The following is a 56750-nucleotide window of genomic DNA, read 5'->3' as shown; positions in this document are numbered from 1 at the left end:
CAGCCCACGGTCAGCCAGCAGGTCGGCCGACTCGAGAAGGCCGCGGGCCGCACGCTGGTGGCCCGCGACACCCGGGACGTGCGCCTGACCGACAACGGCGACGCCATGGCCGGCTTCGCCCGGACGATCCTCGCCGCCCACGCCGCGGCCGAGAGCTACTTCAGCGGCTCGGCGATGCGCGGTCGCCTGCGTTTCGGCGCCGCCGACGACCTCGCGATCACCCAGCTGCCGCGCATCCTGCGCCACTTCCGCCAGCTCTACCCGCAGATCAACCTCGAGCTCACCGTCAACCAGTCCGCGCCCCTGCGCCGCCGCCTCGCCGCCGGCCACCTCGACCTCATCTTCGTCAAGCAGACGGCGGGCGAGTCCGACGAGGGCACCCGGGTCGCCGGTGACGCGATGGTCTGGATCGGCCAGGACAAGCTCGTGGTCGAAGCCGGCCAGCCCGTCCCGTTGATCGCGTACCAGGCGCCGAGCCTCAGTCGGCAGATGGCCATCGACGCGCTCGAGCGTGCCGGCCGCACCTGGCGCATCACCTGCAACACGCGTGACGTCAACGGGGTGCTCGCCGCGGTGCGGGCGGGCATCGGCGTGGCCGTGTTCCCGTTCTCGCTCATCCCCACCGACCTCGTCAAGGTCAGCGACCGGTTCTCGCTGCCCACCCTCGGCGACGTCGACTACGTGCTCGTCGCCAACCCGGGCGCCGCCCGCGAGCCCGTCGACGCCCTCATGTCGGCCATCACGAGCCGGGGCGTCAGCCGCGCCGTCTGAGCGCCGCGCCGCGTCGCCCACGGCCCACCCCGGGAGGCGCGCGCAAGATGGTCCCATGAGCCACCGCCCCCGACGCCCCCCGAGGTCCGCCGCCCGTCGGGACGCCCGCGTCCTCGCCGCGATCCTGGGCGGCTCCGGCGTCCTCCACCTGGCCAGGCCCGCGGTCTACGACGCGGTCGTCCCGCGGAGCGTGCCGGGGCCGGCCCGGTTCTGGACGATCGGATCGGGCCTCGCCGAGGTCGGCATCGCCGTCGCCCTCCTGTCGCCGAGGACGCGTCGGGCGGGCGGTCTGGCCGCCGCCGCCCTCTTCGTCGCCGTGTTCCCGGCGAACGTCTCGATGGCCCTGCGCGCCGTGCGGAGCGAGCGGGCCACGACGGTGCGCCGCGCCGTCACGATCGCCCGGCTGCCGTTGCAGGTGCCCCTGGTGACGCGCGCGCTCGGCGTGCACCGCGCCTCCTAGGCTCCTCCGACGTCGACGCGCACGGCGTCACCGGTCGGGCGGGGTCTGGCACGATCGGGGCATGAGCCCCCGAGTCGACCCCCAGGCCACCGCCGTGCGCGTCCGCCGCTCGCGCCTCCGGTTCGTCGTGATGGCCGTGGTCGGCGTCGCGGCCGTGGTCGGCACGTGGCCCTGGGTGCTGCCCTCCGTCGCCGTCGCGATCGGCTGGGCCGCGGCCTGCGTCGTCTACCTCGCCTGGGTCTGGCTCGCGGTCGGCCGGTTCGACGCCGACGACACCCGCCGCTGGGCGACCCGAGAGGACCCGTCCCGACCGGCCGGCGACCTCCTGCTCGTGGGCGCGAGCGTCGCGAGCCTGTTCGCGGTCGGGGTCGTCCTCGTCCGCGCGACGAGCATGGGCGGGGCGGCCGAGGACCTCCTCGCCGGGCTCGCCGTCGTCAGCATCGCCCTGTCGTGGTTCCTCGTGCACACGCTCTTCACCCTGCGGTACGCCGTGCTCTACTACAGCGGCGACGAGGTCGGTGGCATCTCGTTCAACCAGGACGCCCCGCCGCGCTACGCCGACTTCGCCTACGTGGCCTTCGGGCTCGGCATGACGTTCCAGATCGCCGACACCGACATCGGGTCGAGCGTCATCCGCGCCGTCGTGCTGCGCCACATGCTGCTGTCGTACCTGTTCGGGTCGGTGATCCTCGCCTCGACGGTCAACCTGATCGCCGGGCTCGGGGGCTGACCCGTCGACGGGCCGGACGCGGCGGTGCGGGGCGTTGCATCGTGCACCGCGCACACGGCCTATCCTGTTCTCTTCCCCCCACGTCCGATCCCACCGGAGACGCATCGCCATGGCCACGAACGCCCCCGCCACCACGCCACCGCGACCCGGAGTCGGGGGCACGCTCGACCGCTTCTTCGAGGTCACGCACCGCGGCTCGACCTGGGCGCGCGAGATCCGGGGCGGCGTCGTGACCTTCGTCACGATGGCCTACATCGTCATCTTGAACCCGCTCATCCTCGGCGGCTTCAGCGCCGACCAGGCGGCCACGGACGTGGCCGGCAACTGGCTGCAGAACGGTCAGGTGGGTGCGGTCACCGCCCTGACCGCCGGGGTCATGACGATCCTGTTCGGAACGGTCGCGCGCCTCCCGTTCGCCTTCGCGGCGGGTCTCGGCATCAACTCGTTCCTCGCCGTCAACGTCGTGCAGGACGTCACCTGGCCCGAGGCCATGGGCCTGGTCGTGATCAACGGGCTCGTCATCACCATCCTCGCCGTGACCGGCCTGCGCAGCATGATCTTCACCGCGGTGCCCGCGGCCCTCAAGACGGCCATCACGGTCGGCATCGGCCTCTTCATCGCCTTCATCGGCCTGGTCGACTCGGGCTTCGTCCGCACCAGCGGCACCTCGTCGCCGCCCGTGCAGCTGGGCGATGCGGGCTCGGTCGCGACGCTGCCGACGATCACCTTCGTCATCGGCCTGCTCGTCATCGGCGTGCTCATGGCCCGCAGGGTGCGCGGGGCGATCTTCATCGGCATCGTCGCGACGACCGTCATCGCCATCGCCCTCCAGGCGATCTTCCAGGTGCCGCCGTCGAACGGCCAGAACCTCGACGACTGGAACCTCAACGCCCCCGTCCTGCCGACCCAGATCGTGGCGCTGCCCGACCTCTCGCTGGTCGGCCAGTTCAGCTTCGGCGCCTTCGCCCGCATCGGCGTGCTGTCGGCCGTGATGCTGGTCTTCACCCTGGTGTTCACGAACTTCTTCGACGCGATGGGCACGATGACCGGCCTCGCCAAGGCGGGCGACGTCGCCGACGCCGACGGCACCTTCCCGCGCCTGCGCTCGGCCCTCATCGTCGAGGGCGTCGGGGCGGTCGCCGGCGGGGCGACCAGCTCGTCGTCGAACACGGTGTTCGTCGAGTCCGCCTCGGGCATCGGCGAAGGTGCCCGGACGGGCTTCGCCTCGGTCGTCACGGGGGCGCTCTTCCTGCTCGCGATGTTCTTCACGCCGCTGACCCAGGTCGTGCCCCTCGAGGTCGCCGCGTCGGCACTGGTGATCGTCGGCGCCCTGATGGTGTCGCAGATCAGCCAGATCGACTGGACCGACTTCTCGGTCGCCCTCCCGGTGTTCCTCACCGTCATCACGATGCCGCTGACCTACTCGATCGCGAACGGCATCGGCGTCGGCTTCGTCAGCTGGGTCGTCGTGGGGGCCTTCGCCGGGCGGGCGCGGAAGATCAGCCCGTTGCTGTGGATCGTCGCCGCCGGGTTCCTGGTGTACTTCGTGCGGGGTCCGATCGAGGCGCTCATCGGCTAGTCCTCGCCCCGCGGGCCGGGCGGCGCTAGCCTGTGCGGCACGGCGGCGACGGCGCCACCGGCCCACCACGAGGAGGCGCGCCATGCCCCGCATCACCCCCACGCTCTGGTTCGGTCGTGACGTCGAGACCGCGGCCGACTTCTACGTCGGCCTGTTCCCGGCGTCCCGCGTCACCGACGTCTCGCGCTACCCAGAGGACTTCCCCGACCAGGCCATGGCCGGTCGGGCGCTGGTCGTCGACCTCGAGCTCGACGGTCAGCCGTACCGCCTGCTGAACGGCGGCGACGGCGGCCCGCGGCCCACCGAGGCGACCTCGTTCTCGATCTCGGTCGAGACCCAGGACGAGCTCGACCACTACTGGGACGCGTTCGCCGCCGACGGCGGGCAGGAGGGGCGGTGCGGCTGGGTGACGGACCGCTGGGGCTTCTCCTGGCAGGTCGTCCCCACCGTCATGGACCGCTACCTGGGCGGGCCCGACCCCGAGGGCGCCGCCCGGGCCATGGCCGCGATGATGGGCATGAACAGGCTCGTCATCGCCGAACTGGCGGCCGCGTACGAGGGCGACTGACGCCCTCTCGCGCGCCGCGCCTCCTCGTCACCAGTCGTGGACCGTGCCGTCCGCCAGGCGGTTGTAGGGCAGGTACGCCTGGGCGTAGGGGTACGCCGCCGCGGCCCGTTCGTCCAGCTCGACGCCGATGCCGGGCTGCTCGCCCGGGTGCAGCATGCCGTCGACGAAGGTGAAGCTCTGCCGGAAGACCTCGTCGGTCCTCGCGCCGTGCTTCATGTACTCCTGGATGCCGAAGTTGTGGATGGCGAGGCCCAGGTGCATCGCGGCCGCCATGCCGACCGGCGAGATGTCGGTCGGCCCGTGCATGCCCGACTTGATCTGGTACTGCGAGGCGTAGTCGAGCACCTTCTTGAGGTGGGTGATGCCGCCCGTGTGCGTCACGGCGCTCCGCACGTAGTCGATCAGCTGCTCACGGATGATCTGCTGGTAGTCCCACACCGTGTTGAAGATCTCGCCGATCGCCAGGGGAGTGGTCGTGTGCTGCCGCACGAGGCGCAGGGCCTCGGGGTTCTCGGCCGGCGTGACGTCCTCGAGCCAGAACAGGTCGTAGGGCTCGAGGCTCTTGCCGAGCCGCGCCGCCTGGATCGGCGTCATGCGGTGGTGGCCGTCGTGCAGCAGGGGGATCTCGGGGCCGAACTCGTTCCGCACCGCCTCGAACACGGTGGGCACGTGCCGCAGGTACGACCGGGTGTCCCAGTCCTCCTCGGCCGGCAGGGCGCCGCGCTGCGCGGGCTCGTGGTCGTAGCGCACGCCGCTGTTGGCGTCGAAGGTGGCGTTCGAGGCGATCCCGTAGATCGATCGGAGACCGGGCACGCCGGTCTGGACGCGGATCGCCTTGTAGCCCTGCTCCTGGTGGTCGCGGACGCTGTCGAAGAGCTCGGGCAGGTCCTTGCCCGAGGCGTGGCCGTAGGTCAGCAGGCCGGTGCGCGAGGCGCCGCCGAGCAGTTGGTAGAGGGGCAGTCCGGCGACCTTGGCCTTGACGTCCCACAGCGCGACGTCGACGGCGGCGATCGCGGCCATGGTGACCGGCCCCCGACGCCAGTAGGCGCTGCGGTAGAGGAACTGCCAGGTGTCCTCGATGCGGGCGGGGTCGCGCCCGATCAACAGGGGGACGACGTGCTCGGTCAGGTAGGCGACCACGGCGAGCTCACGACCGTTCAGGGTGGCGTCGCCGAGGCCGGTGACGCCGTCGGAGGTCGTGATCTTCAGCGTCACGAAGTTGCGGTCGGGGCTGGTGACGATCACGTCGGCCTTGTCGATGATCATGCGGTGTCCTCTGGAGCTCGCGTCCGGCTGACGTCGATGTCACCCGGGCTGGTCCCTCCACTCTGCTGCATGCGTCGGCGTGAGGCGAGCCCAGGAGGCGCGGGTCAGCGCATCTCGAGCGGCACCCCGGTCGTCGGTGCGGGGAACGCCCGCTCGAGCTGCACGAAGGCCTGGTCGTCGAGGTCGATCGCCAGGGCGGCCGCGTTCTCGAGGGTGTGCTCGGCCGTGCCCGCCTTGACCGCGACCATGAGGTCGGGCACGAGGCGCAGCACCCAGGCGAGGGCCAGCTGGGCCTGCGAGACGCCGAGGTCGCCCGCGACCTGCGCGAGGACGGGGTGCCCGAGCAGCTCGCCGCCGTCGACGGGGGAGTACGAGGTCAACGGCACGCCGTGCTCGCGCGCCCAGGGCAGCAGGTCGAACTCGGGACCGCGACGGGCCAGGTTGTAGAGCACCTGGTTCGTCTGGACCTTGTCGCCCCCGGGCACCGAGAGCAGCTCGTGCAGGTCGTCGACGTCGAAGTTGCTGACGCCCCAGCCGCCGATCGCGCCCTCGGCGACCAGCGTCTCCAGGGCGTCGACCGTCTCGGCGAGCGGGTGACGTCCGCGCCAGTGCAGCAGGTAGAGGTCGAGGTGGTCCGTGCCCAGTCGATCGAGGCTGGCGTGACAGGCGTCCACCGTGCCCTGCCGCGAGGCGTTGCTCGGCAGCACCTTGCTGACCAGGAACACCTCGTCGCGGCGCCCGGCGATCGCCTCGCCGACGAGCGACTCCGACCGCCCTCCGCCGTACATCTCGGCCGTGTCGACCATCGTGAGCCCGGCGTCGAGCCCGGCGCGGAGGGCCGCGATCTCGGCCTCGCGCCGCCGGGGGTCGTCGCCGAGGTTCCAGGTGCCCTGGCCGAGCGCCGGGACGACCCGACCGTCCGGCAGGGCGACGGCGGGATTCGTGGGGGTGGCGGGGGTCGTCATGCCGGGGATGGTAGTCGTCGGGTCGCGTTCCCGGTCCCGAGCCGGTCGTCTCCTCCCCAGCTCGGCCGACGCCGACGTCCTCCACAGGCGGGCCGGCTGCGTGCCACCGTCGACACCGTGGCCGCCAGCCTCGTCCCATGACCTCCATCGACACCTACCCTCCCGTCCTCGCCCCCCATCCCACCGACGAGCAGCTCGAGGACTTCGTCCACGAGTTCTGCCTCGAGCCGTCCGACGACCGGGCCCTGCTGTGGATGTACCTCGGACCGGACGGCGTCCCCGTCGCTCCGCCCGTCGCCGTCGGCGGCCTCCCGGTCGAGCCCGATCGCGACCGGGTGGGCACGATCGCCCTCCGCATCGTCGAGGTGGCGGCCTGGGTCGAGGCCGCGTCCGTCCTCCTCGTGTGGCAGAGCCCCGACGAGTCCCTCTCGGCGACGTGCGACGACCAGCGGTGGGCCGCGGCGATCCTGTCCGTGATCGACCCCGGTGACCTGACGGTCCTCCCACCCATGCGTCGTACCCCGTCCGACGTCCGTCCCCTCCTTCCGGTGGGCTGAGGCGTGCGCGTCCGCGGCGGCTCCGTTCCCGTCGATGCCGATGCCGCTCTCCTGCGCCTCCCCGTCCTCGCAGCCGACGCCGACGACCGGGCCCTGCTCGACCATGCGACCCGCCTGTGCGCCGAGAGCTGCGAGCGCGAGGTCGTCCATTTCGCCTTCCTCGCCGCCGACGGCCGCCAGCTCGCCCCGGCGGGCCGGCTCCACGGCGTTCCGCGCCTGCCTCGCCGGCCCGACGTCGACGAACTCGTCGACCTCTGGCGTCACCAGGGCCTGCGGGTCAGGGCCCGGCAGCTGGTCTGCGTCTGGCAGACCGTCGACGACGACCCCGTCGACCGCGTCGCCGTCGACGTCTGGGCCTCGGGCATCGCCCGGTCGCTCGGTGCCGGACCGCTCCGACTGCGGGCCTTCTGGCACCGCACGCCCTCGGGCTTCACGGTGCCCGACGCGGTCCGCGACCGGGCGGGCGGGGCGGCCCGTGACTAGCGTCGACCGGGTGCCGCATCGACGCGGCACCACCGAGAAAGGTCGTCATGAAGTTCAGGTACCTCGGAAACAGCGGGCTCAAGGTCAGCGAGCTCACCTACGGCAACTGGCTCACCCACGGCTCGCAGGTCGAGAACGACACGGCGACGCGCTGCGTCCGTGCCGCCCTCGACGTCGGCATCAGCTCGTTCGACACCGCCGACGTCTACGCCAACACGCAGGCCGAGACCGTCCTGGGCGAGGCGCTGAAGGGCGAGCGTCGCGAGTCCCTCGAGATCTTCACCAAGGTCTACGGTCCGACCGGCCCGAAGGGGCACAACGACACCGGGCTCAGCCGCAAGCACATCACCGAGTCGATCGACGGGTCGCTCCGGCGTCTGCAGACCGACTACGTCGATCTCTACCAGGCCCACCGGTACGACGTCGAGACGCCTCTCGACGAGACGATGGAGACCTTCGCCGACCTGGTCCGCCAGGGCAAGATCCTCTACGTCGGCGTCTCGGAGTGGAACGCCGAGCAGCTCCGTGAGGCGCACGCCCTCGCCCGCGAGTTGAAGATCCAGCTCGTCTCGAACCAGCCCGAGTACTCGTTGCTCTGGCGCGTCATCGAGGACGAGGTGGTCCCCGCCTCGACCGAGCTCGGCATCTCGCAGATCGTCTGGTCGCCCGTCGCCCAGGGCGTCTTGACGGGCAAGTACAAGGTCGGTGCCGAGCTGCCTGAGGGCAGCCGGGCGACGGACCAGAAGGGCGGTGCGGGCATGATCGAGCGCTGGCTGCGCGACGACGTCCTCGACGCCGTCGCCCAGCTCGAGCCGATCGCGTCGGATCTGGGTCTGACCCAGGCCCAGCTGTCGCTCGCCTGGGTGCTCTCGAACGAGAACGTCGCCTCGGCCATCATCGGGGCGTCGCGCCCCGAGCAGGTCGAGTCGAACGCGAAGGCGTCGGGCGTCACGCTCGAGGCCGACGTGTTGTCACGCATCGAGTCGATCTTCGAGGGTCTCGCCGAGACCGACCCGCGCAAGACGCAGATGCCGAGCGGCCGCGAGGCCTGACGCCGTCGACCCGCGGGCCCGTGTCCGGCGGCCCGCGGGTCGGGCGACGGGACGCGACGACGCCCCGCCACGAGATCGTGGCGGGGCGTCGTCGCGTCGTGGCGGGGCGTGCGATCAGGCCGCGGGCACCTCGAAGGTGGCCGAGATGACGGCGCGAGCCAGGGTGTGGAAGTGCAGGTTGAAACCGAGGTACGCCGGGCTGGCGGTCTCGTCGACCCCGATCTTCTCCACGTCGAGGGCGTGCACGGCCACGAAGTACGTGTGCGGGCCGTGGCCCTCCGGCGGGGCCGCGCCGACGTAACGGGCCAGGCCCCCGTCGTTCTTCAGCTGTATCGCGCCCTCGGGCAGGCCGGACCCCTGGTCGTCGCCGGCACCCGACGGCAGGTCGGTCGTGTCGGCCGGCAGGTCGGCGACCGCCCAGTGCCAGAAGCCCGAACCGGTGGGCGCGTAGGGGTCGTAGATCGTGACGGCGAAGCTCTTGGTGCCCTCGGGGGCTCCGGACCAGCTCAGTTGCGGGCTGGCGTCGTCGCCACCCGGGCCCATGATGCCGCTCACCTGCGGGCGGCGCAGCTCGGCGCCGTCGGTGATGTCTGTGCTCGTGAGCTCGAACTCGGGCACGATGCCGATGATGTCGTAGGGGCGGGTCAGGTTGGCGTCGGCCATGGTGTCTCCTCGTCGGTGGTGGGGGTCGTGGCGGTGCGCCCACCCCCGAGGGGGCGGGCGCACCGCGGGGTGGGTCAGGCGGCGTCGAGTCGCTGGATCTCGTCGGCCGAGAGCTTGATCGACGTGGCGGTCGCGGAGTTCATGATCGTCTGCGGCCGGGTCGACCCCGGGATGGGGATCACGAGTTCGGACTTCGCCAGCTCCCAGGCGAGGGTCAGCACCTGCGGGGTCACCCGCCGGGCGTTGGCGATCTCGGCGAAGACCGCGTGCTTGGCGCCCAGCTCACCGGCGTTCGTGATGCCGCCGAGCGGACTCCACGGCAAGAACGCGATGCCCATCTCGTCGCACAGCACGAGCTCGGCCTCGCTCGTCCGGAAGGCCGGCGAGTACTGGTTCTGCACCGAGACGAGCCGGTCGTCGAGGACGTCGTTCGCCTCGCGGATCTGGTCGGGCGTCGCGTTCGAGATGCCCGCCATGCGGATCACGCCTTCGTCGAGCAGCTCGGCGAGTGCGCCGATCGAGTCGGCGTAGGGGACGGCGGGGTCCGGTCGGTGGAACTGGTACAGCCCGATCGTCTCGACGCCGAGGCGCTTGGCCGAGGCCTTCGCGGCCTCCTTGAGGTACGACGGGTCGCCGTTCTGGGCCCATGCTCCGGCCTCGGGGCGCAGGTGACCGCCCTTGGTCGCCACGAGCACCTGGTCGGTGTCGGCGTGGTAGCTCTTGAGCGCCTTCGCGATGAGCAACTCGTTGTGCCCGATCTCGTCCTTGCCGGCCTGATGGTAGGCGTCGGCCGTGTCGATCAGGGTGATGCCCTGTTCGAGAGCGGCGTGGATCGTCGCGATGCCCTGTTTCTCGTCGGGTCGGCCCTCGATCGACAGGGGCATGCCGCCCAGGCCGATGGCACTGACCGTCACGTCTCCGATTGTCCTGGTCTTCATGTCGTCCTCCGGTTCACCACGCGTAGTCCTCGGGCGACGTGTCGTGCCCGGGGAAGATCTCGTCCAGCCGCGCCAGCGCGGCCTCGTCCAGCTCGACGTCGACGGCGGCAACCGCCGACTCCAGTTGTGCCATGGTCCGCGGGCCGGTGATCGGCCCGGTGACGCCCGGCTGGTGCAGCAGCCACGCGAGGGCGACCTCGCCCGGGGCGTGCCCGAGTTCGCGGGCGAAGCCCTCGTAGGCCTCGAGCTGGTCCCGGTGGGCGGCCACGTAGTCCGCGCTGCGGCCCTCGAGACGACGCGAGCCCTCCTCGGTCTTCTCGATGACTCCACCCAGCAGTCCGCCGTTGAGCGGCGACCACGGGATCATGCCCAGTCCGTAGTGACGGGCGGCGGGAAGGGTCTCCCGCTCGACGTCGCGCACGATGAGGTTGTAGATCGACTGTTCGCTCACCAGGCCCGTGAAGTGTCGGGCCTTCGCGGCCTCCTGGGCCTGGGCGATGTGCCACCCGGCGAAGTTGCTGCTGCCGACGTACAAGACCTTGCCCTGCTGCACGGCGACCTCCATCGCCTGCCAGATCTCGTCCCACGGCGTCTCACGGTCGACGTGGTGGAACTGGTAGAGGTCGACGTGGTCCGTCTGCAGGCGCGAGAGGCTCGCGTCGAGGGCGCGACGGATGTTCAGCGCGCTGAGCTTGCCGTCGTTCGGCCAGTCGCCCATGTCGCCGTAGAGCTTGGTGGCGAGGACGGTCTTCTCGCGTCGCCCACCGCCGCGGGCGAACCACCGGCCGATGATCTGCTCGGTGATGCCTTCGCCCTTCTCCCAGCCGTAGACGTTCGCCGTGTCGAAGAAGTTGACGCCGAGCTCGTGGGCTCGGTCCATGATCGCGTGGGAGTCGTCCTCCGTCGTCTGCGGCCCGAAGTTCATCGTGCCGAGCACGGCCCGTGAGACGGACAACCCTGTGCGTCCGAGGTGTGTGTAGTCCATGTTCCCTGGCTACCCCCTCCACCGCCGTGCTGCTCACAGGAACGCCCCCTAGCGTCGCCGTCATGACCGAGCAGCCCGAGAGCCCGGACGGCGTCCCACCGGTGACCCCGCACGACCACGCCCCGCGTCGGGGACGACGGCGGCAGGCCTGGCGCGACGGCCACGCCCGCATGCGCCTGCGACTCGACTCGCGGCCTCGGCTCCGCCTGCTCTACAAGGTCGGGGTCGGAGTGGTCGGGGGCCTCGTCGTCGTGGCGGGGTTGATCCTCGTGCCGCTGCCCGGGCCGGGCTGGCTCGTCGTCTTCCTCGGGGTCGCCCTGCTGGGCACCGAGTTCCCGGCGGCGCACCGCATCACGCAGTGGGTCCGACGCCTCGTCCGACGGGCGCGCCTGCGGTGGCGCGCCTGGCGGGTCGCCCGGTCCGTCCGCCGGGCCACCTCCGCGCGACCGGCGGCCAGCCCGACGCGGTGAACCACCGGTCCGTCCGGCGCCCGGGCGTCGACCGGTCGTCCAGCGGGCGTTCGGTAAGGTCGCCGTCGTGACGCCCAGCCCCGCCTCCGCCACGCCCTACGAGGTGCTCGGCGTGCCGTCGACGGCGTCGACCGACGACCTGCGCCGGGCCTACCGGCGCCTGGCCCGCCAGACCCACCCCGACCTCGGCGGCACGGCCCAGGCGTTCCGAGACCTGCAGCACGCCTGGCAACAGGTCGGCACGCCCGAGGCCCGAGCCGCCTACGACCGGGGGTCGGGCTCGCGCAGCACCTCGGCGACGGGCAGCGCGCGCTCGGCGGGGTCGAGCGCCCCCGGGTGGTCGCCGCCACCCCGCGAGACGGCCCGCACCGACTCCAAGCCCAGGGCCCGGGTCCACGGGCACCCGGGTGGGGCGAACCGCGAGCGGTACCTCGGCCTCATGCGCGAGTGGGTCGGTCGTGGTGTGCCCCTCGACGACCCGTACGACGAGCGCCTCGTCCGCAGCGCGCCTCCCGAGATCCGTCACGTCCTGGCCGACGCGATGGCCGAGGAGGCTACCGTGGCCGCCGTCACCGAGCTCGGCATCGGGTTCACCATCTGGAGCGACGTCGACGCGGGCGCCGAGGGCAAGCTCGACCACGTCGTGCTCGGCCCGTCGGGGCTGTTCGCGATCCAGTCCTCCGACTGGGGCAGCGAGGTGCAGGTGTCCCGGGGCGAGCTCGTCGGACGGGGCATCCCCGACGACGAGGAGCCCGTCCGCGACCTCACCCGTCAGGCGCGTGCCGTCCGCCGGGAGACCCGCGTCTCGTTCACGGCGCAGTTGATCGTCGTGCCCGACGACGACTTCGGGCCCGCCCTCGAGAAGGTTGGACGCCGGGCCGGGGGCACCTGGGTGCTCCGCCGCTCGTTGCTGCCGCAGGTGCTCCGCCACGGTCCGGAGCTCGGTGACCGGACGAGCATCTCCGACGTCTTCGAGGTCCGGGCCCGGCTGCAGCAGGCCATCCGCTTCGTCTGACGGGTGCTGGTGTGCGAGCCGCGCAGGGTGCACGCTGGGCGTGACGTCGGCGACGGTCGGCCGTCCCCGTCCGAGAGAGGGGCACCCGTGTTCTGTCCGCAGTCCGGCTACTCCGGCTTCAGCGTCGACGACGTGGCCGCGGCCGTCTCGTTCTACCGTGACGTCCTCGGTCTCGAGACCGAGACCGTCGTCGAGGGTCAGATGGTCCGCCTCCGTCTGCCGGGAGGCGCGGCGTGGGTGTTCGTCTACGGCAAGCCGGACCACGTGCCCGCGTCGTACACCGTGCTGAACCTCGTCGTCGACGACCTCGACGCGGCCCTCGACGACCTGGCCGGGCTCGGCCTCGAGCCCGAGCACCACGGTGGCCACTCCGACGAACGGGGCGTGATGCGTGGGCGGAGCGTCGGCATGGGGCCCGACATCGCCTGGTTCACCGACCCGGCCGGCAACGTCTTCTCCGTCCAGCAGCCCTAGGTCCCGTCGGGGCGGACCCGGGAGGCGCGGTGTCGGTCACGGACGGGTCCCCGGCCCCGGAGAGGTGCAGGACCGGCCCGGCATCGGGTTCCGGGCCGGTCCCAGGTGTTCCTTCGGAGCGCGCCGGTGCATCGGTTGGGTCGGGTCACGCCCGTCGGACCGCCCGACGGGACCGGCGCCGCCTCTCGCGAGCACCGCCTCCTGGTCGCTGTGGCAAGCTCGACCGTGTGAACACGCACGAGCCCGCTGACGGCTGGGTCGAGGCCCCCGACGGGCGACGGTTCTGGGGTCGCGCCGGAGCGGCGGGCCTGCTCGTCGTCGACGCCGACGGCCGGGTGCTGCTGCAGCACCGGGCCGACTGGAGCCATTTCGGCGGCACCTGGGGCCTGCCGGGCGGCGCGCGTCACCACGACGAGACCGCCGTCGAGGGGGCCCTCCGCGAGAGCGGTGAAGAGGCCGCCGTCCCGGGCGACGCCCTCCGTCTGCTCTTCTCGTCCGAGCTCGACCTCGGATTCTGGTCGTACACCACCGTGGTCGCCCGGGCACTCCGGTCCTTCGAGCCCGTGGTCTCGGACCCCGAGAGCATCGCCCTCGGCTGGGTGCCCACCGACGACGTCGCCGGCCTTCCGTTGCACCCAGGGTTCGCGGCGTCCTGGCCGAGGTTGCGTGCGGAACTCGCGAGCGAGGTCCACGTGGTCGTGGACGTCGCCAACGTCCTGGGCTCCCGGCCCGACGGGTGGTGGGGCGATCGCGTCGGCGCCACCGAACGCCTGCTCGCCGCCCTGTCCCGCAGCGCCGCGGCCGGGTTCGCCGCGTCCTCGTTGAGCCCGGACGGTGACGGTCTTCCCGTGGCCGGCACGACCGCACCGGCGACGATCGCTCCCGGCGACGTCGGGGCCTTCACGGACGACTCGGCCACCGAGCCCCCGGGGGCGCCGACGTGGCGATGGCCGACGGTGACCGCCGTCGTCGAGGGTGAGGCCCGCGCCGTCGCCGACGCGTTCGAGGCCGTGACCGTCGTCCGTGCCGAGACGGACGGCGACTCGGCCGTCGTGGCCCGGGTGCGAGGACTCCGGTCGGTCGAGGGCTCCGCTGCCCGCGTCGTCGTCGTGACCGCGGACCGCGCACTGGCCGACTCGGTCCGCGCCGAGGGAGCGGTCGTCCTGCGCCCCGGGGCGTTCCGCCGCACCGTCGGCCTGGACTGACACGCCTGACGGCCCGCTCCGCCGGGGGCGGAGCGGGCCGTCGTGGGCTCACGGTCGCGGGGTCAGGCGGCGGGGCCGTCGCCCAGCGTCACGGTCGCGGTGTGCGAGGCTCCGGCGGCGTCGGTCCAGGTCACCGAGACCTGGTCGCCCGACTCGTGTGCCGTGACCGCCGCCGTGAGGGCGGACGCGTTGGCGACGGGCGTCCCGTCGACCGCCGTGATGACGTCGCCCGCGACGAGGCCGGCCGACGCCGCCGCGCTTCCCTCGACGGTGCCCGCGATCGTGACGCCGCCCGAGGTGCCGCCGGCCGTGCTCGAGATCTGCGCGCCGAGGAAGGCGGGCAGGCCGATCTGGACGGTCGAGCTGCCCGTGCCCGACTCGATCTGCTTGGCGATCGCCAGGGCGTGGTCGATCGGGATGGCGTACCCGGTGATGGTCGACGAGCCCTGGGACGCCGCGGTCACGATGCCCACGACGTCGCCGTCGGCGTCGCGCAGCGGACCACCCGAGTCGCCCGAGACCACGTCCGCGTCGACCTCGATCAGGCCCGAGAGCGACTCGGTGCCCGAGCCGGACTCGCTCTGCACGGTGATCGCCTGGTCCGTCGCCAGCACGGTGCCCTCGGCGGTCACGAGCTCACCCGTGCCCTCGGCGTTGCCCGTCGAGTGGACGGCGTCCCCCGTGGCCACGTCGCCCGACGAGTCGAAGCTCACCGGGTCGAGGCCCGACGCGTCCTGCAGCTTCAGCACGGCCACGTCGTTGGTCGCGTCGGTGCCCACGACGTCGGCCGTGTAGGTCTTCCCCGTCGACTCGACGGTCACCTGGATGCTGGTGGCGCCCTGGACCACGTGGTTGTTGGTCAGGACGAGTCCACCGGAGGTCAGGATCATGCCCGTGCCCGCCGACTTGTACGAGGCGTCGTAGTTCAGGGTCGAGACGATGGTGACGACGCCGGCCTTCTCGTCGTCGGTCGCGGTGGTGGCGCTGGTCTGGGCGGACGAGCCCTGGGAGGACGAACCGCCCTGCGACGAACCGCCCTGCTGCGTCGATCCGCCGAACGGCGAGGTCGAGCCGTCCGACCCGCTGCCCGGCTGCGTGAGCTGGGGCAGCAGTTCGAGGGCCTGGCGTTCGCTCGCCGCCTGGGCCGCGGCGACACCGGCCGTCCGGCCCGCGGCGTAGGCACCGCCGCCGGCCGCACCCGCGACGATGACGACCGCGGCGGCGGCCCCGGTCAGTGCGAGCCACTTCTTCGACCGGCGTGGTCGGGTCGGGCCGCCGAACGCCGGGGGCACCGTGCCGTCCTCGCCGGCGCCGGCCGACGGCGGCGTGGGGCGCGCCGCGTCGTAGGCCTGGTGGGAGTCGTCGCCCGCCATCCAGGTCGGCGCGGCCGACACGTACCGTGCGTCGGACGAGCCGGAGACGTGGGGGAGGGTCCGCGCCTCGGCGGGCTGCTCGGGGGTCGACGCCGCGGGGGTCGCGGGCGTTGCCTCGTTCGGGGTGCCGGTCGTGGCGTCGCCGTCTCGGTCGTTCATGGTGTGCCTCCTGTGGCGGTGGTGGTGACGATGGGTCCATGGAACGGGGTCACCCCAAGAGATCCCTATGACGCGGCCTCGAAGCGGTCGGGAGTCGCATGTGGAGGCGCGGTGAGAGAAGCCGAGACTCCCTCGCCTCCTGGCGCACCAGGGTCGGGCGGTCGGATCGCGAAATCCGTTCCCGACGAGCCTCGGAGTTCCGATACGCTGGGACGCCAAAGGAGGTCCACGATGGCACAGCCCGCCAACCCGGCACCCGGCGAGCAGGACCGCGCTCCCGGCGCCCCTCGCGAGGTCGACACGACCCTCAGCTTCAACGAAGAGTTCCAGGCGCAACTGGCCGCTCTCGAGGGCGGCGTGTCCACCGACGAGCGTGACGCCGTCGCCGCACTGCCCTCGGGCTCCGCGCTGCTCGTGGTCCGTCGTGGTCCGAACATCGGGGCGCGTTTCCTCCTCGACTCCGACGTCACCGTCGCCGGTCGTCACCCGGACGCCGGCATCTTCCTCGACGACGTCACGGTCAGCCGCAAGCACGCCGAGTTCCGACGCGAGGGGACCTCCTTCAGTGTGCGCGACCTCGGGTCGCTCAACGGCACCTACTTCGACGGCGTCCGCATCGACGAGGCCCGTCTCGCCGACGGGGCCGAGGTCCAGGTCGGCAAGTTCCGCCTGACGTTCTACGCATCGCGGGTCGACCTCGCGAACCTGGCGATCAAGTAGTCGTGCCCCGCACCGCCGTCGCCCGGTCGTCGCAGACCGGGCCGTCCGACCTGTTGACGATCGGGCAGGTCCTCTCGCGGCTCAAGCCCGAGTTCCCCGACCTGTCGAACAGCAAGCTGCGCTTCCTCGAAGAGCGTGAACTGGTCACCCCGGTGCGCACCCCGTCGGGCTACCGCAAGTTCTCCCCGGCTGACGTCGAACGTCTCCGCTTCATCCTGGGCCTGCAGCGCGACCACTACCTGCCCCTCAAGGTGATCCGTCAGCACCTGGCCGACCTCGACGCCGGCCGCCCGTCGTCGCTGCCGTCCGGTGCCGCACCCGTCTCGATCGTCACGCACGGCCGGCGCCTGGGCCGCGACGACCTCCTGCGCGAGGCCGGCGCCTCGGCCGGCCTGCTCGACGAGGCCGTGTCGGCCTCGCTGCTCCCGGCCACCGACCGGTACGGCGACGACTCGGTCGCGGTCCTCTCGGCCCTGGTCGAGCTCGCCAAGTCGGGCATCGAGCCGCGGCACCTGCGCCCGGTCCGCGCGTCCGTCGATCGCGAGCTCGGGCTCATCGAGACGGCCCTCGCTCCGCTCGCGCGCAGACACGACGCCGCCTCGCGCGCCCGGGTCGCCGAGCTCTCGCGAGAGCTGGCGGCGCAGGTGGACGTGGTCCGATCGGGGCTCGTCCGGTCGGCGCTGGGCCGCCTCGACGCCTAGACGGCCGCGCTCCGGGCGAATATCCTCGACACGCCGACCCGTCGGAGCGGATGTCGCCCAGGCAGCTCCCCGTTGTGGGTACCGTGAGTCCTGTACAACCATCAACCCGATGTTGAACGTTGAGCTCCGGAAGAAGAACGTGGAAGGCAACAGCATGAGTGAGTCAGGTTCCCCCGAGGAATCCCGCTACGAGCTGGGCCTGCTCTTCACCGACGGCCTGCCCGAACACGACGCCGACAGCGGCTACCGCGGCACCGTCGCGGCCAAGGCCGCCGGCATCAGCTACCGCCAGCTCGACTACTGGGCCCGCACCGAACTGGTCGAGCCGACCATCCGCGGCGCTGCCGGTTCGGGCTCGCAGCGTCTGTACGGATTCCGCGACATCCTCGTCCTCAAACTGGTCAAGCGCCTCCTCGACACGGGCATCTCGTTGCAGCAGATCCGCACGGCGGTCAACCAGTTGCGCGAGGCCGGCGTCAACGACCTCGCCCAGACGACGCTGATGAGCGACGGTGCCAGCGTGTACCTCTGCACCTCGGACGACGAGGTCATCGACCTCGTGAGTCGCGGCCAGGGCGTCTTCGGCATCGCCGTCGGCAAGGTCCTCCGTGAGGTCGAGTCGAGCCTCGTCGAGATCGACAGCACGCCGGCGGCCGACCCCTCCGACGAACTCGCCGCCCGCCGCGGCACGCGCGCCAGCTGACCCCTCGGGCACCGCTCCTCGCGGTCCCCACGACGAAGGCCCCGCACGAGATCGTGCGGGGCCTTCGTCGTGGGGCCCTGAGGGCCCGCACTCAGCGTGTGGCGGGTTCGGCGTAGTCGCCGATCTTCGCCGTCCGCATGATGCGCTCGAGCAGTTGGTCGAAGTTGCGAGCCATCTCTTGTGCGCTCTCGCCCGGCCAGGCGTGCAACGGCTTGGCTGCTCCCTGGGCCTGCTGCAGCGACGTGCGCTCGGGCAGCTGGGGCGACAGCACGAGGGGGCCGAACATGTCGCGGAGTTCCTTGATGCGGAACTGGTGCTCGAGCGACTGCACCCGAGCGCGGTTGACGATGATGCCGAGGGGTTGGAGGCGCGGTGACAGTCCCCGACGGATCTCCTCGATCGCCCGCAGGGCCCGGTCGGCCGCGGCCACGCTGAACAGGCCCGGCTCGGTGACGACCGTGACGCGGTCGGACGCGGCCCAGGCCGTGCGGGTGAGGGCGTTGAGCGACGGGGCACAGTCGATCAGCACGAGGTCGTAGTCGGCCTCGACGTTCGCGAGGGCCTCCTCGAGCTTCCAGATGTCGCGGATCGAGGGGTGCGGGCCGTCGAAGTTGATGGCCGACGGGCTGCCGATCATGACGTCGACCGTGCCCTGGCGGCCCTTCGTCCAGCCGCTCGGGGCGATGGCGGCCCGGACCGTCTTCTCTTTCGGCGATGCCAGGACGTCGGCGACGTTGAGGTGACCGGAGACCGTGATGTCGAGTCCGGTCGAGACGTCGGATTGCGGGTCGAGGTCGACGACGAGGGTCCGCAGACCTTTGGCGAAGGCGGCCGACGTGAGTCCGAGCGTCACCGTCGTCTTGCCGACGCCCCCTTTGAGAGAGCTGACGCTGAGTACATGCACGACACAGACGATACCTTCACTACTGTTGAATCACCCAACAGCCACGTCGACGCGGCGTGCGACGAACCCCGACTCGTCGCCCCGCGCTCGATCCTGCGGCCGCGCCACCACGCACCCACCCCCGAGCCGCCACCACCGTCCACCACCAGACACACCCCAGGAGGCGCGCCGTGAGCGTGAGACCCATCCGCCTGTTCGGCGATCCCGTCCTTCGATCGGCATCCGACCCGGTCACCGTCGGCGATCCGCGTCTCGCGTCCCTCGTCGAGGACCTGCTCGACACGGTGCGTGAACCCGGCCGCGCGGGCGTGGCCGCCGCGCAGATCGGGGTGTCCCTGCGCGCCTTCAGCTTCAACGTCGACGGACAGGTGGGGTACGTGTTGAACCCCGTGGTGGTCGAGGTGTCCGGTGCGAGGACGCTCGTCGACGAGGGGTGCCTCTCGGTGCCCGGGTTCTGGTTCCCCACCCCGCGGTACGAGTACGCCCGGGTCGAAGGCGTCGACCTCGAGGGGCGGAAGGTCGTGCTCGAGGGCACGGGGCTCATGGCCCAGGCCCTGCAGCACGAGACCGACCACCTCGACGGCACGCTCTACGTGCTCACCCTCGAGCCCGAGACGAAGCGTGAGGCCATGCGCGAGATCCGTGCCGCCGACTGGTGGAAGGCCTGATCAGCGTCCCCTTGTCGTGACCGTGCGGACGGACTCCGTGTCGGGGTTCGCCGTGTAGATGTCCGCGACCTGCTGGGCGAAGTCCTCGAGCACCACGGCACGCTTGACGCTCATCTTGGGCGTCAGGTGGCCACCGGCCTCGGTGAGCTCGACGGGCAGGATCTCGAACTTGCGGATGGACTCGGCCCGTGAGACCGAGGCGTTGGCCGCGTCGACGGCCCGCTGGATCTCGGCGCGCACCTTCGGGTGCGAGGCGGCCTCGGCCAGCGGCATGTCGGCCGCCTCACCCGCGTTGTTCAACCACACCGGCAACATCTCGGTGTCGAGGGTGACGAGGGCCGCGACGAACGGCCGCTGGTCACCCACCACGACGACCTGTCCCACCAGCGGGTTGGCCCGGATGGGGTCCTCGAGGGCGGCGGGGGCGACGTTCTTGCCGCCGGCCGTGACGATGATCTCCTTCTTGCGACCGGTGATGGTGAGGTAGCCGTCGGCGTCCAGCGCGCCGAGGTCGCCCGTGCGGAACCACCCGTCGTCCATGACCTCGGCGGTGGCCTCGTCGGCCTTCCAGTAGCCGGCGAAGACGTTGACGCCCTTGACGAGGACTTCTCCGTCGTCGGCGATCCTGATGCCCACGCCGGGGAGGGCCGGGCCGACGGTGCCGATCTTGAACTTCGAGACCAGGTTGACCGATGCGGGTGCCGTGGTCTCGGTGAGCCCGTACCCCTCGAGGATGCGGATGTCGAGGCTGCGGAAGAAGTGGCCGAGCCGTGTGCCGAGCGGGGCCGAGCCCGAGACGGCGTACCGGATGTTGCCGCCCATGGCCTTCTTGAGCTTGGAGTACACGAGTCGGTCGAACAGGGCGAAGCGCAGCCTGAGCCCGAGGGGCACGGACCCCTCGTCGAGGGCGCGACTGTGCGCGATGGCCACGGCGACGGCCTGACGGAAGATGCCGCCCTTGCCCCCGGCCTCGGCCTTCTGCTCGGCCGAGTTGTAGACCTTCTCGAACACGCGGGGGACCGCGAGCAGGAAGCTGGGCTTGAACGACGCCAGCGACGGCAGCAACTGCTTCGTGTCGGCCTGGTGGCCGACCTTGACGCCGGCGTGGACCGACATGACCGCGATGAAACGGGCGAAGACGTGCGCGGTCGTGACGAACAGGAGGGTCGACGACCCGGGCGCGACGACGTCACCCATGGCGACGGCGGCGTTGCGGCTGGTCTCGACGAAGTTGGCGTGGGTCAGGAGGCAGCCCTTGGGTCGCCCGGTGGTCCCGGAGGTGTAGATGATGGTGGCCACGTCGTCACCGACCGCGAGGCTGCGACGGCGTTCGAGCTCGTCGTCCGACACCTCGACCCCCGAGGCGGAGAGCTTGTCGAGGTCACCGAGGTCGACCTGCCAGACACGCGTCACGCCGGGCAGTTCGGGGTGCACCTCGTCGAACCGCGAGAAGTGGTCGGCGGTCTCGACGATGACGGCGACGGCCCCGGAGTCGCTGAGGTTCCACTGCACCTGCGCGGGGGAGGAGGTCTCGTAGACGGGGACCAGCAGGGCGCCGGCGAACCAGGCCGCGAAGTCGATCAGGGTCCATTCGTACCGGGTACGACACATGAGGCCGATCTTGTCGCCGGGTTCGACGCCCGCGGCGACGAACCCCTTGGCCAGCGCGCGCACCTGCGTGAGGAACCCGGCAGCCGTGATGTCGCGCCATCCTCCCGTGCCGTCGGGCACCGAGAAGAGCGGCTCGTCGGGCGTGGCCGCGGCCCGCGCGAGCAACAGGTCGGTCGCGTTGGCGGTCGGGTCGGCGGGGACGGCGGGTGGGACGGTGTGTTCGTTCACGGCAGCTCCTTCGGTACCGAACGATGGTCCGTCAACCCTAACGTGACCTCGCCGGAGGCGCTGCCGGAGGTGCAGGGTCGTCGAGGATAGACTCGCTCCTCGTGCAGGCAATCGGAATCGACATCGGCGGGACGAAGATCGCGGGCGGGGTGGTCACCGAGTTCGGCGAGATCGTCGACGAAGAGCGCGTCGCGACCCCGGCCGGCGACGCCGGAGGCATCGTCGACGCCGTCGTCGACATGATCACCTCGCTGCAGGCGCGCCATCCCGACGTCGTCGCCGCGGGCGTCGCCGCCCCCGGCTTCATCGACGCCGCCCAGTCGACCGTCTACTACACCCCGAACATCGCGTGGCGGAACGAGCCGCTCCGGACGCGGCTCTCCGAGCGCCTCGACCTGCACATCACGATCGACAACGACGCGAACGCCGCCGGATGGGCCGAGTTCCGCTTCGGGGCGGGTCGCCTCGCGAGCGACATGACCATGCTCACGATCGGCACCGGCGTCGGGGGTGCGATCGTGGCCCAGGACCGCCTCCTGCGCGGGGGCTTCGGCACGGGCGGAGAGCTCGGCCACATGCGGATCGTCCCTGACGGCCTGCCCTGTGGATGCGGCGCCCGAGGCTGCATCGAGCAGTACGGGTCGGGCCGCGCCCTGTTGCGCATCGCGGGCGAGGTCGCCGACGAGGGCGGTCCCGGCCGAGCCCTCGCCGACCTCAGGGCCGAGGCCGGTCAGCTCTCGGGGCACGACGTGAGCCTCCTGCTCCAGTCCGGCGACCCGGGCGCCGTCGAGGCGCTCCGGCGCCTCGGCACCTGGCTGGGCCAGGCCGCCGCCTCGCTGAGCGCGATCCTCGATCCGCAGGTGTTCGTCTTCGGTGGGGGTGTGGCCCAATCGGGCGAGCTGCTCCTGGCCCCGGTCCGCGCGGCGTACCTGGCGCACCTCCCGGCACGGGGCTACCACCCCGAGCCCGAGTTCGTCATCGCCGAACTCGTGAACGACGCGGGGGTCGTCGGGGCGGCCGACCTCGCCCGTCTGCACGCGTCCGACCGCTAGACTCCCGACGCCCCGACGAGAGGAGCACCGATGCTCTACTGGTTCCTGAAGACGATGGTCGCGAGTCCGCTCGTCCTGTCGATCTTCCGCCCGTGGGTCAGCGGTCGCGAGCACGTGCCCGAGACCGGGGCCGTGATCTTCGCGAGCAACCACCTGTCGTTCGTCGACTCGATCTTCCTGCCGCTCGCGCTCGACCGACGCATCTCCTTCCTGGCCAAGAGCGACTACTTCACCGGCAAGGGACTGAAGGGTTGGGCCATCCGTCTCTTCTTCACGGCCACCGGCCAGCTCTCGATCGACCGCTCGGGCGGCAAGGCGTCCGAGGCGTCGTTGGCGACGGGCCTGTCGGTGCTCCGTCGAGGCGAACAGCTGGGCATCTACCCCGAGGGCACCCGCAGTCCCGACGGCAAGTTGTACCGAGGGCGGACGGGCGTGGCCCGGATGATCCTCGAGGGGCACGTCCCCGTCGTCCCCGTGGCCATGATCGGCACCGAGAAGGTCATGAAGACCGGCACCAAGATCCCCCGTCTGCACCGGGTGGGAATCGTCTTCGGAGAGCCGCTCGACTTCAGTCGGTTCGAGGGCATGGAGGGCGACCGGTTCATCCTGCGGTCCATCACCGACGAGATCATGTACGAGCTCAACGCCCTCAGCGGCCAGCAGTACAGCGACGTCTACGCGACCAGCGTCAAGGAGAAGCGCCCCACCCATTCACGGTAGGCTCGCCTGTCGAGGTCGTTCGGCCTCGAGACCGTCAAGTGGCAAGGAAGACCGTGGCCCAGCTCACCGAACCGTTCGTCGTCACCGATCCCGACGTGATCGACGGTCTCGACCATTGGCGCACGCTCCCCATCAAGCAACAGCCGACCTGGCACGACGGCGCAGCCGTCGAGGCCGCCTCGGCAGAGCTGTCCACCTTGCCGCCGCTCGTCTTCGCGGGCGAGGTCGACACCCTGCGCGAGCGGCTCGCCTCGGCGGCCCGGGGCGAGGCGTTCCTGCTCCAGGGCGGTGACTGCGCCGAGACCTTCGCCGGTGCGACCGCCGACCAGATCCGCGACCGGGTCAAGACCATCCTGCAGATGGCGGTGGTCCTGACCTACGGTGCGTCCGTCCCCGTCATCAAGATGGGTCGCATGGCGGGCCAGTTCGCCAAGCCGCGCTCCAGCGACACCGAGACCCGCGACGGGGTCACGCTGCCCGCGTACCGCGGCGACATCGTGAACGGCTACGACTTCACGCCCGAGTCCCGTCGTGCGGACGCCTCGCGGCTCGTGAAGGGCTACCACACCTCGGCTTCGACCATCAACCTGATCCGCGCCTTCACGCAGGGCGGCTTCGCCGACCTCCGCCAGGTCCACAGCTGGAACAAGGGCTTCGCGAGCAATCCGGCCAACGCGCAGTACGAGCACCTCGCCCGTGAGATCGACAAGGCCATCCGCTTCATGGAGGCGGCCGGCGCCGATTTCGACGAGCTCAAGCGCGTCGAGTTCTACACGAGCCACGAGGGCCTGCTCATGGACTACGAGCGCCCCCTCACCCGCATCGACTCGCGGACGGGCACGCCGTACGTGCTCTCGTCGCACTTCGTCTGGATCGGCGAGCGCACGCGCGACCTCGACGGCGCCCACGTCGACTTCCTGTCCCGGGTGCGCAACCCGATCGGCGTCAAGCTCGGACCGAGCACGACACCCGACGACATGCTGCGCCTCATCGACAAGCTCGACCCCGAGCGCGAGCCCGGACGCCTCACCTTCATCACGCGCATGGGTGCCGGCAAGATCCGCGACGCCCTGCCTCCCCTGCTCGAAGCCATCAAGGGCGCGGACGCCACGCCCCTGTGGGTCAGCGACCCCATGCACGGCAACGGCCTGACGACGCCGACCGGGTACAAGACCCGCCGCTTCGAAGAGATCATGGACGAGGTGAAGGGCTTCTTCGAGGCCCACCGTGCCGCGGGCACGCACCCCGGCGGCATCCACATCGAACTGACCGGGGACGACGTCACCGAGTGCCTGGGCGGCTCCGAACACATCGACGAGGCGACGCTCGCCACGCGGTACGAGTCGCTCTGCGACCCGCGTCTGAACCACATGCAGTCCCTCGAGCTCGCCTTCCTCGTGGCGGAAGAACTCGCCGCCGACTAGTCGTCGTCGTGACGAGGGCCCTGTGACCGACGGTCACGGGGCCCTCGTCACGACCGACACCCGGGGTGGCCGGGCGAGGGGTGGCGTCACTCGACCCGGTAGGTGAGGCCGATCGTCGCGCCCTTGGTGGCCGTCAGGCCGGCCGCGGGGTCGCTGGCGGTGACGGGGAGGCGCGCCTCCCAGTCGTAGAAGGCGCACGTGAACGCGGTGCACCGCGGGTAGCTCACCCGGAACCCGAGTCCCTGGAGCTGCGCCGTCGCGGCATCGATCGTCTTGCCCCGGACGTCGGGGATCTCGATGGGCGGCGGTCCCTTCGACACGACGAGGTCCACGGTGTCGCCCTGGTGCAAAGGCCCCTCGGCCTGCTGCTCGTAGCGGATGACCTCACCGGAGGCCACTCCGTCGCTGAACTCGGTGCCGCTCTCGACGCCCGTCAGCTGGACCTCGGTGAGGGCGCTCTGGGCATCCGCGACCGAGAGGCCCGCGACGTCCGGGACGGGGCCGAGCGAGACCGTGAGGGTCACCGGCTGCTGCTCGCCGTACTGGGCGGCCGAACCGAGGTCGACCGCGGCGCCGGAGCCGTCGACGCCGCTGACGGCGAGGACCGTGCCGGCCGCCGCCTCGTCGAACTGGCTCGAGCTCGGTTCGAGCGTGAAGTCCGAGAGCGCGTCGGAGGCGGCGGACTCGGTCTCGCCGACCACGGTCGGCACCGTCAGCTGACGCGGCCCCTGCGACACGACCAGGGTGATCGTCGATCCCTTCTGCACCCGGGTGGAGGCGTCGGGGTCGGTGCGGGCGACCTGGCCGGAGGGCACCACCGGCGAGAAGTCCGCCTGCGGCTCGGACGCGACCACGAACCCCGCCGACGTCAGGGCGGCCGAGGCCGCCGAGGGGTCCTGGCCCGACACGTCCGGGACGGCGGCCTGGGCCCCGGGACCCGAACCGAACCACCAGCCGACCCCACCGGCGAGGAGCGCGACGACGACGACCAGGGCCATGAGGACGCGACCGCGCCGACGCCGCCGGTCGGAGAGGTCGCCGAGGGTCGTCGCCGCGTCCACGGCCTCGGCCTGGACGGGACCGGTGCGGTGACGAGCCTTCGGCAGGACCTGCGTCTCACCCGTCGGGCCGGTGGGGAGCGTCGTCATCGTCGCCGCCGGCAGCACCATCGTGCGGTTGACCGGCGGCCCCGACGGGTCGGCCAGGACGCGCTGCACGTCGACGAGCTGGTCCAGCAGGGCCCTGGCGTCGCGTGGTCGCTGCTCGGGGTCTCGTGCCGTGGCCCAGAGCACCAGTTCGTCCAGCTCGACCGGCACGCGGGGGTTGGCGGTGCTCGGCGTCGGGACGGTGTCGTTCGCGTGCTGGTACGCGATCTGCATCGGCTGGTCGCCCTTGTACGGCTGCTCGCCCGTGAGCATCTCGTACATCATGATGCCGAGCGCGTAGATGTCGCTGCGGGTGTCGGCGATGCCCCTGGTCACGAGCTCGGGGGAGAGGTACGCGATGGTCCCGAGCAGGGCGGCACCCGTGGCCGTGTTGGCCGTGGCGGCGCGCGCCAGGCCGAAGTCGCCGATCTTGATCCGCCCGTCGTCGGCGAGCAGGACGTTCTCGGGTTTCAGGTCCCGGTGCACGATGCCCGCCCGGTGGGCCGCGGCCAGGCCCGCGAGCACGGCCTCGAGGATGTCCATGGCCTGCTCGGGCGTCAGCACCTTGTGGTCCTGCAGCAACTCGCGCAGCGTGATCCCCGGCAGGTACTCCATGACCAGGTAGGCCGAGTCGTCGTCCTGGCCCTGGTCGAAGACGTTGACGACGTTCGGGTGGGCCAGCCGCGCGGCGGACCGTGCCTCCTGGATGAAGCGTTCCTTGAACGAGGCGTCGTCGGCGAGGTGGCCGTGCATGATCTTGATGGCCACGCGGCGCTCGAGCCGCAGGTCGGTCGCCAGGTACACGGTGGCCATGCCACCCCGGGCGATGCGTGAACGGACCTCGTAGCGGCCCTCGATGAGACGGCCGATCATCGGGTCAGTCTGGTTCACGCTCACCCACGTGATTTTACGGACCCCGCGCCTCCCCGGGGTCTCAACTCACCGCACGGCGGCAAACCGCACCCCCGCGTCTCGTCGCCGGGTCAGCCGAGGGTCGCGAGCCACGTGGTGGCCGGGGCCTCCCACTTGGCGTAGGCGTCCGGGAAGGCCGAGTACTGCACGGCCTGGGCCGCCGCGGTGAGCGACATCGACTGCCAGCCCCGCACGTCGAGCAGGCCCCGGGTCTTGCCGGGGTTGGGGTTGGTCGCCCCGCCGAAGAAGAGCTTGGTGGCGTGGACCGGATCACGCAGCTGGGCGGGAGTGCCCCAGCCGGTGCTGGGCCGCTGCTGGAACAGGCCGAGGGAGTCCCGGTCACCGTGGTCCAGGTTGCGGAGGCTGCTCTCTTGGGCGGCCGCCGCCAGCGCGACGACGATCGCGCGGTCGCCGACGCCGAGTTGCCGGCCCACCGAGATGATGGTGCGGGCGTTCCCGGCCTGTTCGGCGGTCAACGTCGCGCTCACGGCGAGGGGGGCCGCCGACGTCGACGCGACGACGGTCGTGGCCGTGGTGGCCGACGCGCCCGGCAGGGTGAGGGTCTTCCCGGCGTAGATGGTGCTCGTGAACGACAGGCCGTTCGCGGCGAGGAGCGCCTTGACGCTCGTCCCCGACTTGGCCGCGATCGACGCGATGGTGTCGCCGCGTTGGATGACGTAGCTGCCGACGGCCGGACCGGCGGCGGGGGCGGGAGTCGCGGAGGCCGCGGCCGACGCCCCGGAGGGGACGCTGAGCGACTGGCCCGGGTAGATGATGCTCGACAGCCCCAGCCCGTTCGCCTGGAGCAACGCGCTGGTCGTGACGCCGTGGGCTCGGGCGATCGAGCTCAGCGTGTCGCCCCGGACGATCACGTAGCGGCCACCGGTGGCCTTGGTCGGGGCCGGGGCGGACGACGCCTTGCCGGCGCTGCCCGCCGCGGCGCTGAGGCTGAGGGTCTGACCCGGGAAGATCGTGGACTTCCAGCTGAGCCCGTTGAGCGCGAGGACCGAGGCGGTGCTCAGGCCGAACGAGCCGGCGATGCTCGCCACCGTGTCGCCCGACCGCACCGTGTAGGTCGCCGGTGCGGCGGCGAACACGGTCGCCGAGCTGCTCGCGGTCTCGACCGTCGTGGCCGACCTCTGCTCGGGGGCCGACAGGCGGGGCGGCAGCACGGGGCGCGGCGAGACGTCGGGCTTCCCGGCCGGCGCGTGCTGGAGGGCGAAGACAGGGCCCGTGACCCCCATGCTGAGTGCCATCGACCCGGCCACGACGATCGGGACCGTGTTCAGCATCGAGCGGGCGACGCGGGAGAGCGGCGCGCGCTCGTCGGGGCTGCGCAGGGTGCCGAAGGCGCTAGGCGACGAGACGCCGTCGACCGTCGTCTTCTCGGGTTCGGGGCGGACGGAAGTGACGTCGTTCATGGGCTGATCCTCGGTTCGGGGGCGGGGACACGGTCGCTGGGTGATCGTTGAGCCGCGGTGCCACGTCGTCCCAAAGTGGCACAGGACCACATCCAAGTCAATCAACGGGGCCCATGTTGCGGATGTGACTCGGACTGGGGGAGCAGCCGGGGAGGCGCGACGAGGCTCGCGAACCCGTGGCAAGGTTGTCGCGTGACCGATCTCTCCCAACGCCCCTGGTTCGCCGACACCGAATGGCTCACCGTGCCCGACCTCGTCGAGCGACTCGGCCTCGGGGTCAGCCGCGTCCGCCGACTGCTCGAGGAGCACGTCCTCGTCGGCACCCGGGTCGACGGCGTCACGAAGGTGCCCGCCGTCTTCCTCGACGGCTCCGAGCCGCGACACGACCTGCGGGGCACCCTCACCGTCCTCGCCGACAACGGCTTCGACGACGACGAGGCACTCGACTGGCTCCTGTCGCACGACGACGCGCTCGGCACGAGCCCGGTCGCCGCCCTCCAGGCGGGACGGAAGGCCGAGGTCCGCCGGATCGCGCAGAGCCTCCTCTAGCAGAGCCTCCTCCAGCAGCCTCCTCTGAGCAGAGCCTCCTTCGCGCAGAGCCCCCTCCGGGAGGTCGCGCCCCCTCGGTGGTGAGCGCCGTTCCCCGCGAGGGAAGCGCCGCCTAGGAGGTGCGGCGCGTGACGGTCTCGGCCAGTCGCGTCAACTGCGTCCGTGCCGACGGAGCCAGCCCCGACCGCTCGAGGGCGTGGACCGCCCGCTCGACCTGATCGCTGATGGTCTGCTCGACGGCGTCGACCGCCCCGCTGTCGCGGAGCGTCGCCTGCAGCATGCTGATCTGGTCGTCGTCGAGCTCGGGGTCGCCGAGCAGTTCGTCGAGCAGTCGGACGGCCCCGGGGGGCAGGGCGCGCCGGGCCGTCGCCACGAGGACCGTGCGCTTGCCCTCGCGGAGGTCGTCTCCGGCGGGCTTGCCCGTGACGGACGGATCGCCGAAGACGCCCAGGAGGTCGTCGCGCAGCTGGTAGGCGATGCCCAGGGGCAGCCCGAAGTGACGGAGCGAGTCGAGGGCGGACCGGTCGCCGCCGGCCATGGCCGCACCGACCGTCAGCGGGGCCTCGACGCTGTACTTGGCCGACTTGTAGACAATCACCCGTTGTGCCCTCGGCAGCAGTTGACCCTCGTCGACGGTCCGCCAGGCGTTCTCCTCGAGGATGTCGAGGTACTGGCCCACGGTCACCTCGGTGCGCATGCGGTTCAGTTCGGCCCTGGCAGTCCGGGCCGCGTCACGTGAGGGGAGCGAGTCGAGCGCGTCGCTGAGCAGCTCGTCGCTCCACGCCAGGAGCAGGTCGCCCATCAGGAGGGCGCCCGAGCGGCCGAACGCCTCGGGCGAGCCGAGCCAGCCGCCCTCGCGGTGCAGCCCCTCGAAGCGCCGGTGGGCCGCGGGCAGTCCACGACGGGTGTCGGAGTTGTCCATGATGTCGTCGTGCACGAGTGCCGCGGCGTGGAAGAACTCGAGGCCGGCGGAAGCCGTCATGACGGCCTCGATCTCGCGCTCGTCGCGGGCCTCGCCGAGGGGGTCGAACCCGGTGTCGACCCCGGCGACCGACTGCCAGCCCCAGTAGCAGAAGAGCGCTCGGAACCGTTTGCCGCCCCGGAGCAGATCGCTCGGGTAGAGGGCGAACGGATCGAGGTCGGGAGCGATGCCCGCCAGGGCCGGTCGCTGCCGGTCGAGGAAGCGATCGATGCGCTCTTGAACGACGTCCACTAACCGCGTACTCTCAGCCACGCTGCCTAGCCTAGCGACAGCTGTCCGGCATACACTCGCAGCTACTCATCGCGTCGATCCCGAGGCCCCCGCCTCGCGCTTGAGAGCCCGTGCTCGAAGGGAACACCAAGATGCCACTTTCCGAACAGGAGCAGCGGCTCCTCGAAGAGATGGAGCGGAGTCTCTACAACAACGACTCCGACTTCGTGGCGACGGTCGGCAACCACGGTGGCCGACCCAACTACACGCTCGTCGTCGTCGGAGTCCTCGGCGCGCTCGTGGGCATCGCGGTCATCGTCGCCGGTGTGATCTTCCGTCAGCCCCTCCTCGGCGTGGCCGGTTTCATCGTCATGCTGGCCGGGGCCCTCTTCGCCATCGCCCCGCCCAAGCGCAAGGGTTCGGCGTCGTCGATGCCGTCCGCTCCCCGTTCCTCCACCTCGCGTCCCGCGAACCCCGCCAAGGGCGGCCTCATGGACCGACTCAACGACCGGTGGGACCGCCGTCAGGACGGCGACGGCCGCGACTCGTAGCGGGACAGCAGCACCACGACCTCAGGGGTCGGCCTTCGGGCCGGCCCCTTTTCTGCGTCACCGGTGACCGGGGCCGGCGGCCCCGACACGCTGGGCGCGCCTCCCGGCGGTCGTGGTCTCCACGATCCTCCACCCCCGTGACCCCCGAACTGGAGCCGAAGCCAAGGCACCTGTCGTGCTCCGGGCACCGTGTTTCGTTGATCGGTGGTGGGTTGTGGAGTAAAGTGGAGGTACGGGCCACAGAGGGGCGCGGGGGCGAGGGGAGACGGGCGCATGTTCCTCGGCACCTATTCGCCCAAGCTCGACGAGAAAGGGCGCATCATCCTCCCCGCGAAATTCCGTGACGAACTGGCCTCCGGCCTCGTCATGACCCGCGGGCAAGAACGCTGCGTCTACGTCTTCAGCCAGCACGAGTTCGCCGACATGCACGCACGCATCCGCCAGGCCCCGGTCACGAGCAAGCAGGCACGCGACTACATGCGCCTGTTCCTCTCGGGTGCCAGTGACGAGGTCCCCGACAAGCAGCACCGCGTGACCATCCCGGCCACGCTGCGCGAGTACGCGGGCCTCGGTCGCGACCTGACCGTGATCGGCGCGGGAAACCGTGCCGAGATCTGGGCCACCGACGCGTGGAACACCTACTACGAGGCCCAGGAGGCCGAGTTCGCCAACACCACCGAGGAGGTGATCCCCGGGCTCTTCTAGTCCGTGGGCCCCGACCCTCAGCCGTCAGCCCTGGCGCACCTTCCCCGGTGCCAGGTCCCGACGGATGGGGATCAGGGCCGACGGGCGCAGCCCGAGTCGTCATGGCCGAACAGATCCACACCCCCGTCCTCCTCGAGCGCACCCTCGAGCTGCTCTCACCGGCGATCTCGCGTCCCGGCGCCGTGGTCGTCGACTGCACGCTCGGCATGGGCGGGCACAGCGAGGCCATGCTCGAGGCCTTCCCCGACCTGACCGTCGTCGGGCTCGACCGTGACACCGAGGCCCTGGCCCTGGCCGGTGCACGGCTCGCACCGTTCGGCGACCGGGCACGTCTCGTGCACACCACGTACGACGGCATCGCCGAGGCCCTGGACGGGCTGGGCCTCGACAGCGTCGACGGGGTGCTGTTCGACCTCGGCGTGTCGTCTCTCCAGCTCGACCGCGTCGAGCGCGGGTTCTCGTACTCCAAGGACGCGCCGCTCGACATGCGCATGGACCCGACCTCGCCCGTCACCGCCGAACGCGTGCTGGCCGAGTACCCCGAGTCCGAACTGCGACGCATCTTCTACCAGTACGGCGAAGAGAAGTTGGCACCGCGGTACGCCCGTCGCATCGTCGAGCACCGGGTCGACGCTCCGCTCACCCGCAGCGGTGAGCTCGTCGACCTGTTGATCGCGGCGACGCCGATGGCCCTGCAACGTGCCGGCCATCCCGCCAAGCGGGTGTTCCAGGCGCTGCGCATCGAGGTCAACGGCGAACTCGCCTCCCTCGAGGCAGCCGTCCCCGTGGCCCTCGACCGACTCGCCGTCGACGGCCGCATCGTCGTGCTGGCCTACCAGTCCCTCGAGGACCGCTTCGTCAAGCGCGAACTCGCGGCCCGGACGACGTCCACCGCGCCGCAGGGACTGCCGGTCGAACTGCCCGAGCACCGTCCCGACTTCCGCCTCCTGGTGCGGGGGGCCGAGCTGGCCTCCGACGCCGAACGCGACCTCAACCCCCGAGCCAAGCCCGTGCGACTGCGAGCCGCCGAACGAATCCGGAGAACAGCATGAGCAGCAACCTGGCCATCGCGACCCCGTCGACCCGTCCGCAGCCCTCCACCTCGCCCGCGGCGCGGCCGGTCGAGATCGTCACGAGCCGCGAGCAGCGACGCGCACGGCCGAAGATCGCCTACGCGCTGATCGCCACGGCGGCCCTCTTCGTCCTGCTGCTCGCGCAACTCGCCATCAGCATCGCCCTGAGCGACGGCGCCTACAAGATCTCCGACCTGCAGGCCGCCAAGACCGAGCTCGTCCGCGACCAGCAGAAGTACAGCGAGCAGCGCGACGTCCTGTCGTCGCCGCAGAACCTCGCCGCCAACGCCGACGAGCTCGGCATGGTGCGCAACTCGAACCCGGTGTACCTCGACCTCACCACCGGTGCCGTGCACGGGTCCCCGGCTCCGGCAGCGGGTGCCGACGAGGCGACGTCCGGCAACCTGATCCCCAACACCCTGCTCGACGGCGTCCCGTTGACGACCAAGGCACCCAGCACGGCCGACGGCTCCGCAGCCGACGGCTCTGCCGCGACCGACGCGGCGGGTGACGCCACGACCTCGATCGGCGCCCCGACGACCGCGGGGGCGGCGGCCGTTCCGTCCGGCGCAGGCGCGGCGGACGCAGGATCGGCCGACGAGTCGGTAGCGTCGGCCCCGAACGAGCTGGCGGCTCCGCAGACCCGCTAGCGGCGTGCCGTCACCGGTACATCGATCGACGACAGCGGGTCGGGCACGAGCCCGTCCGCGGTGAGGAACCTCTCGTGAAAGCAGCCCCCCGTAGCCGACGGCTCCGCGTGACGCTCGCGATGGCGCTCATCATCGCCCTCGTCGGCGTGTTCGTCGTGCGCCTGGCCGACATCCAGCTCGTGCAGGCCGCCGAGCTGAACTCGCAGTCCCAGAACAAGCGCGAGATCGTCCAGACGACCTACGGCGACCGGGGCGACATCACCGACGTCGACGGCACGGTGCTCGCGGGCAGCGTCACGCGGTACAACATCACGGCGGCGCCGGCGTTCGCGACGACGGCCAAGGTGAAGGACGACGACGGCACGACCGTCGAGATGACCGTCGACCAGGTCGTCGACCGGATCGCCGAGATCACCGGGGGCGACGCAGCGGCCATGACGAAGGCGCTCACCGCCGATCCCGAGGCCAACTTCGCCTACCTGGTCAAGGGCGTCGACGTCGACGCCTTCCGCGCGGTCCGTGAGATGAAGGTGTCGTGGGTGTACTTCCAGCGGCAGGCCGCCCGCACGTATCCCAACGGCGCGGTCGCGGGCAACCTGACCGGCTTCATCGGCACCGACGGCCCCCAGGCGGGTCTCGAGCTCAGCCAGGACTCCTGCCTCGCCGGCACCGACGGCTCCGAGACCTACGAACGCGGTGCCGACGGGGTGCAGCTCCCGGGCAGCACCGTGACGACGAAGGAGGCCGTGGCGGGCGGCACCCTCCGCCTCACGATCGACGGCGACCTCCAGTACATGACGCAGCAGGCCCTCGGCGAACAGGCCGAGGCCATCGGGGCCGAGTCCGCCACGGCCGTCGTGATGAAGGCGAGCGACGCCTCGCTGCTCGCCGTCGCGGACTACCCGGCGGTCGACCCCAACGACGTCAACGGCACCGCCGTCGACGACCTCGGCAGCAAGGCCTTCACCTACTCGTACGAGCCGGGCTCGACGTTCAAGGCCATGACCGCCGCCATGCTCCTCGACTCGGGCAAGGCCGACCCGGCCACGCGGGCCACCGTGCCGTACTCGCGGAGCTTCCCGTGGGGCGGCGAGATCCACGACGCCACGTTCCATCCGACCGAGAACCTCACCCTGACCGGCATCCTCCGCGACTCTTCCAACGTGGGCATCTCGCTCCTCGGCCAGTCGCTCACGGCCCAGCAGCGCCACGACTACATGGTGAAGTTCGGCCTGAACGACCCCACCGGCGTGAACTTCCTCGGCGAGCCGACGACCGGCATCCGGCCCGCGTCGCAGTGGGACCAGCAGACGAGCATCAACACCATGTTCGGCCAGGGCGTCTCGACGACCGCCGTACACATCGCAAGCATCTACCAGACGCTGGCCAACCACGGCGTCCGGCTGCCCGTCAACCTCGTCGCGGGCTGCACGGCCCCCGACGGCACCGTGACCGAGACGCCGTCGACCGAGGGCACCACGGTGGTGTCGCCGTGGGCCGCCGACACCACCGTGAACATGCTCGAGAAGGTCGTCAGCGACGGTGACCTCAAGGACGTCCTGAGCATCCCGGGCTACCGCGTGGCGGCGAAGACCGGCACCGCCGAGGTCGCGCGGTCCGACGGAACCGGCTACGGTTCTGACCGCATCGTGTCGGTGGCGGGCATCGCCCCGGCCGAGAACCCCCAGTACGTCGTCGTCGTGACCTTCACGAAGCCCAGTACCATCAAGACGTCGGCCGCCGCGGCACCGACCTTCAACAAGATCATGTCCCAGGTCCTCGAGATGTATCGGGTCCCTCCGTCGACGGAGCCGGCACCCAGCCTGCCCGAGACCTGGTGAGAGAAGAGGATTCTTTGAGCGCCCGGATCCCCCCGGTCCTTCGACCGGAACATCCGTCGGCGAGGTCACTCGCCCAACTGGTCAGCGAGTTCGGACTCGAGCACGAGGGTTCCCTCGACGGCATCGAGATCACCGGCATCACGCTGAGCACGGCGGACCTCCACCCCGGCGACCTGTACGTCGGCGTGCCCGGCGCGCACCGACACGGGGCCGAGTTCGCCGAGCAGGCACGTGACGGCGGTGCCGTCGCCCTGTTGACCGACGCGGCCGGTGCCGAGCTGGCGCGCCCGAGCGGTCTGCCGGTGGTGCTGGTCGACTCGCCCCGGGCCGCCCTCGGCGAGCTCTCGGCCTGGATCTACCGCACCGACAGCGACGACGCGCCGCTGCTCTTCGCGGTCACGGGCACCAACGGCAAGACCAGCACCTCGTACCTGCTCGAGGGCGTCCTGCGTCAGCTGGGACTCGTGACCGGCCTGAGCAGCACGGCCGAGCGGCACATCGGCGACCTGACCGTCGTCAGCCGCCTGACGACGCCCGAGGCGAGCGAGATGCACGCCCTCCTGGCCCGCATGCGCGAGAGCGAGGTGCGTGCCGTCGCCGTCGAGGTGAGCGCCCAGGCCCTCAGCCGCAACCGCGTCGACGGTCTCGTCTTCGACGTGGCCGCCTTCACGAACCTCAGCCACGACCACCTCGACGACTACGCCGACATGGAGGAGTACTTCCACGCGAAGCTCCCGCTCTTCCAGCCGGACCGGGCGCGTCGTGCCGTCGTCTCGCTCGACTCGCCGTACGGACAGCGCGTCGTCGACAACGCCCGCATCCCGCTGACGACGATCACGATCCTCCCCGACGTCGAGGCGGACTGGACGATCGAGATCCTCGACGAGCAGGCCGCCTACACCGAGTTCCGCCTGTCCGGTCCCGAACAGCGGTCGCTCGTGACGCGCGTGCCGTTGATCGGCTGGCACATGGTCGCGAACGCCGGGCTGGCGATCGTCATGCTGGTCGAGGCGGGCTTCGAACTCGAGGCCATCGGCCAGGCGCTCGACGCCGACGGCGGCATCGTGGCCTACCTGCCGGGTCGCACCGAGCGCGTCTCGGGCGACACGGGCCCCAGCGTCTACGTGGACTTCGGGCACAGCCCCGACGCGTTCCTCACCACCCTCGCGGCCGTGCGCACCTTCACCCCGGGCAAGGTCATCATGCTCTTCGGTGCCGACGGTGACCGCGACACCACCAAGCGGGCCGAGATGGCCCGGGTGGCCGCCGCCGGGTCCGACATCCTGGTGGTCACCGACCACCACCCCCGCTTCGAGGACCCCGCGTCGATCCGCACGACCCTGGTCGACGCGGCCCGCGAGGCCTACCCGGACCACGAGATCCACGAGGTCAGTCCGCCCGAGGCAGCCATCCGCGCGGCCGTGGCGCTGGCCGGCGAGGGCGACTCGATCCTCTGGGCGGGGCCCGGCCACCAGGACTACCGCGACATCCGCGGCGAGCGGACGCCGTACTCGGCACGTGACGAGGCCCGTGCGGCCCTGCGCGAAGCCGGGTGGTCCGAGTGATCGCGCTCACCCCCGCCCGCATCGCCGAGATCACGGGCGGGCGTCTCGTCGCATCCGAGGAGGCGCGGGCCGAGACCCCGGTCGACGGCACGGTCGAGACCGACTCGCGTCTCGTCACCCCGGGGTCGATCTTCTTCGCCCTGCGTGGCGAGGTCACCGACGGCCACCTCTTCGTCGAGGCCGCGACGGCCGCCGGAGCGGCCCTCGTCGTCGCCGAGCACGAGGTCGACACGACCGTGCCCCTGGTGGTCGTCGACGACGGCGTCGTCGCGCTCTCCCGCCTCGCCGCCGCCGTCGTCGAGCACGTCCGTCGTCTCGGGCGGCTCAAGGTGGTCGGCGTCACCGGCTCCAACGGCAAGACCAGCACGAAGAACATGCTCCGCGCCGTCCTGAGCGACGTCGCGCCCACCGTCGCCCCCGAGGGTTCGTTCAACAACCACGTCGGGGCTCCGATCTCGATGCTGCGCATCGACGAGGCGACCGAGTACCTCGTGGTCGAGATGGGTGCGAGCGGGCCGGGCGAGATCGCCCGCCTCGTCGAGATCGCCCGACCCGACACGGGCGTGGTGCTCAAGGTCGGCCTCGCCCACGCCGGCGGGTTCGGCGGCATCGAGGGCACGCGCGCGGCGAAGTCCGAGATGGTGACCGACCTGCCCGCCACGGGCACGGCCGTCCTGAACGCCGACGACGACCGCGTCGCGGGCATGGCGTCGGTCACCGCGGCGCGGGTCGTGACCTTCGGGCTGGGGCCCACGGCCGACTACCGCGCCTCGGACGTCGACGTCTCGGCGTCCGGCACCTCGTTCACCTTCGAGCACGCCGGCACCCGTCGGCCCGTCTCGCTGCGCATCCTCGGCGAGCACCACGTGATGAACGCTCTGGCGACCCTCACTGTCGTCGGCGAGTGGGGCATCGACCTCGACCGTGCCGTGTCGGTGCTCGAGGGCGTGACCCGCGCCGAGCGCTGGCGCATGGAGGTCCTCGACGCACCCGGCGGCGTGACCGTCGTGAACGACGCCTACAACGCGAGCCCCGATTCCGTGGCCGCGGCGCTCAAGACGCTGGCGCAGATCACCGGTCCCGACCGTCGTTCGGTGGCGGTGCTCGGCGAGATGGCCGAACTGGGCGAGTACGCCCGCGACGAGCACGACCGTGTCGGTCGCCTCGTCGTCCGGCTCAACGTCCGTCAGCTCGTCGTCGTCGGCCACGAGGCGCGGCACATCCACATGGCGGCGGGCCTCGAGGGCTCGTGGGACGGAGAGAGCGTGTTGGTCGACACGATCGACGAGGCGTACGACCTCTTGCAGGGCAGCCTGCGAGCGGGGGACGTCGTCCTGGTGAAGTCGTCCAAGTCCGCCGGCCTGCGCCTCCTCGGCGACCGGTTGGCCGGGGTGACCGGATGATCGCGCTGCTGATCGGCGGCGGGTTCTCCCTCGCCTTCACCCTCTTGATGACGCCGGCGTTCATCAAGCTGTTCCACCGCCTCGGCTGGGGGCAGTTCATCCGTGACGACGGTCCCCAATCGCACCACACGAAGCGCGGCACGGCCACGATGGGCGGCATCGTCCTGATCATCGGCACGGTGCTGGGCTACTTCGTCGGCCACCTGGTCGGCCGGGACGAGTTCACGCTGAGCGGCCTGCTCGTGCTGTTCATGATGGTGGGCCTGGGAGTCGTGGGGTTCCTCGACGACTTCCTCAAGGTGCGCAACCAACGCAGCCTCGGGCTCGGCGGCTGGGCGAAGATCGCCGGTCAGGTCGTCGTCGGCGCGGTGTTCGCCGTGCTCGCGCTGTCCTTCACGAACGACCGCGGCCTGGCGCCGGCGTCGACGATGATCTCGGGCCTGCGCGACATCCCGTGGCTCGACTTCATGTTCTTCGGGACGATCGTCGGCGGAGGACTGTTCCTCGTCTGGGTCGTCCTCATCACCGTGAGCACGTCGAACGGCGTCAACGTCGCCGACGGCCTCGACGGTCTCGCGACGGGTGCGTCGATCCTGGCGATCGCGTCGTACATCTTCATCGGGTTCTGGCAGAACAACCAGCTCTGCACGAGCGTCCGGCTCGACGAGGCGACCCGTGCCGCCTGCTACCAGGTGGCCGACCCCCTCGACCTGGCCGTCGTCGCCGCCTGCATCTGCGGTGGCCTCATCGGGTTCCTGTGGTGGAACACCTCGCCCGCACAGATCTTCCTCGGTGACACGGGTTCGCTCGGGCTCGGCGGGGCCCTGGCCGCGCTGGCCATCCTCAGCCGCACCGAGTTGCTGCTCGTGCTGATCGGCGGGCTGTTCATCGTCGTGACCGGGTCGGTGATCCTGCAGCGCGCCTACTTCAAGATCACCAAGGGCAAGCGGATCTTCCTGATGAGCCCGCTGCACCACCACTTCGAGCTCAAGGGCTGGGCCGAGGTCACCGTCGTGGTCCGCTTCTGGATCATCGCCGGGCTCTTCGTGGCGGCCGGCGTCGGCACCTTCTACCTCGAATGGATCCTCCGCACCTCATGAGCGACGGCAGCACCGACTCCCTCCTCGCCGAGCGCCTGGCGGGGCTCGACAGCTGGCACGCCGACTGGGCGGGCCTGCGCGTGGCCGTCCTCGGCCTCGGCTCGACCGGGTTCGCCGTGGCGGACACGCTCGCCGAACTGGGCGCCGACGTCCTGGTCGTCGCCCCGGGCGTCGACCCCGACAAGGCCGAGCTGCTGCAGCTCGTCGGGGCCCGTCTCGACGAGGTCGAGTCCACGGACGCCCCGTCGCCGGTGCTGACGGACTTCGACGCCGAGCTCGTCGTCGCCAGCCCCGGCTTCGCGCCGCACCACCCGCTCATCCGGTGGGCCGTCGACGGGGGCCTGGCCGTGTGGGGCGACGTCGAGTTGGCCTGGCGGGTGCGGGACAAGGTCGACCGCGTGGCCGAGTGGGTGCTCGTCACGGGCACCAACGGCAAGACGACGACCACGCAGCTGGCGGCCGCGATGGCGTCGGCCGACGGTCGACGCGTCGCCCCCTGCGGCAACATCGGCGTCCCCGTCCTCGACGCGGTGCGCGACCCCGACGGCTTCGACCTCTTCGTCGTCGAACTCTCGAGCCACCAGCTGCACTACCTGCCCACCGAGGGGCCCGGCGCCCTTCGTCCCCGCGCCTCCGTGTGCCTCAACCTCGAGGCGGACCACTTCGAGTGGCACGGCGGCGCCGACGCCTACCGCGGGGCCAAGGCCAAGGTGTACGAGAACACCGTCGTCGCCTGCGTCTACAACAAGGCCGACGAGGCCACTCGACGCATGGTCGAGGAGGCCGAGGTCGAAGAGGGGTGCCGCGCCGTGGGCTTCGGCCTCGACGCGCCGGGCCCGAGCGAGGTCGGCATCGTGACCGGTGACCGCGTCGCCGTGCTCGCCGATCGTGCCTTCCTGGCCGAGCGCCGGACGCAGGCACTCGAACTCACCACCCGGGAGGCGCTCCAGGGTGTCGGTCTCGGGGCCGACCACCTCGTCGAGGACGTGCTCGCCGCCGCCGCGCTCGTCCGTGCGGTGGGCGTCGCCCCCGTCTCGATCCGCGACGCCCTCGCCGGCTTCGCGGTCGACCACCACCGCACCGAGGTCGTGGCCGAGTCCGGGGGCGTGGCCTGGGTGGACGACTCCAAGGCGACCAACCCCCATGCCGCGCGCGCCTCCCTGACGGCCTTCCCGTCCGTCGTGTGGATCGTGGGCGGCCTGTTCAAGGGCGTCGACGTCGAACCGCTGGTGCGCGAGTCGACGGGCGCCGTCCGGGCGGCCGTGTTCGTCGGGGTCGACCGCGAGCCCCTGCGGCGGGCCTTCTCCCGACACGCGCCCGGCATCCCCGTCTTCGAGGTGGACGCCCTCGACACTGGGCAGGTGATGCCGACGGCCGTCCGTCTCGCCGCGAGCGTGGCCCGGCCCGGAGACACCGTTCTCCTCGCCCCGGCGGCGGCGTCCATGGACCAGTTCACCGACTACACGGCTCGCGGGCGATCGTTCGCCCGGGCCGTCCACGAACACTTGAGGGGTGACGTCGATGGCCAACCCGCCGTCCAGCCTCCCGCGTCGCCGACCGACTGAGTCGAGTCGTCCGAGCCGCGGGCACGCCGAACCGACCCACGACGCGTCGTCCCGCCTCGGGGCCTCGAGGCGCACCTCGGGCGCCGTCGTCCGGGTGAAGAAGCTCTTCGCCGCCGAGACCGGTTCGTACTTCGTCATCCTCGGGACGACCTTGTTCATGGTCGTCCTGGGCCTGGTGATGGTGCTGTCGTCCTCGTCCGTCGAGCAGTACATCGCCTCGCGGCACACGTCGTTCTTCGGGGCGTTCATCCGACAGGGCACCTACGCCGCGGTGGGCATCCCGCTCATGCTCATCGTGTCGCGCCTGCCGGTGTCGTTCTTCAAGCGGTGGGCCTGGCACATCCTGGGCGCGACGATCGTGCTGCAACTGCTGGTCTTCACCCCGCTGGGCTACGAGATCGGCGGCAACCGCAACTGGATCGACCTCGGCTCCTTCACCGCGCAGCCGTCCGAGGCCGTCAAGCTGGCCCTCGCCGTCTGGCTGGGCATGATCCTGGCGGTCAAGCGCGACCTGCTCGACGACTGGAAGCACCTGGCGATCCCGCTCGTGCCCGTGGTCGTCCTCGCCGTCGGCCTCGTCGTCCTCGGTGGCGACCTCGGCACGACCATGATGATGCTGCTGCTGGTCTTCGCGGCCGTCTGGTTCGCCGGGGTGCGCCTCCGGTACCTGCTCGCCCCGCTCGCGTTCCTCGCGGTGGTCGTGCCGCTCATCGCTCAGGGCTCCAGCTCGCGCAACTCGCGCATCGCCGCGTGGCTGTCGGGGTGCACCGACTCGAGCGCGTACCAGGCCGAGTGCTGGCAGACCCTGCACGGCACGTGGGCCCTGGCGTCCGGTGGTCTGTTCGGGGTCGGTCTCGGCAACTCGAAGTCGAAGTGGTCGTGGCTGCCCGAGGCCGACAACGACTTCATCTTCGCCATCGTCGGTGAAGAACTGGGGCTGATCGGCGCGGTCGTCGTGCTCGCCCTCTTCATCGTGCTCGCCGTGGGATTCGTCAAGATCATCCGTCGGACGAACGACCCGTTCGTCCGGGTGACGACCGGGGCGATCACGGCGTGGATCGTCGGCCAGGCGCTGGTCAACATCGCGGTCGTGCTGGGGCTGCTGCCCGTCCTGGGCGTGCCCCTGCCGCTCATCTCGGCCGGTGGGTCGGCCCTGATCGTGACGCTCGTCGCCATCGGCGTCGTCCTGTCGTTCGCGCGGGTGCCCGAGGACGCCGGTGCGCCCGAGGTGCTGCCGCGACAGCGGGTAGGGTCTCTGCGGTGACGACGTATCTCCTCGCCGGCGGTGGCACCGCCGGGCACGTGAACCCCCTGCTCGCCGTGGCCGACCGACTGCGTCGGCGCGAGCCCGACGCCACCGTCCTGGTGCTCGGCACGGCCGAGGGCCTCGAGGCCCGACTCGTGCCGCAGCGCGGCTACGAGCTGCTCACGGTGCCCCGCCTGCCCTTCCCGCGTCGGCCCTCGGCCGACGCCCTGCGGTTCCCCGGACGCCTCGCCGGGGCGATCTCCGGCATCCGCGCCCTCCTCGCCCAGCACGACGTCGACGTCGTCGTCGGCTTCGGCGGGTACGCCGCCGCCCCGGCCTACGTCGCGGCGTGGCGGTCGAAGGTGCCGGTGGTCGTGCACGAGGCCAACGCCAAGCCCGGCATGGCGAACGTGCTCGGCTCGTTCCTGTCCTCGCACGTCGGTGTCGTCTTCCGGTCCACGCGACTCCGCGGCGGCCGTCAGGTGGGCATGCCCCTGCGCGACGAGATCGAGACGCTCGACCGCCGCGCCCACCGGGACGAGGCCGTGGCCGCGTTCGACCTCGATCCCGCGCGACCGACCCTGCTCGTCACGGGCGGCTCCACCGGGGCCCGGCGACTCAACGAGACGATGGCGCGCGCCGCCGTCGCCGTGCTCGGAGCAGGCTGGCAGATCCTGCACATCACGGGCGAGAAGTCCGACCTCACCTCAAGCGACCTCGACGGGCACCACCTGTTGCGCTACTGCGACCGCATGGACCTCGCCCTCTCGGCGGCCGACTTCGTCGTGTCTCGCGCCGGGTCGGCGACGGTCAGCGAACTCACCGCCCTCGGCCTGCCGTCGGTGCTCGTGCCCTACCCGGTGGGCAACGGAGAACAGCGGCACAACGCCACCGACGTGGTCGGGGCCGGGGGAGCCGTGCTCGTCGCCGACGCCGACTTCACCCCCTCGTGGGTCGAACGGACGCTCGTGCCGTTGTTGCTCGACCGCGCCGTGGTCGCCGACATGGCCGTGCGTGCGGCCTCGGTCGGGGTGCGCGACGGGACCGACCGCACGGTCGAGCTCGTCCTCGACGCCGTCGGCCGCGCCTCCTCGTCCGGCGCCGCCACCCGGCCCGCCGGCGCGGTCCCCGGGGCCACCACCCGCACGAACACCGACCTCAGCGAGACATCATGATCAAGCCCGACCTCGACCAGCCGATCCCCGCCGAGCTGGGCGCCGTCCACTTCGTCGGCATCGGCGGCTCCGGCATGAGCGGGATCGCGCGGGTCTTCCTGGCCGCCGGCCACCGCGTCACCGGATCGGACGCCCGCGACAGCGCGGCCGTCGAGTCGCTCCGGGCGTTGGGTGCCCGGATCACGATCGGGCACGACGCGGCCAACGTCGGCGATGCCGACACGCTCGTCGTGACCGGGGCCCTCTGGCAGGACAACCCCGAGTACCAGCTCGCCCTGGCGAAGGGGCTGCCCGTCCTGCACCGCTCGCAGGCCCTCGCCTGGCTCATCGGTCAGCAGCGGCTCGTCTCGGTCGCCGGTGCGCACGGCAAGACGACGTCGACCGGCATGATCGTCACGGCGCTGCTGGCGGCCGGGCGCGACCCGAGCTTCGTCAACGGCGGGGTGATCCAGACGCTCGGCGTGAGCGCCCGTGGCGGAGGGGACGAGCTCTTCGTGGTCGAGGCCGACGAGTCGGACGGTTCGTTCCTGCTCTACGACACCTCGGTCGCCCTCATCACGAACGTCGACGCGGACCACCTCGACCACTACGGCTCGCACGAGGCGTTCGACGACGCGTTCGTCCGGTTCGCCTCCGCGGCGCGTGAGTTCGTCGTGGTCTCGAGCGACGACGCCGGAGCCGTCCGGGTCACGCAGCGCCTCGACCACCCGCGGGTCGTCACCTTCGGCGAGGCCGCAGACGCCGACGTGCGCCTGAGCGGCGTCGCGCAGGCCGGTCCGGTCTCGTTCACCCTGCACGCCGAGGGCCGGTCGTGGCCCGTCCAGCTGCGGGTGCCCGGGCGACACAACGCGGTCAACGCCGCCGGGGCCTTCGCCGTGCTCGTCGGCCTGGGCCTCGACGCCGAGTCCGCCATCGCGGGGCTCGAGACGTTCGGCGGCACCGAGCGCCGTTTCGAGCTGCACGGCGTCGTCCGCGGCGTCAGCGTGTACGACGACTACGCGCACCACCCGACCGAGGTGGCCGCCGCCCTTCAGGCCGCCCGATCGGTGGTCGGCGAGGGACGCCTGATCGCCGTCCACCAACCGCACCTGTACAGCCGCACGCGCATGATGGCCGGTGAGTTCGCCGAGACCTACGAGCGCCTCGCCGACCATACGATCGTGCTCGACGTCTACGGTGCGCGGGAGGACCCCGAACCCGGGGTGACGGGTGCCCTGGTGTCCGAACGGTTCACCGACCAGAGTCGGGTCGACTACGTGGCCGACTGGCAGGCGGCGTCCGACCGCACCGCCGAGGTCGCCCGTGAGGGCGACTTCGTCATCACCCTGGGGTGTGGTGACGTGTACCGCATCGTGCCCCAGCTGCTCGGCTCGCTCGACGCGGCCCACGAGCCGGTCGTCGCCGTGGCGGAGGAGTCCGCGGAGTGACCCGCGTCACCAGGTCCGTGACGTCCAGGGCCCACCGGTGAGGCGGCCGGAGGGGTTCGACGAGCCCGAGCCCACCGACGACACCCCGGCGACCCCGCCTGGTCGCCGCCGACGTCGCGACGCCGACGCGACGGGGCCGGTCCCCGTCATGGGCGGCGCGCGCCCCCCGCGCCCGTCGACCGGCGGCGCCCGTGACGAGGCCGAAGGGAGGCCGTCGTCCCTGCGCGACCGCCTCGCCGGCGTCGCCGGAGCCTCGACCTCCCTGCGCGACCGCCTGGCCGGGGGCACCCGGGCGGGCGCTGCCGACGCCGACCCGACCGACACCACCCGGGGCGTCGAGCCCCCGCGGATCACGGCCCCGGACGGCACGGCGGCCGAGGCGAAGGCCCGGGTCGTGGCGGCGCGCAAGCAGGCCCGCCGCGCCTCGAGCGAACGGAGGCGCGTCGAGCGCGTCGAGGTCCGTCGCTTCACGCGTCGCAGCCGGCACCGTCGGGCGACCCTGATCTCCGTCGGGGCCGTCATGCTCCTCCTCGTCGCGTCCGTCGCGGTCGCGGTGTTCTCGCCGTTGCTGTCGCTGAGGACCATCCGCGTCGAGGGGACGGAGCGCGTCGACGCGTCGGCCGTGCAGGCGGCGCTCGACGGCCAGCTGGGCACGCCCCTCGCCCTGATCGACTTCGACGAGGTGACCCGCGAGCTCAAGGCGTTCCCGTTGATCGCGAGCTACGTGACCGAGACCGCTCCGCCGCACACGCTCGTCGTCCGCATCCAGGAGCGCCAGCCCGTCGCCACCGTCGCGGCCGGTGACGGCTTCGAGCTCGTCGATCCGGCCGGTGTCGTCGTGCAGTCGCTCGACGCCCGTCAAGAGGGCGTCCCGCTCGTCGACGTCGGGGGAGCGGCCCTCGACGGGCCCGCCTACCGGTCGGTGGCCGAGGTGCTGCTGGCCCTGCCGGTGACCCTCCGCTCGACGGTCGACACGGTCACCGCCTCGACGACGGACGACGTGACGCTCGAGCTCACCTCGGGCGAGCGCGTCGTGTGGGGCAGCGCGGACGAGTCCGCCAAGAAGGCCCAGGTCCTCGCGGGCCTCATCGCCGACCAGGCTCGGCGCGACCCGGGGGCGAGCGTCGAGTACGACGTCTCGGCGCCCGACAACGGGATCATCAGGACAAGATGAGAGGGTGTGTTCGCGACACGCTGGTCACCCTGGCGACAGGGCCTGCGGCGCACCCATACCTTGTGACTGCAGAACTTGCATACCATGTACAACTTTAACCTTCAACTGCAGAGTTAAGGTTCAAGCGGAGGCCCGGACGTGACAACGAACCATAACTACCTAGCCGTGATCAAGGTCGTCGGTGTCGGCGGCGGTGGCGTCAACGCCGTCAACCGCATGATCGAACTCGGGCTCCGCGGGGTGGAGTTCATCGCCATCAACACCGACGCCCAGGCGCTGCTGCTGAGCGACGCCGACGTCAAGCTGGACGTCGGTCGCGAGCTCACGCGCGGCCTCGGTGCCGGCGCCGACCCCGAGGTCGGGCGTCGAGCCGCCGAGGACCACGCCGAAGAGATCGAGGAGGCCCTCGCGGGTGCCGACATGGTCTTCGTCACGGCCGGCGAGGGCGGTGGCACCGGCACCGGTGGCGCACCGGTCGTCGCCCGCATCGCCAAGTCCATCGGCGCATTGACCATCGGCGTCGTGACGAAGCCCTTCGGTTTCGAGGGCAAGCGCCGTCAGGCCCAGGCCGAGGCCGGCGTCGCCGCGCTGAAGGACGAGGTCGACACCCTCATCGTCGTCCCCAACGACCGTCTCCTCGAGATCAGCGAGCGCGGCATCAGCATGGTCGAGGCCTTCGGCACGGCCGACCAGGTGCTCCTCGCCGGCGTCCAGGGCATCACCGACCTCATCACCACGCCCGGTCTCATCAACCTCGACTTCGCCGACGTCAAGTCGGTCATGCAGGGGGCCGGCTCCGCCCTCATGGGCATCGGTTCGTCCCGCGGGGCCGACCGGGCGATCAAGGCGGCCGAGCTGGCCGTCGCCTCCCCCCTGCTCGAGGCGAGCATCGACGGGGCGCACGGGGTGCTGCTGTCCATCCAGGGCGGGTCGAACCTCGGCATCTTCGAGATCAACGACGCCGCGCGCCTGGTGCAAGAGGCGGTCCACGCCGAGGCCAACATCATCTTCGGTGCCGTCATCGACGACACCCTGGGCGACGAGGTCCGCGTCACGGTCATCGCGGCCGGATTCGACGGCGGCGAGCCCTCGACCAAGGTGAAGGACCGTCGCTCGAGCTTCGTCGACTCCGAGGGGCCGACGGCGACGTCGGTGTCGGGCGTCTCGGCCATCGCCGACAGCGGTGCCACGCACGAGCCCGCCGCCTGGAAGCGTCCCGACGAACCGGCGACCCAGGCCGTCGACCCCGCCTTCGACGACGGTGACGACGACCTCGACGTCCCGGACTTCCTCAAGTAACGACGGGTGACCGATCCGACGGCTGTGGGCGGCGACCTGGGCGAGCGACTCGCCCGGGTCGCCGCCTCCGTCGACGACGCCTGCCGCGCGGCCGGGCGGTCCCCGGGCGAACTCACGACGATCGTCGTGACGAAGTTCCACCCGGTCGCGCTCGTCCGGGCGCTCTACGACCTGGGGGTGCGCGACGTCGGCGAGAACCGACATCAAGAGGCGCAGTCCAAGGCGGCCGAGGTCGCCGACCTCGACGGGCTGCGCTGGCACTTCGTGGGTCAGCTGCAGTCGAAGAAGGCCAGACAGGCCCGGCGGTACGCGAGTGCCGTGCACTCCCTCGACCGCGACTCGGTCGTGGACGCCCTCTCCGACGACTCCGGGTCGACGGTCGACGGCTTCGTCCAGGTCAACCTGACCGACGACCCCGGCCGCGGGGGAGTCGCCGAGCGCGACGTCGAGCGGCTCGCCGAACGCGTGCTCGCCACCCCGGGTCTGCGGCTGCGCGGTGTGATGGCGGTCGCCCCCCTGGACGAGGAGGCGCGCCCCGCCTTCGCGCGCCTCCGTGCGGTCTCCGAGCGGGTGCGGTCCCTCGAGCCCGCAGCCACGGCCGTCTCGGCCGGCATGTCGCAGGACTTCGCCGCAGCCGTCGCCGAGGGCGCGACACACCTACGGATCGGCACGGCAATCACGGGTTCTCGCCCCGAAGCTCGTTAATGTCGACCTGACGATCCACTGACTCGGAGGAACACCATGGCCAACCCGCTGCGCAAGACGATGGTCTACCTGGGCCTCGCCGACGAAGAGCTCGAGTACGACGAACAGCCCCACGAGCGGGCGCAGCCCCAGCAGTCGTCGCGACCGCAGGCGGCCACGCAGGCTCCGGCGCCCGTCGCCCCGGTCCACTCGGCCCCCGTGGCCGCTCCCGCGCCCACGCGCGCCCCCGTGACGCCCCTGCGTCGCTCCTCGCCCCCGAAGAACACGGTGCCCCACGACATGAACGAGATCCTGACCGTCCACCCCCGCGAGTACAAGGACGCCCAGGCCATCGCCGAGAGCTTCCGCGACGGCATCCCGGTCATCATCAACCTGTCGCAGATGACCGAGGCCGACGCCCGTCGCCTGGTGGACTTCGCCAGCGGCCTCTCCCAGGGTCTGTACGGCAAGATCGAGCGCGTCACCAACAAGGTGTTCCTGCTCTCACCGGCCCACATCGCGGTGAGCGGCGAGCAGGCTGAGGTAGAGTCCGACATCGAAGCGTCGTTCTTCGCCCAGTCGTGACGCGTCCGCCGTCGTGACCCTCCAGCGACGACGTGACGACCTGCCCGACCGCGAGCCCGCTCGCGCCGACTCGTGTGAGCTGATGACCCCCCGATGATCGTCTCCCTGATCGCCACGATCGCGTACTACCTGCTCCTGATCTTCTTCCTGTTGATGTGGGCGCGCTTCGTCCTCGACCTCGCCCAGTCCTTCAGTCGCGGCTGGCGGCCGAAGGGGCCGGTGCTGCTGCTCGCCGAGGCGGCGTACACCGTGACCGATCCGCCCATCCGTCGGGTGCGCAAGATCCTGCCCCCGGTCCGACTCGGGTCGGTCGCACTCGACTTCGGCTGGAGCATCGTCATGCTGGCCGTCATCATCCTCATGAGCGTCGCCGGCAACCTGCGGGCGTTCGGCTGACGACGATGCAGGCGACCGACAGGGTAGGCTCTCTCCAGCGCCCGTACGGCACGACCCCGGCCCGACCGGGCCTCGCTCCTCTACGGTGTAGAAGAACGACCCAGACCACGATCACACGATCCAACAGATTCACGAGGTGACGGCAATGGCTTTGACGCCGGAAGACGTAGTCAACAAGCGGTTCCAGCCGACGAAGTTCCGTGAGGGGTACGACCAAGACGAGGTCGACGACTTCCTCGACGAGGTCGTCGCCGAGCTGCGACGTCTGAACCAGGAGAACGACGAGCTGCGCCAGCGCCTCTCGTCGGGCGAGTCGGCTCCCGCTGCCCAGGCCGCCCCCGCGTCGGCCCCGGTCGCCAGCGTTCCGGCGCCGGCCTCGGCGCCCGCGCCGGCTTCCGCCCCGCAGGCGGCCGAGCCCGAGGCCGTCGAGCCCGAGCCCGTGGCAGCTCCCGCCGCCGTCGCGTCGGCCCCGGCGTACGCCGCACCGGCGGTCTCCGAGGACGACGAGACCAGCAGCACCAACAGCCTCCTGCAGCTCGCCCGTCGCCTGCACGAAGAGCACGTTCGTGAGGGCATCGAGAAGCGTGACGCCCTCATCGCCGAGGGGCACGCGACCGCCGCCCGCCTCGTCTCCGAGGGTGAGGCCAGGCAGCGCGAGGTCGTCGCCGAGGCCGAGACCAAGTCGCGCGACATCGTGGGTGCCGCCGAGACGCAGCAGCGCGAGATCCTCGACCGCCTCAACACCGAGCGCTCGAACGTCGAGCGTCGCATCGACGACCTGCGGTCGTTCGAGCGCGACTACCGCGCCAAGCTCAAGAGCTACATCGAAGGCCAGCTGCACGAGCTCGACGGCGACGGCACGGGCGAGGCCGCCCGGCCCACGCCGGCCAGCGCCCAGGGCTTCGGCTCGAACTAGGTCTTGTCGAACGACGAGCCCACCTCGAAGGCCAGCGTCCGCGTTCTCGCGACGCTGGCCTTCGTCGCGGTCATGGCCTACGGCCTCGACCAGGGCACCAAACTGCTCGTCACCCGCACGCTCGTCGAAGGCGGTTCCGTCGACGTGATCGGCGAGTTCTTCCAACTGCACTTCGTCAAGAACCCGGGCGCCGCCTTCTCGTTCGCGAGCGGTTCCACCTGGATCTTCTCCCTCGCCGCCGCCGCGGTCGCCGTCGCGATCGTCGTCGTGGCCCGACGAATCCGGTCGCTGGCCTGGGCCGTCATGCTCGGCATGCTGCTCGGCGGCACCCTGGGCAACCTGACCGACCGGCTGCTGCGAGAGCCCTCGTTCGGCCAGGGGCACGTCGTCGACTTCATCTACTTCCCGTCGCTGCTGCCCGCCATCTTCAACGTGGCCGACGTCTTCATCGTCTCGAGCATGGGGCTGCTGCTGTTGCTGACCCTCCTCGGCATCGGGCTCGACGGCACGCGGGCCCCGAGCGCTGAGAAGTCCCGGGTCGCGGTGGGCGACGGGCAGTCCGAAGCGGAGCCGCCCCGGGGCGACGCGGCACCTCCTGCTGACGCCGCGCCGACCGGCGACGGCACGCCGGCGACCGACACCGCGCCTCCTGCCGACCGCCGGAGCGCCTCGTGAGCGAGACCCGGGCGCTGCCGGTCCCCGACGGGCTCGCCGGCGAACGCGTCGACGCCGCCCTGGCCAAGCTGCTCGGCTTCAGCCGCACCTTCGCCGCCGAGGTCGCGGCCGCCGGGGGCGTGACCGTCGACGGTCGCACCGTCGGCAAGTCCGACCGGCTCGAGGCCGGCGCCTGGCTCGACGTCACGTGGTCGCCTCGTGAGGCACCCGCCGTCGTCGCGGTCGAGGTCCCCGGCATGGCCGTCGTGCACGACGACGACGAGATCGTGGTCGTCGACAAACCGGTGGGCGTGGCGGCCCATCCGTCGGTGGGGTGGACGGGGCCGACCGTGCTCGGCGGCCTGGCCGCGGCCGGCTTCACCGTGTCGACGTCCGGCGCCTCCGAACGTGCGGGCATCGTGCACCGGCTCGACGTGGGCACGAGCGGTCTGATGGTCGTCGCCAAGACCGAGCGGGCCTACACCTCGCTGAAGCAGGCCTTCCGCGAGCGGACCGTCGAGAAGATCTACAACGCCGTCGTCCAGGGGCATCCCGACCCCCTCACCGGCACCGTCGACGCCCCCATCGGACGTCATCCCTCCTCCGACTGGAAGTTCGCCGTCGTCGTCGACGGCAAACCCTCGGTCACGCACTACGAGACGGTCGAGGCGTTCCCCGCGGCGTCGCTGCTCGAGATCCACCTCGAGACCGGCCGCACGCACCAGATCCGGGTCCACATGGCGGCGCAGCGGCACCCCTGCGTCGGCGACACGACCTACGGGGCCGACCCGACCCTGTCGTCGACCCTCGGGCTGACGCGCCAGTGGCTGCACGCCGTCCAGCTCGGTTTCCGGCACCCCGGCACGGGTGAACCCGTCGTCTACCGGTCGACGTACCCGGCCGACCTGCAGCACGCCCTCGATGTCCTCCGTCGGAGTTAGGCTGTTCCCCCAGCTGTCGGATCCACCACCAGACGAGGAGCCCCGTGGCCTCGAGCAAAGACTCGTTCGTCCATCTGCACGTGCACAGCGAGTACTCGATGCTCGACGGTGCGGCCCGGGTCAAACCGTTGGTCACCGAGGCGGCGGCGCAGGGCATGCCCGCGGTGGCGGTGACCGACCACGGCAACGTGTTCGGCGCCTACGACTTCTGGAAGACCGCGACCGACGCGGGCGTCAAGCCGATCATCGGCACCGAGGCCTACGTCACCCCGGGCACCCACCGCGGTGACAAGACGCGCGTGCGCTGGGGTGACGGCGGACGAGACGACGTGTCGGGTTCGGGTGCCTACACGCACATGACCCTGTTGTCCGAGAACACCGCCGGCATGCACAACCTGTTCCGGCTGTCGTCACGGGCCTCGCTCGAGGGGTACTACTTCAAGCCGCGCATGGACCGCGAGCTCCTCTCGCAGTACTCGGACGGGCTCATCGCGACGACCGGGTGCCCGAGCGGCGAGGTCCAGACGCGCCTGCGGCTCGGTCAGTACGACGAGGCGGTCAAGGCCGCGTCCGACTTCCGAGACATCTTCGGACGCGAGAACTACTTCGCCGAGATCATGGACCACGGGCTGGGCATCGAACGCCAGATCATGGGCGACCTCCTGCGTCTCGCGAAAGACCTCGACCTGCCGCTCGTGGCGACCAACGACCTGCACTACACCCACGAGCACGACGCCACCAGCCACGCGGCACTGCTCTGCGTGCAGTCGGGGTCGACGCTGAACGACCCGAACCGCTTCAAGTTCGACGCCGACGAGTTCTACCTTAAGTCCGCACAGCAGATGCGTCACCTGTTCCGTGACCACCCCGAAGCCTGCGACAACACCCTGCTCATCGCCGAACGGTGCGACGTCCAGTTCAACACCTCGGCCAACTACATGCCTCGCTACCCGGTGCCCGAGGGCGAGACCGAAGAGACCTGGTTCATCAAAGAGGTCGAGAAGGGACTCGTCTTCCGCTACCCGGACGGCATCCCCGACGACGTCCGCAAGCAGGCCGAGTACGAGATCGGCGTCATCACGGGCATGGGGTTCCCCGGGTACTTCCTCGTGGTCGCCGACTTCATCAACTGGTCGAAGGAGAACGGCATCCGGGTCGGTCCGGGGCGTGGCTCGGGCGCCGGCTCGATGGCCGCGTACGCGATGCGCATCACCGACCTCGACCCGCTCCGCCACGGCCTGATCTTCGAGCGGTTCCTCAACCCCGACCGCGTCTCGATGCCCGACTTCGACGTCGACTTCGACGACCGTCGCCGCGGTGAGGTGATCCAGTACGTCACCGAGAAGTACGGCGACGAGCGCGTCGCGCAGATCGTCACCTACGGAACCATCAAGGCCAAGCAGGCCCTGAAGGACAGTTCACGGGTGCTGGGGTTCCCGTTCGGCATGGGCGAGAAGCTGACGAAGGCCATGCCGCCGGCCGTCATGGGCAAGGACATCCCGCTCACGGGCATCTTCGACAAGCAGCACGACCGGTACAAAGAGGCCGGCGACATCCGCACCGTGGTCGAGTCCGACCCCGAGGCCAAGACGGTCTTCGACACCGCCCTCGGACTCGAGGGCCTGAAGCGTCAGTGGGGCGTGCACGCTGCCGGCGTCATCATGTCGAGCGATCCGCTGATCGACATCATCCCCATCATGAAACGCGAGCAGGACGGCCAGATCGTCACGCAGTTCGACTACCCGGCCTGTGAGTCGCTCGGACTGATCAAGATGGACTTCCTGGGGCTGCGCAACCTCACGATCATCAACGACGCACTCGACAACATCCGGACGAACCGCGGTTTCGACCTCGTGCTCGAAGACCTCGAGCTCGACGACCGGGGGGCCTACGAACTGCTGGGTCGCGGTGACACCCTCGGGGTGTTCCAGCTCGACGGTGGCCCGATGCGCGGCCTCCTCCGACTGATGAAGCCCGACAACTTCGAAGACATCTCGGCCGTCATCGCGTTGTACCGACCGGGTCCGATGGGGGCCAACTCCCACACCAACTACGCACTGCGCAAGAACGGTGCGCAAGAGATCACCCCGATCCACCCCGAGCTCGAAGAGCCGCTGAAAGAGATCCTCTCGACCAGCTACGGCCTGATCATCTACCAAGAGCAGGTCATGGCGATCGCGCAGAAGGTCGCCGGCTTCTCGCTCGGACAGGCCGACATCCTGCGGCGTGCCATGGGCAAGAAGAAGAAGTCCGAGCTCGACAAGCAGTACGCCGGCTTCGAGCAGGGCATGTTCGACAACGGCTTCTCTCCCGACGCCGTCAAGATGCTCTGGGACATCCTGCTGCCGTTCTCCGACTACGCCTTCAACAAGGCGCACTCGGCCGCCTACGGCGTGGTCTCGTACTGGACGGCCTACCTCAAGGCCCACTACCCGGCCGAGTACATGGCGGCGCTGCTCACCAGCACGGGCGACTCACGCGACAAGCTCGGTCTCTACCTCAACGAGTGCCGCCGGATGGGCATCAAGGTGCTGCCGCCCGACGTCAACGAGTCGATCGGCTTCTTCGCCGCCGTCGGCGACGACATCCGCTTCGGCATGGGTGCCGTTCGCAACGTCGGCTTCAACGTGGTCGACCACGTGATCGCCGCCCGTCAGAAAGAGGGCGCGTTCACCTCGTTCCACGACTTCCTGCGCAAGGTCCCGCTGCCGGTCGCGAACAAGCGCACCGTCGAGTCGCTGGTGAAGGCGGGCGCGTTCGACTCGCTCGGCTCCACCCGACGGGCGCTGGTCGAGATCCACGAGTCCGCCGTCGAGGCGGCGGTGGGCGAGAAACGGGCCGAGGCCAACGGCCAGGTCGGCTTCGACTTCGACTCCCTGTGGGACGAACCCCAGGACGTCCAGCACGTGCCCGAGCGTCCCGAGTGGTCCAAGCGCGACAAGCTGGCCTTCGAGCGCGACATGCTGGGCCTCTACGTCTCCGACCACCCGCTCGCGGGGCTCGAGTTGCCGTTGGCCAAGCACGCCCAGACGACGGTCACCGACATCCTGGCGAGCGATCCGGCGACCATCGACGGCGAGACGGTCACCATCGCCGGCCTCATCACCAGCGTGCAACACCGCGTCGCCCGGAACTCCGGCAACCCCTACGGCATCATCACCGTCGAGGACTTCGGGGGCGAGATCTCCGCCATGTTCCTGGGCAAGACCTACCAAGAGTTCGGTCCGTCGCTCGTGGGTGACTCGATCATCGTGCTTAAGGGCCGGGTCAGCGTGCGCGACGACGGCATGAACATGCACGCCGCGAGCATGTTCATGCCCGACCTGGGCGTCGGCGTCACCCACGGGCCGCTGCTGCTGCAGATGCCCGAGCACCGGGCGACGCACGACACGGTCACCGAGCTCGCCGCGGTCCTCGGCCGTCATGCCGGGGCGACCGAGGTGCGCCTGCGTCTGGTGAAGGGCGAGGCCGCCCGGGTGTTCGAGATCCCCATGCCCGTCGACGTGACGGCCGACCTCTTCGGCGAGCTGAAGAGCCTGCTGGGCCCCGGCTGCCTCGTGTGAGGCACCGGGCCGTCCGGGCCGTGGCCGATCCTCAGTCGTCGAGGTGGACGGGGCGCAGGTAGTGCCGGTCGTGGTAGAGCAGGGCGTCGTCGTCCTCGCCGACGCCACCCGTGCCGACGCGGACCACGACGACCGCGCTGCCGTGCACGGGCACGCGCTCGACGACGGTGCCCGTCATCCACGCGGTGACGCCGTCGAGCAGCGGGACGCCGTTCGGCCCGTCCGTCCAGTGGTCGCCGTCGAACCGGAGGGCTGCGGGCCCCGCCATGCGCCGGGCGAGGTCTCGGTTGCGCAGACCGAGCAGGTGGACGATGACGTCGTCCGTCTCGGCGACGGCGGGCCACGAGCTCGCCGTGCGGGCCATGTTGAAGGTCGCGAGGGGCGGGACGGCGGCCAACGACGCGAGCGACGTGGCCGTGAAGCCGACCGGCGTGCCCGAGGCGTCGCGGGCGGTCACGACCGCGACACCGGCGGCGTGCCGTCGGAACGCCTCCTTGAAGACCTCGAGCGGGTCGCGGGAGGTGGTGGCAGCCAGGTCGTCGTCCGTCATGCTCCCGACCCTACTGACTAGGCTGGGCGGGCCATGATCCAGATCACAGATCTGCGCGGTCTCACGCCGACGCACGCCCAGCTGCTCGACCTCGTCCCGCGATCGCACGCCGACGTCGGTGCCGCGACGGACGCCGCCCGGCGCCTCGTCGACGACGTGCGCGAGCGAGGTGCCGCCGCGTTGCGCGATCAGGCGACTCGCTTCGACGGCGTCCGTCCCGAGGTGCTGCGGGTGGCCCGGCAGACCATCGACGATGCCGTCGTCGCCCTCGACCCCCTGGTCAAGGAGGCGCTGGTCGAGTCGATCGCGCGCGTCACGCAGGCCAGCCGGGCCCAGGTGCCCGCGCCGACCACGACCCGCCCCGCGCCCGGCGCGGTCATCGAGCAACGCTGGCAGCCCGTCACCCGGGCCGGGGTCTACGTCCCCGGGGGCAAGGCCGTCTACCCGTCCAGCGTCGTGATGAACGTCGTCCCGGCCCAGGTGGCCGGCGTCTCGTCCATCGCGCTCGTCTCACCGGCGCAGCGTGAGCACGCCGGGGGAGTCCACCCCGTCATCCTCGGTGCCGCAGGGCTGCTCGGCATCGACGAGGTCTACGCGATCGGAGGCGCGGGCGCGATCGGTGCCCTGGCCTACGGCGTGCCCGAGCTCGAACTCGAACCGGTGCAGGTCATCACCGGCCCGGGCAACAACTTCGTCGCGGCCGCGAAGCAGCTCGTCCGCGGTCGCGTGGGCATCGACTCGGTCGCCGGCGCGACCGAGATCCTGGTCATCGCCGACGACTCGGCCGACGCCACGTTGGTGGCCGTCGACCTGATCAGCCAGGCCGAACACGACGAAGAGGCCTCGGCCGTGCTCGTGACCGACTCCGCGGCGTTCGGCGAAGCCGTCGTGGCGGAGCTCATCCGCCTCGTGCCCCGGACCCTCAGTGCGGCGCGGGTCCGGACGGCGCTCTCGGGGCGCCAGTCCGCCGTCGTCCTGGTCGACGACCTCCGGCAGGCGGCCGCCTTCAGCAACGCCTACGGGCCCGAGCACCTCGAGATCCAGACCCGCGACGACGATGCCGTCCTGGCCGACATCACCGACGCCGGGGCGATCTTCGTCGGGCCCGACACCCCCGTGAGCCTGGGCGACTACCTCGCGGGCTCCAACCACGTGTTGCCGACGAGCGGACAGTCACGGTTCTCGTCGGGGCTCGGGGCGTTCACGTTCCTCCGGCCCCAACAGGTCGTGCGGTACGACGCCGACGCCCTGGGGGTCGTGGCCGACCGTCTCGTCGCCCTGTCGAACGCCGAGCTGCTGCCCGCCCACGGCGAGGCCGTCGCCGCCCGGCTCGCGCGTCCGTGATCGGGACCGTCGAGCGACCCGCTCCTCGCGCGTCCGTCGGCGGGCCGTGGGTCCGATAATCTGGCCGGACCATGTTCTGCCCCTTCTGCCGTCATCCCGACTCCCGCGTCGTCGACTCCCGCACCAGTGACGACGGCACGTCGATCCGACGCCGTCGGCAGTGCCCGAACTGCGGCCGTCGGTTCAGCACCACCGAGACCGCCAGCCTCAACGTGGTGAAGCGCAACGGCGTCCTCGAGCCGTTCAGCCGCGACAAGATCATCTCGGGGGTGCGCAAGGCGTGCCAGGGGCGACCGGTCACCGACGGCGACCTCGCCGTCCTGGCCCAGAAGGTCGAGGAGGCCGTCCGCGCGAGCGGGGCCTCGCAGATCGAGGCCAACGACATCGGCCTGGCCATCCTCCCCCCGTTGCGTGACCTCGACGAGGTCGCCTACCTGCGTTTCGCCAGCGTGTACCAGGCGTTCGACTCGCTCGAGGACTTCGAGGCCTCGATCGGTCAGCTGCGCGAAGAGCACGCCTCGCGTCCGCGTCCGACCCGGTCGGTCGACGAGTGACCACCCCGTACCGCGTCCTGTTCGACGCCGTCTTCGCGAAGATGGACCCCGAAGACGCCCACCACCTGGCGTTCCGGGTCATCACGGCCATCCCGAAGCTGGGGCTGGCAGGGCTCGTCGGGCGGT

The 56750-nt window shown here is 71.2% G+C and carries 56 protein-coding genes (2 of these 56 cut by a window edge); 44 read left to right on the top strand and 12 right to left on the bottom strand.

Translation table 11 applies throughout. From position 1 onward, the window contains the following. The 5 genes from AC3CCI_RS00560 to AC3CCI_RS00540 all read left to right on the top strand — a co-directional run. Positions 1-771: the 3' portion of a LysR substrate-binding domain-containing protein gene (locus tag AC3CCI_RS00560; RefSeq protein WP_354594705.1), read on the top strand. It extends 87 nt beyond the left edge of the window; 771 of the gene's 858 nt are visible here — the last part of the coding sequence; its start codon lies beyond the left edge, outside the window; its stop codon occupies positions 769-771. Positions 772-826: 55 nt separating this feature from the next. Further along, a complete protein-coding gene (locus AC3CCI_RS00555; protein ID WP_488627756.1) occupies positions 827-1231 on the top strand; it encodes a DoxX family protein in 405 nt (134 codons plus the stop codon). 61 nt (positions 1232-1292) lie between these two features. Further along, a complete protein-coding gene (locus AC3CCI_RS00550; RefSeq protein ID WP_488627755.1) occupies positions 1293-1961 on the top strand; it encodes a DUF1345 domain-containing protein in 669 nt (222 codons plus the stop codon). A 109-nt stretch (positions 1962-2070) separates the two neighbouring features. Beyond that, positions 2071-3540: an NCS2 family permease gene (locus tag AC3CCI_RS00545; RefSeq protein ID WP_354594708.1), complete on the top strand. Its 1470-nt coding sequence runs from the start codon at positions 2071-2073 to the stop codon at positions 3538-3540. Between the two features lie 82 nt (positions 3541-3622). Beyond that, positions 3623-4108, top strand: coding sequence for a VOC family protein (locus AC3CCI_RS00540; RefSeq protein ID WP_354594709.1), 486 nt, complete (start codon positions 3623-3625; stop codon positions 4106-4108). A gap of 27 nt (positions 4109-4135) precedes the next feature. Here AC3CCI_RS00540 and manD read toward each other — a convergent pair whose 3' ends face one another. After that, entirely contained in the window at positions 4136-5374 is a 1239-nt protein-coding gene (gene manD, locus AC3CCI_RS00535) for a D-mannonate dehydratase ManD (protein ID WP_354594710.1), read from the bottom strand. A 104-nt stretch (positions 5375-5478) separates the two neighbouring features. Further along, positions 5479-6339 carry an aldo/keto reductase gene (locus AC3CCI_RS00530; protein ID WP_354594711.1) on the bottom strand — a complete coding sequence of 287 codons (861 nt, stop codon included), beginning with the start codon at positions 6337-6339 and terminating at the stop codon, positions 5479-5481. 137 nt (positions 6340-6476) lie between these two features. On the opposite strand from AC3CCI_RS00530, the gene AC3CCI_RS00525 reads away from it, so the two are divergent. From AC3CCI_RS00525 to AC3CCI_RS00515, 3 genes are read left to right on the top strand one after another with little or no spacing between them, the layout of a single operon-like run. Next, entirely contained in the window at positions 6477-6896 is a 420-nt protein-coding gene (locus tag AC3CCI_RS00525) for a hypothetical protein (protein WP_354594712.1), read from the top strand. A gap of 3 nt (positions 6897-6899) precedes the next feature. Further along, complete coding sequence (locus AC3CCI_RS00520) at positions 6900-7379, top strand: hypothetical protein (RefSeq protein ID WP_354594713.1); 480 nt, start codon at positions 6900-6902, stop codon at positions 7377-7379. A 47-nt stretch (positions 7380-7426) separates the two neighbouring features. Further along, positions 7427-8431: an aldo/keto reductase family protein gene (locus AC3CCI_RS00515; protein ID WP_354594714.1), complete on the top strand. Its 1005-nt coding sequence runs from the start codon at positions 7427-7429 to the stop codon at positions 8429-8431. A gap of 114 nt (positions 8432-8545) precedes the next feature. Here AC3CCI_RS00515 and AC3CCI_RS00510 read toward each other — a convergent pair whose 3' ends face one another. The 3 genes from AC3CCI_RS00510 to AC3CCI_RS00500 all read right to left on the bottom strand — a co-directional run bounded on the left by AC3CCI_RS00510 (position 8546) and on the right by AC3CCI_RS00500 (position 11017). After that, a complete protein-coding gene (locus AC3CCI_RS00510) occupies positions 8546-9094 on the bottom strand; it encodes a YbhB/YbcL family Raf kinase inhibitor-like protein (protein WP_488627754.1) in 549 nt (182 codons plus the stop codon). Between the two features lie 74 nt (positions 9095-9168). Then, positions 9169-10032, bottom strand: coding sequence for an aldo/keto reductase (locus AC3CCI_RS00505; RefSeq protein WP_354595395.1), 864 nt, complete (start codon positions 10030-10032; stop codon positions 9169-9171). A gap of 13 nt (positions 10033-10045) precedes the next feature. Next, complete coding sequence (locus tag AC3CCI_RS00500; RefSeq protein WP_354595396.1) at positions 10046-11017, bottom strand: aldo/keto reductase; 972 nt, start codon at positions 11015-11017, stop codon at positions 10046-10048. Between the two features lie 62 nt (positions 11018-11079). On the opposite strand from AC3CCI_RS00500, the gene AC3CCI_RS00495 reads away from it, so the two are divergent. The 4 genes from AC3CCI_RS00495 to AC3CCI_RS00480 all read left to right on the top strand — a co-directional run bounded on the left by AC3CCI_RS00495 (position 11080) and on the right by AC3CCI_RS00480 (position 14181). Then, a complete protein-coding gene (locus AC3CCI_RS00495) occupies positions 11080-11487 on the top strand; it encodes a TIGR02611 family protein (RefSeq protein ID WP_354595397.1) in 408 nt (135 codons plus the stop codon). Positions 11488-11554: 67 nt separating this feature from the next. Continuing rightward, on the top strand, positions 11555-12502 hold the full coding sequence (locus AC3CCI_RS00490; protein WP_354595398.1) for a DnaJ domain-containing protein: 948 nt from the start codon (positions 11555-11557) through the stop codon (positions 12500-12502). An 87-nt stretch (positions 12503-12589) separates the two neighbouring features. Further along, positions 12590-12976, top strand: coding sequence for a VOC family protein (locus tag AC3CCI_RS00485; protein ID WP_488627753.1), 387 nt, complete (start codon positions 12590-12592; stop codon positions 12974-12976). A gap of 227 nt (positions 12977-13203) precedes the next feature. Further along, a complete protein-coding gene (locus tag AC3CCI_RS00480) occupies positions 13204-14181 on the top strand; it encodes an NUDIX domain-containing protein (RefSeq protein ID WP_488627752.1) in 978 nt (325 codons plus the stop codon). Positions 14182-14243: 62 nt separating this feature from the next. Here the strand turns inward: AC3CCI_RS00480 and AC3CCI_RS00475 are convergent, their stop codons facing one another. Next, on the bottom strand, positions 14244-15713 hold the full coding sequence (locus AC3CCI_RS00475; RefSeq protein WP_488627751.1) for a S1C family serine protease: 1470 nt from the start codon (positions 15711-15713) through the stop codon (positions 14244-14246). A 231-nt stretch (positions 15714-15944) separates the two neighbouring features. Here AC3CCI_RS00475 and AC3CCI_RS00470 point away from each other — a divergent pair, with 231 nt between their 5' ends. From AC3CCI_RS00470 to AC3CCI_RS00460, 3 genes are all read left to right on the top strand, one after another. Further along, a complete protein-coding gene (locus AC3CCI_RS00470; RefSeq protein ID WP_354595402.1) occupies positions 15945-16433 on the top strand; it encodes an FHA domain-containing protein in 489 nt (162 codons plus the stop codon). A gap of 2 nt (positions 16434-16435) precedes the next feature. After that, complete coding sequence (gene ftsR, locus AC3CCI_RS00465) at positions 16436-17134, top strand: transcriptional regulator FtsR (protein ID WP_354595403.1); 699 nt, start codon at positions 16436-16438, stop codon at positions 17132-17134. A 154-nt stretch (positions 17135-17288) separates the two neighbouring features. Continuing rightward, positions 17289-17837 carry a MerR family transcriptional regulator gene (locus tag AC3CCI_RS00460; protein ID WP_043595057.1) on the top strand — a complete coding sequence of 183 codons (549 nt, stop codon included), beginning with the start codon at positions 17289-17291 and terminating at the stop codon, positions 17835-17837. Positions 17838-17928: 91 nt separating this feature from the next. Here the strand turns inward: AC3CCI_RS00460 and AC3CCI_RS00455 are convergent, their stop codons facing one another. Beyond that, positions 17929-18741, bottom strand: a complete 813-nt coding sequence (locus tag AC3CCI_RS00455) for a ParA family protein (RefSeq protein WP_354595404.1) — start codon at positions 18739-18741, stop codon at positions 17929-17931. 170 nt (positions 18742-18911) lie between these two features. Here AC3CCI_RS00455 and def point away from each other — a divergent pair, with 170 nt between their 5' ends. Further along, positions 18912-19409 (top strand): peptide deformylase, encoded by a 498-nt coding sequence (gene def, locus AC3CCI_RS00450; RefSeq protein WP_488627750.1) that lies wholly within the window; start codon positions 18912-18914, stop codon positions 19407-19409. Here the strand turns inward: def and AC3CCI_RS00445 are convergent, their stop codons facing one another. Next, positions 19410-21248 (bottom strand): AMP-dependent synthetase/ligase, encoded by a 1839-nt coding sequence (locus tag AC3CCI_RS00445; RefSeq protein WP_488627749.1) that lies wholly within the window; start codon positions 21246-21248, stop codon positions 19410-19412. Positions 21249-21349: 101 nt separating this feature from the next. Between AC3CCI_RS00445 and AC3CCI_RS00440 the strand changes: the two genes are divergently transcribed. The 3 genes from AC3CCI_RS00440 (at position 21350) to AC3CCI_RS00430 (ending at position 24444) form a co-directional block, all read left to right on the top strand. Next, entirely contained in the window at positions 21350-22300 is a 951-nt protein-coding gene (locus AC3CCI_RS00440) for an ROK family glucokinase (protein WP_354595407.1), read from the top strand. Between the two features lie 30 nt (positions 22301-22330). Beyond that, positions 22331-23020, top strand: coding sequence for a lysophospholipid acyltransferase family protein (locus tag AC3CCI_RS00435; protein WP_354595408.1), 690 nt, complete (start codon positions 22331-22333; stop codon positions 23018-23020). Positions 23021-23115: 95 nt separating this feature from the next. Next, positions 23116-24444, top strand: a complete 1329-nt coding sequence (locus AC3CCI_RS00430) for a class II 3-deoxy-7-phosphoheptulonate synthase (RefSeq protein ID WP_354595441.1) — start codon at positions 23116-23118, stop codon at positions 24442-24444. A gap of 86 nt (positions 24445-24530) precedes the next feature. On the opposite strand, the gene pknB is transcribed toward AC3CCI_RS00430, so the two are convergent. Together pknB and AC3CCI_RS00420 are read right to left on the bottom strand one after the other, a co-directional pair. Next, the gene (gene pknB / locus AC3CCI_RS00425; RefSeq protein ID WP_488628706.1) at positions 24531-26462 is read right to left on the bottom strand and encodes a Stk1 family PASTA domain-containing Ser/Thr kinase; all 1932 of its coding nucleotides are present in this window, start codon (positions 26460-26462) and stop codon (positions 24531-24533) included. A gap of 110 nt (positions 26463-26572) precedes the next feature. After that, a complete protein-coding gene (locus tag AC3CCI_RS00420; RefSeq protein WP_488627748.1) occupies positions 26573-27922 on the bottom strand; it encodes a LysM peptidoglycan-binding domain-containing protein in 1350 nt (449 codons plus the stop codon). A 192-nt stretch (positions 27923-28114) separates the two neighbouring features. Between AC3CCI_RS00420 and AC3CCI_RS00415 the strand changes: the two genes are divergently transcribed. Then, a complete protein-coding gene (locus AC3CCI_RS00415; protein WP_354595411.1) occupies positions 28115-28471 on the top strand; it encodes an Rv2175c family DNA-binding protein in 357 nt (118 codons plus the stop codon). A gap of 112 nt (positions 28472-28583) precedes the next feature. Here AC3CCI_RS00415 and AC3CCI_RS00410 read toward each other — a convergent pair whose 3' ends face one another. Then, positions 28584-29705, bottom strand: coding sequence for a polyprenyl synthetase family protein (locus AC3CCI_RS00410; RefSeq protein WP_488627747.1), 1122 nt, complete (start codon positions 29703-29705; stop codon positions 28584-28586). A 110-nt stretch (positions 29706-29815) separates the two neighbouring features. Between AC3CCI_RS00410 and AC3CCI_RS00405 the strand changes: the two genes are divergently transcribed. The 21 genes from AC3CCI_RS00405 (at position 29816) to dnaE (ending at position 54176) form a co-directional block, all read left to right on the top strand. Beyond that, positions 29816-30214: a DUF3040 domain-containing protein gene (locus tag AC3CCI_RS00405; protein ID WP_488627746.1), complete on the top strand. Its 399-nt coding sequence runs from the start codon at positions 29816-29818 to the stop codon at positions 30212-30214. 273 nt (positions 30215-30487) lie between these two features. Further along, positions 30488-30919, top strand: a complete 432-nt coding sequence (mraZ, locus tag AC3CCI_RS00400) for a division/cell wall cluster transcriptional repressor MraZ (RefSeq protein ID WP_354595414.1) — start codon at positions 30488-30490, stop codon at positions 30917-30919. 101 nt (positions 30920-31020) lie between these two features. Continuing rightward, a complete protein-coding gene (gene rsmH / locus AC3CCI_RS00395) occupies positions 31021-31971 on the top strand; it encodes a 16S rRNA (cytosine(1402)-N(4))-methyltransferase RsmH (RefSeq protein ID WP_488627745.1) in 951 nt (316 codons plus the stop codon). Then, positions 31968-32642, top strand: a complete 675-nt coding sequence (ftsL, locus tag AC3CCI_RS00390) for a cell division protein FtsL (protein WP_354595416.1) — start codon at positions 31968-31970, stop codon at positions 32640-32642. The genes rsmH and ftsL overlap by 4 nt, the downstream gene beginning before the upstream one ends. Positions 32643-32716: 74 nt before the next feature. Continuing rightward, positions 32717-34483 (top strand): peptidoglycan D,D-transpeptidase FtsI family protein, encoded by a 1767-nt coding sequence (locus AC3CCI_RS00385; RefSeq protein ID WP_354595417.1) that lies wholly within the window; start codon positions 32717-32719, stop codon positions 34481-34483. Positions 34484-34497: 14 nt separating this feature from the next. Continuing rightward, entirely contained in the window at positions 34498-36048 is a 1551-nt protein-coding gene (locus AC3CCI_RS00380) for a Mur ligase family protein (protein ID WP_354595418.1), read from the top strand. Beyond that, complete coding sequence (locus AC3CCI_RS00375; protein WP_488627744.1) at positions 36045-37451, top strand: UDP-N-acetylmuramoyl-tripeptide--D-alanyl-D-alanine ligase; 1407 nt, start codon at positions 36045-36047, stop codon at positions 37449-37451. The genes AC3CCI_RS00380 and AC3CCI_RS00375 overlap by 4 nt, the downstream gene beginning before the upstream one ends. Then, positions 37448-38551 carry a phospho-N-acetylmuramoyl-pentapeptide-transferase gene (gene mraY, locus AC3CCI_RS00370; RefSeq protein ID WP_354595420.1) on the top strand — a complete coding sequence of 368 codons (1104 nt, stop codon included), beginning with the start codon at positions 37448-37450 and terminating at the stop codon, positions 38549-38551. The genes AC3CCI_RS00375 and mraY overlap by 4 nt, the downstream gene beginning before the upstream one ends. Beyond that, positions 38548-40116, top strand: a complete 1569-nt coding sequence (gene murD, locus AC3CCI_RS00365) for a UDP-N-acetylmuramoyl-L-alanine--D-glutamate ligase (protein WP_488627743.1) — start codon at positions 38548-38550, stop codon at positions 40114-40116. Before mraY ends, murD begins: the two co-directional genes overlap by 4 nt. Next, on the top strand, positions 40073-41380 hold the full coding sequence (ftsW, locus tag AC3CCI_RS00360) for a putative lipid II flippase FtsW (protein ID WP_488628705.1): 1308 nt from the start codon (positions 40073-40075) through the stop codon (positions 41378-41380). Before murD ends, ftsW begins: the two co-directional genes overlap by 44 nt. Continuing rightward, on the top strand, positions 41377-42537 hold the full coding sequence (locus tag AC3CCI_RS00355; protein WP_488627742.1) for a UDP-N-acetylglucosamine--N-acetylmuramyl-(pentapeptide) pyrophosphoryl-undecaprenol N-acetylglucosamine transferase: 1161 nt from the start codon (positions 41377-41379) through the stop codon (positions 42535-42537). The genes ftsW and AC3CCI_RS00355 overlap by 4 nt, the downstream gene beginning before the upstream one ends. Next, entirely contained in the window at positions 42534-43964 is a 1431-nt protein-coding gene (murC, locus tag AC3CCI_RS00350) for a UDP-N-acetylmuramate--L-alanine ligase (protein WP_488627741.1), read from the top strand. Before AC3CCI_RS00355 ends, murC begins: the two co-directional genes overlap by 4 nt. Positions 43965-44001: 37 nt before the next feature. Then, the gene (locus AC3CCI_RS00345) at positions 44002-45138 is read left to right on the top strand and encodes a cell division protein FtsQ/DivIB (protein WP_488627740.1); all 1137 of its coding nucleotides are present in this window, start codon (positions 44002-44004) and stop codon (positions 45136-45138) included. Between the two features lie 138 nt (positions 45139-45276). Continuing rightward, positions 45277-46437 carry a cell division protein FtsZ gene (gene ftsZ / locus AC3CCI_RS00340; protein WP_354595426.1) on the top strand — a complete coding sequence of 387 codons (1161 nt, stop codon included), beginning with the start codon at positions 45277-45279 and terminating at the stop codon, positions 46435-46437. A gap of 6 nt (positions 46438-46443) precedes the next feature. Beyond that, on the top strand, positions 46444-47142 hold the full coding sequence (locus AC3CCI_RS00335) for a YggS family pyridoxal phosphate-dependent enzyme (RefSeq protein WP_354595427.1): 699 nt from the start codon (positions 46444-46446) through the stop codon (positions 47140-47142). Positions 47143-47178: 36 nt separating this feature from the next. Next, a complete protein-coding gene (locus AC3CCI_RS00330) occupies positions 47179-47706 on the top strand; it encodes a cell division protein SepF (protein WP_354595428.1) in 528 nt (175 codons plus the stop codon). Between the two features lie 93 nt (positions 47707-47799). Then, positions 47800-48102 (top strand): YggT family protein, encoded by a 303-nt coding sequence (locus AC3CCI_RS00325; protein ID WP_354595429.1) that lies wholly within the window; start codon positions 47800-47802, stop codon positions 48100-48102. A 145-nt stretch (positions 48103-48247) separates the two neighbouring features. Further along, on the top strand, positions 48248-49018 hold the full coding sequence (locus tag AC3CCI_RS00320; RefSeq protein ID WP_488627739.1) for a DivIVA domain-containing protein: 771 nt from the start codon (positions 48248-48250) through the stop codon (positions 49016-49018). Positions 49019-49021: 3 nt separating this feature from the next. Next, positions 49022-49693, top strand: coding sequence for a signal peptidase II (gene lspA, locus AC3CCI_RS00315; protein ID WP_488627738.1), 672 nt, complete (start codon positions 49022-49024; stop codon positions 49691-49693). Then, positions 49690-50613: an RluA family pseudouridine synthase gene (locus tag AC3CCI_RS00310; protein WP_354595432.1), complete on the top strand. Its 924-nt coding sequence runs from the start codon at positions 49690-49692 to the stop codon at positions 50611-50613. Before lspA ends, AC3CCI_RS00310 begins: the two co-directional genes overlap by 4 nt. A gap of 44 nt (positions 50614-50657) precedes the next feature. Further along, complete coding sequence (gene dnaE / locus AC3CCI_RS00305; RefSeq protein ID WP_354595433.1) at positions 50658-54176, top strand: DNA polymerase III subunit alpha; 3519 nt, start codon at positions 50658-50660, stop codon at positions 54174-54176. A gap of 31 nt (positions 54177-54207) precedes the next feature. On the opposite strand, the gene AC3CCI_RS00300 is transcribed toward dnaE, so the two are convergent. Next, positions 54208-54726, bottom strand: a complete 519-nt coding sequence (locus AC3CCI_RS00300; protein WP_488627737.1) for a flavin reductase family protein — start codon at positions 54724-54726, stop codon at positions 54208-54210. Between the two features lie 33 nt (positions 54727-54759). On the opposite strand from AC3CCI_RS00300, the gene hisD reads away from it, so the two are divergent. The 3 genes from hisD to AC3CCI_RS00285 form a co-directional block, all read left to right on the top strand. Continuing rightward, complete coding sequence (gene hisD, locus AC3CCI_RS00295; RefSeq protein WP_488627736.1) at positions 54760-56070, top strand: histidinol dehydrogenase; 1311 nt, start codon at positions 54760-54762, stop codon at positions 56068-56070. A 71-nt stretch (positions 56071-56141) separates the two neighbouring features. Then, a complete protein-coding gene (gene nrdR / locus AC3CCI_RS00290) occupies positions 56142-56624 on the top strand; it encodes a transcriptional regulator NrdR (protein ID WP_194593762.1) in 483 nt (160 codons plus the stop codon). Then, positions 56621-56750 carry the 5' portion of a quinone-dependent dihydroorotate dehydrogenase gene (locus AC3CCI_RS00285; RefSeq protein WP_488627735.1) on the top strand. It continues 923 nt past the right edge of the window, so the window shows 130 of its 1053 coding nt (coding positions 1-130); its start codon is at positions 56621-56623; its stop codon lies beyond the right edge, outside the window. Before nrdR ends, AC3CCI_RS00285 begins: the two co-directional genes overlap by 4 nt.

This window comes from Frigoribacterium sp. CF331 (assembly GCF_057787905.1).
Note: the sequence above shows the minus strand (reverse complement) of the source record. Positions and strands in the feature narration are given on the sequence as shown.

Excerpts from the sequence above, each read along its gene's own strand:
- AC3CCI_RS00555 (WP_488627756.1), top strand. The coding sequence starts at position 827 with ATGAGCCACCGCCCCCGACGCCCCCCGAGGTCCGCCGCCCGTCGGGAC.
- AC3CCI_RS00550 (WP_488627755.1), top strand. The coding sequence starts at position 1,293 with ATGAGCCCCCGAGTCGACCCCCAGGCCACCGCCGTGCGCGTCCGCCGC.
- AC3CCI_RS00545 (WP_354594708.1), top strand. The coding sequence starts at position 2,071 with ATGGCCACGAACGCCCCCGCCACCACGCCACCGCGACCCGGAGTCGGG.
- AC3CCI_RS00540 (WP_354594709.1), top strand. The coding sequence starts at position 3,623 with ATGCCCCGCATCACCCCCACGCTCTGGTTCGGTCGTGACGTCGAGACC.
- manD (WP_354594710.1), bottom strand. The coding sequence starts at position 5,374 with ATGATCATCGACAAGGCCGACGTGATCGTCACCAGCCCCGACCGCAAC.
- AC3CCI_RS00530 (WP_354594711.1), bottom strand. The coding sequence starts at position 6,339 with ATGACGACCCCCGCCACCCCCACGAATCCCGCCGTCGCCCTGCCGGAC.
- AC3CCI_RS00525 (WP_354594712.1), top strand. The coding sequence starts at position 6,477 with ATGACCTCCATCGACACCTACCCTCCCGTCCTCGCCCCCCATCCCACC.
- AC3CCI_RS00515 (WP_354594714.1), top strand. The coding sequence starts at position 7,427 with ATGAAGTTCAGGTACCTCGGAAACAGCGGGCTCAAGGTCAGCGAGCTC.
- AC3CCI_RS00510 (WP_488627754.1), bottom strand. The coding sequence starts at position 9,094 with ATGGCCGACGCCAACCTGACCCGCCCCTACGACATCATCGGCATCGTG.
- AC3CCI_RS00505 (WP_354595395.1), bottom strand. The coding sequence starts at position 10,032 with ATGAAGACCAGGACAATCGGAGACGTGACGGTCAGTGCCATCGGCCTG.
- AC3CCI_RS00500 (WP_354595396.1), bottom strand. The coding sequence starts at position 11,017 with ATGGACTACACACACCTCGGACGCACAGGGTTGTCCGTCTCACGGGCC.
- AC3CCI_RS00495 (WP_354595397.1), top strand. The coding sequence starts at position 11,080 with ATGACCGAGCAGCCCGAGAGCCCGGACGGCGTCCCACCGGTGACCCCG.
- AC3CCI_RS00475 (WP_488627751.1), bottom strand. The coding sequence starts at position 15,713 with ATGAACGACCGAGACGGCGACGCCACGACCGGCACCCCGAACGAGGCA.
- AC3CCI_RS00470 (WP_354595402.1), top strand. The coding sequence starts at position 15,945 with ATGGCACAGCCCGCCAACCCGGCACCCGGCGAGCAGGACCGCGCTCCC.
- AC3CCI_RS00460 (WP_043595057.1), top strand. The coding sequence starts at position 17,289 with ATGAGTGAGTCAGGTTCCCCCGAGGAATCCCGCTACGAGCTGGGCCTG.
- AC3CCI_RS00435 (WP_354595408.1), top strand. The coding sequence starts at position 22,331 with ATGCTCTACTGGTTCCTGAAGACGATGGTCGCGAGTCCGCTCGTCCTG.
- pknB (WP_488628706.1), bottom strand. The coding sequence starts at position 26,462 with ATGATCGGCCGTCTCATCGAGGGCCGCTACGAGGTCCGTTCACGCATC.
- AC3CCI_RS00420 (WP_488627748.1), bottom strand. The coding sequence starts at position 27,922 with ATGAACGACGTCACTTCCGTCCGCCCCGAACCCGAGAAGACGACGGTC.
- AC3CCI_RS00405 (WP_488627746.1), top strand. The coding sequence starts at position 29,816 with ATGCCACTTTCCGAACAGGAGCAGCGGCTCCTCGAAGAGATGGAGCGG.
- mraZ (WP_354595414.1), top strand. The coding sequence starts at position 30,488 with ATGTTCCTCGGCACCTATTCGCCCAAGCTCGACGAGAAAGGGCGCATC.
- rsmH (WP_488627745.1), top strand. The coding sequence starts at position 31,021 with ATGGCCGAACAGATCCACACCCCCGTCCTCCTCGAGCGCACCCTCGAG.
- ftsL (WP_354595416.1), top strand. The coding sequence starts at position 31,968 with ATGAGCAGCAACCTGGCCATCGCGACCCCGTCGACCCGTCCGCAGCCC.
- mraY (WP_354595420.1), top strand. The coding sequence starts at position 37,448 with ATGATCGCGCTGCTGATCGGCGGCGGGTTCTCCCTCGCCTTCACCCTC.
- murD (WP_488627743.1), top strand. The coding sequence starts at position 38,548 with ATGAGCGACGGCAGCACCGACTCCCTCCTCGCCGAGCGCCTGGCGGGG.
- ftsW (WP_488628705.1), top strand. The coding sequence starts at position 40,073 with ATGGCCAACCCGCCGTCCAGCCTCCCGCGTCGCCGACCGACTGAGTCG.
- murC (WP_488627741.1), top strand. The coding sequence starts at position 42,534 with ATGATCAAGCCCGACCTCGACCAGCCGATCCCCGCCGAGCTGGGCGCC.
- AC3CCI_RS00330 (WP_354595428.1), top strand. The coding sequence starts at position 47,179 with ATGGCCAACCCGCTGCGCAAGACGATGGTCTACCTGGGCCTCGCCGAC.
- AC3CCI_RS00325 (WP_354595429.1), top strand. The coding sequence starts at position 47,800 with ATGATCGTCTCCCTGATCGCCACGATCGCGTACTACCTGCTCCTGATC.
- AC3CCI_RS00320 (WP_488627739.1), top strand. The coding sequence starts at position 48,248 with ATGGCTTTGACGCCGGAAGACGTAGTCAACAAGCGGTTCCAGCCGACG.
- AC3CCI_RS00300 (WP_488627737.1), bottom strand. The coding sequence starts at position 54,726 with ATGACGGACGACGACCTGGCTGCCACCACCTCCCGCGACCCGCTCGAG.
- hisD (WP_488627736.1), top strand. The coding sequence starts at position 54,760 with ATGATCCAGATCACAGATCTGCGCGGTCTCACGCCGACGCACGCCCAG.
- nrdR (WP_194593762.1), top strand. The coding sequence starts at position 56,142 with ATGTTCTGCCCCTTCTGCCGTCATCCCGACTCCCGCGTCGTCGACTCC.